Below are 57,671 nucleotides of genomic sequence, written 5' to 3'. Positions count from 1 at the left end.
CAAGCATTGTGGTCACGCCTAATCACAAACTGTGACCAACACTGAGACCAGAAAGTAAAAAGAGAATGTCTCAGTTCGATATATTTGAAATTTAAAGGCTTTTTATTCTATGTGTGAACTTTTGGGCATGTCTGCCAATGTACCCACGGATATTTGTTTTAGTTTTTCCGGGTTGCTGGAGCGTGGGGGGAATACCGGGCCGCATAAGGACGGCTGGGGGATCACTTTTTATGAGGGCAAGGGATGTCGGACGTTTAAGGATCCTGAGCCGAGCTGCCAGTCGGAAATTGCTAAGCTGGTAAAAGCTTATCCGATCAAAAGTGTGTCGGTGATCAGCCATATTCGCCAGGGCAACCGTGGCAGAACCTGTCTTGAGAATACTCATCCTTTTACCCGTGAGTTGTGGGGCAGGGAGATCACCTATGCCCACAACGGTCAATTGTCTAACTATAAAGATCTGACTACTGAGTTTTACAAGCCGGTGGGTAATACCGACAGCGAGCTGGCATTTTGCTGGATTTTGGACAAGATCCGTGAAAAATACCCGAAACGGCCAAAAAACATGGCGACCGTGTTTCGCTATGTTGCTAAGTTGGCGAAAACCCTGATGGACAAAGGGGTATTTAACATGCTGCTGACCGATGGGGTATTTGTACTGGCGTACTGCTCTAACAATTTGCACTGGATCACCCGCCGTGCGCCGTTTGGCAAGGCAACCTTAATTGATGCGGATATGGTGGTGGACTTTCAAAAAGAAACCACCCCGGATGATGTAGTGACTGTGATTGCCACCCGGCCGCTGACCAATGACGAGCAGTGGACCAAGATGGAGCCGGGCGAGTATGTGCTGTTTAAGCTTGGAGAAAAAATCTAGTGAAGCCGGTTCACCGAGTGACTAAATTAAAAAAGCCCTGAACATCAGGGCTTTTTTAATGCTTTTTATTGTTTTGGCTTTTCTGCATCAAAGCTTTTTAGCTGGATCATAAACTGCTCTACGCCGTCTTTGCCTTTAAACATCTGTACCACAGAGTAGTGGTAGGCGGGTGCCAGCCAGGCCGTTGCCTGGCGCTTATCGTTGTCGTACAGGCGCTTTACTTTGATGGTTTCGACATTGCCGACGGGTAAGGTGATGGTCTCCGGTCCCACCACTTCAAAGTCATAGCTGCGCACATTGCCATTTTTATCCACAATGGGGTAGCTCATTTTGGTTTTACCCGCTTTTACATCGTTGCGCAGGGCTATCTGGTACGACAATACATCGTGGCGTTTTTCGTTCCAGTCGGCATTGATGGGGTATTTTTCGTCGTCTTTAAAGAGTTGGTTATTTTCGCGGTCAAAGCGGATTTTATAGCTTTTGTCTGGCCCGGTGCCTTCACGCTTCAGGGTATAAAGCAGCGGTTTTGGTGACTTATCATGGTAAGTAAACAGTGAGTTTTCCATGCGCTCATCGGAAAAAATCATCCATTCAATGTTACTTTCGTAATTCAGTGAATAGGTATCGTTTGAAACCTTAGAGAGTTCCCGAATGGCATTGCCATGTACTTCGCCTTTACGGAGTACGTCGTATTCCGCACGGTAGGGAACAAGATCACTGGCAAATAAGGAAGAGGAGAAAACAGCGCTTAAACCTAATAGTAAAGCGCTGTATTTTTTATTCTTCTGGGTAGTTTGCGCCTTGAGCTGGAAGGGGTTGATTGTCAAAAACGGCATAGTCTGCTTCCATCGTTAGTCTGTGTTCGCTGAACCACTTGACCACCAAAGGATAGATTATATGTTCTTGTTCATGAACCCGCTGTGACAGCGTGTGCGCAGTATCATCAGCCAGAATAGGTACCCTGGCTTGTACGATGACCGGTCCACCATCTAGTTCTTCTGTCACAAAGTGAACACTGGCGCCATGAAACGTTTCTTTTGCATCAATCGCTCTTTGATGGGTATTCAGCCCTTGGTACTTAGGCAACAAAGAAGGATGAATGTTCAACATTTTTCCTTTAAATTTTTGCACTAAGTCAGCAGTTAGAATACGCATAAATCCAGCTAATACAACTAAATCTGGATTATATGAGTCAATTAATTGTGCTAAACGTTGGTCATAGGCTTCGCGGCTGTCGAAGTCTTTATGACTTAACACTTGCGTGTCGATGTCCGCTTGCTGGGCGCGTTGCAGCCCGTATGCGTTCGCTTTATTACTGATGACGGCACAGATCTCGCCATTGATTTCGTTGCGCTGACAACTGTCCATAATGGCCTGTAAATTAGAACCACTGCCTGAGATTAGCACAACAATACGAATTGGAGATCGCTCGGGTGCCATTACTCGGCACCACCCAGAATTTCTACCTGTTCTTCTCCTGCATTTGCAGCTTGAATTTCACCAATGTGCCAGGCGTTTTCGCCCTGCGCTTTGAGGATATCCAGGCTTTGTGTAAGCTTATCAGCAGGCACAACCAGGATCATACCAACACCACAGTTAAAGGTGCGGTACATTTCATGAGTGCTGATGTTGCCGTTTTCCTGTAGCCAGTTAAATACAGCAGGCCATTCCCAGCTGTCGCCTTTTACAACGGCTTTGGCTGATTCTGGCAATACGCGCGGGATGTTTTCCCAGAAACCACCACCTGTGATGTGCGACAGGGCATGTACGTCTACTTCTTTCAGTAGTTCCAGAATTGGTTTTACGTAAATGCGGGTTGGTTCAAGCAGGTGCTCGGCCAGCGGTTTACCTGCGAATTCTTCGCTGGTATCAGCGCCAGACACTTCCAGTACTTTGCGGATCAGCGAGTAGCCGTTTGAGTGTGGACCGCTTGAAGCTAGGGCGATAAGTTGGTCACCTTCGGCAACTTTAGTGCCATCAATGATTTTAGACTTTTCAACAACACCGGTACAGAAACCGGCCATGTCGTAGTCTTCGCCTTCGTACATGCCTGGCATTTCAGCGGTTTCACCGCCGATCAAGGCACAGCCTGCCAGCTCACAACCAGTACCAATACCAGTGACTACGTCGGCAGCGGTATCTACATCCAGTTTACCTGTTGCGTAATAGTCAAGGAAAAATAGGGGTTCAGCACCTTGAACTATTAAGTCGTTTACACACATGGCAACCAGGTCGATACCAACGGTATCATGTTTTTTCAAATCGATGGCCAGACGCAGCTTAGTGCCTACGCCATCTGTGCCAGCAACTAAGACAGGCTCTTTATATCCGGTTGGTAGCTCGCATAATGCGCCAAAGCCGCCAATACCGCCCATCACTTCAGGGCGACGCGTCTTTTTAACTACCCCTTTAATGCGCTCAACCAATGCATTGCCCGCATCGATATCAACGCCTGCGTCTTTATAGCTCAGAGACTGTTTTTGTTCGCTCACAGGTTTTCCTCAAAAATAACAGAATGGATTTGCTTAGAAACGCGCGTATTTTACATCAAATGCGCCAGTGCGGCTAGTCGATTTGGCTCGCATACATACAGATATCGAACTCAGAATAAGGGCACCAAAGCGGGTATCAGCGCTCAGCTGTACCTGCTATGTGCAACGCAAGATGGGCATTTCTTCACTATACTGAGCACATTCTGGTGCGTCTGAATGTGATCTCTGTGGAAAGCCTGAGTCTGAGCTTGATTGTGATTGGTTTATTGTTGCTGTTACTGGCATTAAGACCTGCATTGCAGATCTGCCGGATAGCACAAAACCGTGGCTGGCAGGTGTTAATGGCGCTGATAGTCTTCTTTATCTGTGGCTATCTGGCTTTTGCATACCAGGTTTACCGCACTGCAAATAGTTCGCCTTTGGTGCTGGGGCTTTCGGTAATACTTATGCTGGGGGCTGTATTTGTGATAGTGGTTGTTACGCTTAGCCGTTCCAGTTTGCAATTACTTAAAGATGTGGCGCAAAGCGAGCGTCATCAGGCGCGCCACGACTCTCTCACTCAGCTCGAGAATCGCCAGCAGTGCATTCATCATATTGAACAGCGCATTTCACAGGACAGGGCCTTTAGCGTCTTGCTCATGGATATCAATAACTTTAAACAGATCAATGATGCACTTGGCCATTTCTTTGGCGACAAGGTACTGATTGCCTTTGCAGAGCGTATGCGTTCGATTATTGCAAGCGACAGCCGGGTGTTTAGGATGGGCGGCGATGAGTTTGTGATTGTGACCGATACAGCCAGTGAAACCGCCTTGTTTGCGCTCAACAATGGATTGCTTAAAGCGTTTAATGGTGGATTGGTGATTGAAGATGTCCATGTTGACGTATATTACAGCGCGGGCGCACGTGTCTTTTGCTCCGAGCAAAAACCCTCAGTGACTGAATTACTTAAACATGCTGACATAGCCATGTATGCAGCTAAGCACAGCCGACAGAGCCTGGTGATATTTGATCAGGCCTTGCATGATGGCGTAGAAGCGGAATTTGAGCTGTTTTCTGCGCTAAAAAAGGCGCTCAATGCCAATCAGCTCAGTGTGTTTTATCAACCCCTGGTATGTGGTCATAACAACGAAGTACATGGTATGGAGGCTTTGTTGCGCTGGCGCGATGCATCAGGCACTTTTATCAGCCCGATGACCTTTATCCCAATTGCAGAAAAAAATAACTATATCAAACAGATCAGTGCCTTTGTAATTGAGCAGGTCTTTGCACAGCTGGACGATTTTTTGGCAATAGAGCCTGGTGTGACGGTACACATTAACTTGTCTAGCCAGGACTTTCAGGGCCGCTATTTGATTAATCAACTGGTTGAGCTACAAACAAAATATGATGTACAGCCTAGTCGGATTGTGTTTGAACTAACAGAGAGCATGGTGATGCTTGATGTTGAGCAGGCCAAATATATGATAGGCGTATTAATTGATATGGGGTTTGCGGTTAGCATTGATGACTTCGGTACCGGATTTTCGTCTTTTTCAATGCTCAGGGAGCTGCCCATTTCGCAGATTAAAATTGATCGCTCATTCATCAGCGCCTGCCTGGACAGCGACAAAGATCAGGCAATCGTCGAGACGACGATATACCTGGCTAACCGGCTGGGTTGCTCTGTGGTAGCAGAAGGAGTAGAGGACAGTAAAACGGCCGCTTACCTCAATGCGAAGGGATGTCATTATTTACAGGGCTATTACATCAGTGAAGCGCTGGAGCGAGACAGTGCCAAACATTGGTTACACTCTCACCGTATGGTCAAAAAAGTACTTAAACGTTAGTGCAGACGGCTTCGTTAATTACAAATCGCTCAAACGCCGTAGTACAAAGCTGACCTGTTGCTGAACCTGTATTATTTTCATACATTTTTTCACACATTTGCGTCGATTTTGGCGCTACATTAGGGGGTATACCCCTGCAACTCTGAGCGCAATATCAAAGCAGGACCTGGACGTCAATTAAGTAAATTATCAAGGAGCGAACGTGAACAAATTACTTGCCGGACTTTTTCTACTGCTGTTTTCATCACTGACTTTGGCCTCTAAGGCGCCACTGGCGCTTATCAATGAAGTGGGCGAAACACTGTTTTCGGACATAAAACAAATTAATCAGGACGGCAATGCCAGCCCTGTGGAGATGCGCAAGTTGGTCAGGGCGCATCTGATGTCGCACATTGATATTCGATTCGTGTCTTACAAGCTGCTGGGTAAACATATCAAGGGGCTGACAAAGCCACAGGCACTGGAATTTATCTCGGCGGTTGAGCATTATCTTGAAGTCAGTTATGCCAGTGCTTTGATGCAATACAAAGGGCAGCAAGTCATTTTTGAAGCTTTACCTGTGGGTAAAGAAAGCAAATACGCCACGGTAAAAGCCGTTGTCAGACAGCTTTCCGGTCCGGATATCGACATTCACTTTAAATTTCGCAGAAGCAAAGAAGGTGAGTGGCGGGTATATGACCTGGTCGCCGAAGGCATTTCGTTACTGAGTGCAAAACAAAAAGAAATAGCGGTGCGGATCTCACAAGTGGGTTTGGCGCAGGTGACTGCAGAACTAAACGCTAAAAGCTAGCTGGTGGCCTGCACAGGCCACCTTCATAGGAATCTGCTTTTAGAAATTCCTTGGGGAGAGAAATTCACCGTTGTTAATCTCTTCCCAGGTTTTTATCGCCAGGGTATCCAGCGAGTCCAGATCTTTGCCACTGGCAGAAAGCTTATGCTCAACCGGCAAGATATCAATATTCTCAAAGCCAGATAACTGTGCCACCCGGGCAAAGGTATATGCGTGCTTGTACTTTTGCTGCTTGTAAAAAATGCTGACGAGGCTGGCGAACACTTCGGGGTCCGGCGTTTCACCTGCTTTATTGAGCTCCAAAACGCGATACAGAATATCTATGGTTTTGTCGTCATCAATTTTTGCGTAAAAAGTCGCCAAGAATAGCTGTATCTCGCTGTCACTTTTAACGTTTTCCTGATCTTGCATGTTGAGTAACTTGTTTAGCGCCATGCGGTTATTGCGTCTCGACCAGTGGTAATAAAGTAAGCCTGGGTGGTCGGTATTAATCGTATCCTGGTAGATCCGGGTCATTTCTTTCAGGCTGGTAAGATGGCCTTCAACCCTTGATGTGGTTTTTTCTTTTAGTTTGATATGTTCAATTTTTGAAGCCAGCGACACACACTCGTTGTATTGTTCAAAATTTTTCAGCAAGGTGTATCGGTTATCATCTGTGGGCGATTTGTATTCATGGTAACGCGCAAAAATCACCTCAGCGCGTTGCTCTTTACAATGGCTATCTTTATTGAGATCTTCACAAAACCCGGGCGTCTCTGTGCAGATTTTATTCAGCGTAATTGTGTCGTCGCAGCCACTGAGCAACGCTGATGTAACACACAGGCCTGATATTAGCCACCACCTCATTGTTATACTTACTCCAAGTCTTTGTTGTTGCGCTCGTATAGTACCAATTTCGACAATTCTGGCCACCCTTTATTTACCTCAAGTGTAGCAAGGGATAGCGTGCCTGACAGCTTCATGGCGAATATCATAGAGGAGAGAACATAAATTGGACGGATCAGGCCTGAAATTAACTGTGCAGTTAATTTTACAGCAACAATTGTCAGTAAATGGTGGAGAATCAGCGCCATTTAAATTAAAATGTCGCTGCCTTGGGGCCTGTTGACTCTCAAATTATGCAATACATCAGGCTCAGTTAGGCTATCCGTTCAAAAATTGTTTATTAGGCAGAAAAAATGACCTCATCTCACGAGCAAGAATATCAAAACAGCTGGCAAGAACGTCAAGACTACGCAGAAAGCATGCAACCGATCATTGGTCGCTTGTATCGTAACCTGGGTGTAGAAATTGCGGTTTATGGCCGTCCTCTTGTAAACACCAGCACTATCGATGTTATTAAAGCCCACAAAACAGTCGCACGTTTTGAAGAGACTAAACTGCGTCTGCGCGAAAGCTTCCCATTTTTGGAAGTGATCAGCAAAATGGAACTGGCGCCTGGCCGTGTTGACTTAGGTAAACTGGCGTATGCCTACATTTATAAAAACGCAGGTGAAGGCCGTTCAATTGAGGAATACCTCAATGCTGAGCTTGCTGAGCTGTTAAACACAGGCAAACGTCCGGCCCCTCGCGACGTTGTTCTGTATGGTTTTGGCCGTATCGGTCGTCTGCTAGCGCGTTTGTTGATCGAACGTGGTGGCTCTCACGCTGACCTTCGCTTACGTGCAATTGTTGTACGTGGTGGTCGCGATGGTGACCTTGAAAAGCGCGCAAGCTTGCTGCGCCGCGATTCAATTCATGGTCCATTCAACGGTTCAATCACTGTTGACCATGAAAAAGGCGCTATCAAAGCAAACGGTAACTACATTCAGGTTATCTACGCGAACTCTCCGGAAGAAGTGGATTACACTCAGTACGGTATTGAAAATGCACTGGTTGTAGACAACACAGGTGTATGGAAAGACGAAGATGGCCTGGGCAAACACCTACAATCGAAAGGTGCGTCTAAAGTACTTCTGACTGCCCCTGCAAAAGGCGACATCAAGAATGTGGTTTACGGTGTTAACAACGCTGACATTCTGTCTGAAGACAAAATTGTGTCTGCAGCAAGCTGTACGACTAACGCCATCACGCCTGTACTAAAAGCGCTGAACGACAAGTTTGGCATCAAAAATGGTCACGTTGAAACGGTTCACTCATACACCAATGACCAAAACCTGATCGACAACTACCACAAAGCAGAGCGTCGTGGTCGCAGTGCGGCACTGAACATGGTTATTACCTCTACGGGTGCGGCAAAAGCAGTTGCAAAAGCACTGCCAGAGCTGGCTGGTAAATTAACGGGTAATGCTATCCGTGTTCCTACGCCAAACGTATCAATGGCTATTTTGAACCTGAACCTGAAAGCAGAAACAACCGCAGAAGAATTGAACGAATTCCTGCGTGAGACGTCACTGCATTCAGAGCTTCGCGATCAGATCGACTACACAGCGTCGACTGAAATTGTATCAACCGACCTGGTTGGTAGCCGCTACGCTGGCGTGGTTGATTCACAAGCAACCATCGTTGACGGTGACCGTGTTGTACTTTATGTATGGTACGATAACGAGTTTGGCTACAGCTGCCAGGTTGTACGTGTAATGCGTGACATGGCTGAGGTACAATTCCCAAGCCTGCCGCGTTAATTCTCGGTTTGTCTAAAAAAGCCAGCGATTGCTGGCTTTTTTTGTTTTTGTCTCGCACCAGGTGTGTTAGGCTTGCAGCTGATTTATTGCTACAAATCACTAACAAAAATCATCAAGGTTAAAACAAAGTTCCTTGACTGTGTACTGCGCTGTTAAGTGCTTTACACAAAACATCTGGCTCAGTGAGATGGTTTTTTTATTTAGGGTATATGATGAAGATCACCAGTAATTTTGACAGCGGAAATATCAACGTAATTTCTGCTGAGGCTCCACTAGACATTCAGCTGGAAATTAACCGCGATAACGAATCCGAATTTTTTCAATGGTTCCACTTTCGTCTTGAATCGACGCCATTTGTAGAGCACAAACTTCATATTAATAATCTGCAAAACTCCGCCTATCCAGAAGGCTGGGATGACTACCAAGCCGTTGCGTCTTATGACAGACAAACCTGGTTCCGCGTGCCGAGCAGCTATCAGGATGGCCAGTTGGTGATCGACTTTGAACCTGAGTGTCACCACACCTATTTTGCTTATTTCGCCCCTTACAGCTACGAGCGTCACCTGGATCTGGTTTACTGGGCACAAAGCCATGATGCGTGTCGGGTTGAAACCCTGGGTGAAACTTTGGATGGCCGTGATATCAGCCTGTTATGTGTCGGCGAGCCTGGCGACGAAAAGAAAAAAATCTGGATCACCGCACGCCAACACCCTGGCGAAACCATGGCAGAATGGTTTGTTGAAGGCCTGCTGCACAAACTGCTGGACGACGAAGATCCGCATGCTGCTGCACTATTGTCAAAAGCCGTGTTTTACATTGTGCCGAACATGAACCCGGATGGCAGTGTTCGTGGTCATTTGCGTACCAATGCCAAAGGTGTGAACCTCAACCGTGAGTGGCAAACGCCATCACTGGAAAACTCACCTGAGGTTTATCATGTGCTGAATAAAATGCATGAAACTGGTCTGGATCTGTACCTTGATATCCATGGTGATGAAGCATTGCCATACAACTTTGTGGCGGGCAGTGAAGGTATTCCAAGTTATGATGAACGCCTGGCTACACTGGAAGCGCAATTTAAACAGGCCTTGTTGACCATCACGCCAGAGTTTCAGGATGAGTTTGGTTACCCTAAAGATGAGCCTGGTCAGGCAAACCTGACGGTTGCATCTTGTGCTGTGGGTGAAGCGTTTAAAGCGCTGGCATATACTATAGAGATGCCATTTAAAGACAATGCTAATTTGCCTGATCCACACTATGGCTGGTCTGACCGCCGTTCATATCAGTTTGGTCAGGATACCTTAGCCGCCATCGTCAACGTGGTGGACAATCTAAGATAATCATCGTCACAGGCAACCTTATCGGTTGCCTGTTGCATATAATAACAACGAAAAAGAGGAAGAGTCGTGGACGCGTTAGGAAGTTTTCTGGATAGTCTGGATGCCTTGTTAGGGGGCTCCTGGTGGTTCCCTTATGTATTACTTGGGGTGGGTCTGTTTTTTACACTGTATTTAAAATTCCCACAGATCCGATATTTCAAGCATGCGTGCAAAATTGTCACCGGTAAATACGACAAAAAAAGCCACGAGGGTGATACCACGCATTTCCAGGCGCTGTCGACCGCTCTGTCGGGGACGGTTGGTACCGGTAATATTGGTGGTGTGGCACTGGCCATTTCAATTGGTGGTCCGGCTGCCTTGTTTTGGATGTGGATGACCGCCTTCTTTGGTATGACTACCAAGTTTGTTGAGGTGACCTTATCTCACAAATATCGTACTAAAGCAGAAGACGGCACCATGGCAGGTGGTCCCATGTACTATATGGACCGCCGTCTTAACATGAAGTGGCTGGCGGTATTGTTTGCCATTGCCACCGTGATCAGCTCCTTCGGTACAGGTAGTTTGCCGCAGATCAACAACATCGCACAAGGTATGGAAGCCACTTTCAACATTGAACCTATGGTCACCGGTGCGGTGCTGTCTATTTTACTTGCTCTGGTTATTCTTGGTGGTATCAAGCGTATTGCAGCTATTACCTCGCGGGTTGTGCCTCTGATGGCGGCTGTATACATTATTGGTGCCCTGGCCGTTATTCTGTATAACGCTGAAAACATTATTCCGTCTTTTGCTGCTGTGTTCACTAATGCATTTAGTGGTTCAGCTGCGGTTGGTGGCTTTTTGGGTGCCTCCTTTGCTTATGCCTTTAACCGCGGTGTAAACCGAGGTTTATTCTCAAACGAAGCGGGTCAGGGTTCTGCACCCATAGCGCACGCGTCAGCCAAAGCGGACGAGCCGGTATCCGAAGGCATGGTCTCTATCCTTGAGCCTTTCATAGATACCATAGTGATCTGTACACTGACTGGTTTGGTTATTTTGTCGTCGGGTGTCTGGACTGAAAAGTTCGAAACAACCTTTGAGCGCTCGTCAATGACCATAGTGCACGGCAACTATGTTGAATCGAACGACAGCGATCGTGAAGAATTGTACAAATACCTCAATGGTATCGATGGACATAGCGTCGAGGCATACAGTGGCAACATCCGCGTTGTTGAGGGCGTTGCGGTTAATAAAGATTTCTCAGTGATCCACGCGCGTTCAATCGGCGAAGATATCCGTTTTGGTATCACGGCAAAACACCGTTACACTGGCACTGTCGAAGTTGATAAGGGGATGCTGGTCGATACCAGTATCAGCATTAAAGGTAAATCTCTGGTGCACTCTGCCGAGCTGACAACCAAGGCATTTACCCGCGGGTTCTTTGGGGAAAATGGCCAATATATCGTATCGATTGGTTTGCTGCTGTTTGCATTCTCTACCGCGATTGCCTGGTCGTATTATGGCGACCGTGCAATGACCTATCTACTCGGCTCTCGCTCTGTTATGCCTTATCGGGTGTTCTATGTGGCAGGGTTCTTCTGGGCATCGTTTGCGGACACAACCCTGATCTGGAAACTGGCAGCGGTAGGTATCGTTGTGATGACATTACCCAACCTGTTCGGGATCATGCTACTGCGTAAGGAAATGAAAGACTCTGTTGACGAGTATTGGGACAAGTTCGACAAAGAGCAGAAGCAGTCGGAAGGAAATTCTGAGGTACAAAAAGACAATTCAATGCATTTCCAAAAAGACAAACCTTAATAAACCAAGTAGAATAGGGCGCCACATGGCGCCTTATTTTTTGGTCTTATTCTTTATGAAGCAGTCGTACCACAGGGGCTTATTTTTACTTGCATTGTCAGTTGGCGAATGCGTAATCAAAGTGATAATAAGTGCTCAGGTATCAACACTCTAAAGATGACCGGCGTGTAAATGCTAGTTTTTCGTTAGGAGTCACTCGAGTATGGCAATCGCCCAATGCCCTAGTTGTAACAAGCCCATTTCTTCTAAGCACAAAACCTGCCCACATTGTGATTTTGATGTCGCGAATATGGATGAGGAATCGCTGCATAGAGAAGCCGTTCGCAAACGAGTCAGGAAACAGCAAAAGATTATGAATTATTCATTCCTGGCGCTGATCTTGTTTCTTGGCGGGTTCTTATATATGTACTGGCAGCAGCCGGTTGAAGGGACGTGGGAAATGTTGGCAACGCAATGTGCAATTGGTGTCGGCCTGATTTGGTATCTGGTCAATCGAGTGATTTTAGTGGTACTGAAAAAGAAAAAGTGAACATGAATATAGACAGTTTAGTTAAGAATATAACGCCGGAAATTTATGAGCGATTGCAGTATGGCGCTGCTACCGGACGCTGGCCCGATGGCACTGAGTTGAGCGTTGCACAAAAAGAACAAACCGTGCAGCTGGTCATGTTATATCAGGCAAAAGTCGCCAAAAGTACAGAGCAGTTCACCATTAATGAGCAAGGCGAAATGGTGCAAAAATCAAAGCGCGAGTTGCAACAAGAATTTAAAGCAGAAAATGAAATAGCCAGGTTTAGCGAAAATGATCTTTAAAAACCTTTTTACCCCTAAATGGAAGCACCCGAAAACACAGGTGCGATTAGCCGCTGTGGACAAACTGGACACTAGCAAAGATGCAGAGGTGTTACACACTCTGGCGTTGGAAGATGATTCAAGCCAGATCAGAAAGAAGGTACTGGATAAAATTAACGATCTGAGCTTGTGGTGGAAGGTATATAAGCAGGATCAGGAGCTTAAAGAACTGGCCGAGCAGCACATTTCTCAGGCAGTTTTATCGGGCTCAGGGTCGTTAAGCCAGGAGATCCGCAACGAGTATATTGACCGTTACGCGCCTGCCAAAACACTTGAGAAAGTCGCTTTTAGTGATATTGGCGATGAGCAAAAGACCAAACTATTAAAGCGCCTCGCCAATGCTAAACTGATCGAAAAGGCGTTTAAAGAGGGTAACGAGTCATTACAAGTAGCGTTACTGCCCCTGGTAGCGCAGTATCAGCTTGAAAAGGCTGTACTTAAAGCCGCCTCTGGTGAAGCGCGTACAGCGCTTGAGCAAACGCTGGAGCAACAGCGTCTTAGCCAGGTTATGCCGGCACAGATTGCTCAGGAAGCCAAACTGATTTTGGCTAAACTTAATGCTCTGCGTGACAAACAGGATTATCAGGTGGTTGCCAGTCAGGCCGACGCATTGAGTGCACAATGGCAGGCGCTTGAAGTGCAGTGGTTGAGTGAAGAAGCACAGCAAATCAATCAAGAAAAATTTGCGACCATTACCCAGAAACTAAACAAGCATCGCGATACTTTGCAACAGGCGTTTGAGCAGGCACAACACCAGGCCGAGCAGGCTGCGGCTAAAGCAGCTGCGATCAGTGAGTTTGAAGCCGGATATGAAGCGCTGGAGCAGGCGCTGTCGCGTGCCGTTGAGGCCTTAAATCTGTCGGCTCAGCAGGCATTACACGCGCAGCTATCTGAGCTTAAAAGCCGTATCGAAGCCTCGCAGTATCAGGCAGAGCCTGCGCTGAAGGCCTTATCAGGCAAATTGCGTGACAGTGCCAGCGCGCTTGAGAGTCTGCCCGAACTGGTCAGTGCCAAAGAGCAGTTTGATTCGGCGCTAAAAGCACTTGCTGACGTTGCTCCGAGCGAAGAGCTGGCGCAGTTTGATACCGTTATGGCAGCGCAAAAGCAAGCCTATCAGCACGCTCACTCGCAACTGCGTCGACTGCCGGTTGCGCTGAAAAAGCAGGCTTCGGAGCAGCTGAAAGAAGCAAGCAACGAGTTTAATCAAACCATGAAGCCGCTGGTCGACGGGCAGGAAAAGCACCTTAAAGAAGCGCGTAAAAAAGCAAGAGATGTGCAGCGACTACTGGATCAGGGTCGTTTCAATGTGGCATTCGGTGTATTCAATGGCTTTATGGAAAGCTATGAGCTGCTGAGCGAAGGCTACAAACAGCATCTGGCAAAACAGCACAGCGCTTTGAGCGAAGCGCTCAAAGAACTAAAAGACTGGCAAAAATATGCCTCTCAGCCAAAACGTGCTGAATTATTGCAACAGCTGGATGAAATGCTCACAGAGCAAGAGGTTGACCCTAAAGCCCGTGCCGCGCAGGTAAAGTTATTACGCGTGCGCTGGAACGAACTGGGCCGTGTTGAAAGCGAAGAAGAAAAAGCACAGGCAACGCAGTTTGATGAGAAAATCGAGCTATTGTTTGCGCCCTGCCGTGCGTACTTCGCTGAGCAAGATGCACAACGTAAGAAAATCATTGAGCAGCGTGAGGATCTGGTTGAGCAAATGACTGAGCTGCTGGGCCAGGCACAATCCGCTGAGCCGGACTGGCGTCAGGTTGAAAGTACGTTCAATCGAGTTAACAAGCAATGGCGCGGCGCCGGAAGCCTGGATGCAGCGACTTATCAGGCACTGAACGCGCGTTATCGTGCCGCCTACACTCAGGTCAATGAGCAGCTGAAATCTCGTCACCAGGCCAATGCACAACTAAAGCAGCAACTGGTGAATGAAGCACAGGCTCAGTTTGAACTTGAAGACGTTGTACAGGCGTGTGACACGCTGAAAAGCTTGCAAAAGCGTTGGCAGGAAATTGGCTTTGCCGGTACTAAGCAGGAACACACGCTGTGGCAGGAGTTCAGAAAGCACAATGATGCGGTGTTTGGTAAGCGTCAGGCACAACAAAACGCCGAGCGTGAGCAGGCCCAGGCACAAGAGACGCAGCAACGTCAGTTGTTAGCCGAGCTGGACAGCCAAATGATTGATGCAAAAACACAGTCAGAGCTGTTATCGGTTAAGGACGCGGTGCTTGCGACAGACGTGCTAGGTTCTCTGAAAAAGACCAAGCAGCAATTGCTGGAGCAAGTGGAAACAAAGCTTAATGAGCTTTACTCAGCCCAGAGCCGTGAAAAGTTCAATGAGCTCGTAGAGGCGGTGCGCGCAGGTGATACACCACCGGGTTGCTGGCTAACAGGCAATGACTCAGGACTCTCTGCTGAGCAGTTGCTATTGCGTCTTGAAGTAATGACGAATAATGACTCTCCACAAGCCTTACAGCAAGACAGAATGGCACAGCAGGTAGCGCTACTTGAAGCGAAACTTCAGGGCGGTGCACAAACGCTGGAGTACTACCTGAATTGTTACCTATCGCAAGTGATTAATGACAGCGAGCACCTTGAGCAGGAGCGCCTGATTAAGGTGTTAACCGCTTAACTGTATAACTCAGAAAAAGCGCCGCAAGGCGCTTTTTTTATGCTTTCACTAATGAAATAGCTGCTGCAGCGCCTCGTCGAGATTGGGATAACGAAAACGATAGTTCGCTTTGAGTGCACGTCGGGGGAGTACGCGCTGACCATAGATAAGTAACTCTGACATCTCGCCGAACAGGGCTTTGAGGACAAACTCTGGCATGGTTAGCATGGCGGGACGCCTCAACGTTAGTGCCAGTCGCTCGGAAAATTCTTTGTTAGACACAGGGGCCGGTGCGGTGGCGTTAAACACGCCGGATAAGTCCTGGTGCTTGACCAGAAACAGCAGCAGCTGCACCATATCGTCGATGTGGATCCAGGACATCATTTGTTTACCACTGGCCATAGGGCCACCCATGCCGAACTGAAAGGCAGGCAGCATCTTTTTCAGTGCGCCTCCTTGTCTGGACAACACCACGCCAGTTCTGACAATACATACCCGGGTTTGTTCACTGTGGGCTAAATTGGCTTTCGCTTCCCAGTCTTTACACAGCTGATGGCTAAATTCTGGGTAGGGGTCGTTGAAGTCTTCATCGACTTTAACGGTGGCAGGCTGCCTGCCATAGTACCCAATAGCACTGCCTGAAATGAAGGTGTGAGGGGGGGAGTCACATGCACGGATCCGGTTACTTATCTCCTCTGTTAGTGTAATGCGGCTATCCATGATCCGGGCTTTTTGTTTCTCGCTCCAGCGTTTGTCTGCAATGGGCTCACCAGCCAGGTTTATGATCACATCCAGGTCGTTAAAGTTGACCAGGTCCAGATCATCAACGGCTTCAATTTTACTGTCCAGCACGCGGCCGGCTTTAGAGATATTGCGCGTTAATGCCACAATCTTGTGTTTGTTGACAAGAAACTTGCACAACTCTGAGCCAATGAGCCCGGTGGCACCTGTAATTAATACCTTCATGTATAATCCATTTTTAATAATTTAGTGTTTATACTCAGCGTATTGCATTGTCGATCAATTTGTTAGTTCTGCGTGCTTTGATAAAAATTTCCGTTACAATGAAACCGTCGGGCTAGCGTTTTATTGATGTGCTGATCGCCGTTGTCCGGTGCCATACCCGGTTTTGCAAAGTTAATGTAAGGAAAAGTCGTGTCTTCATTGTCTGGGATCACTAAAAGTTTAGTCGTTATCGCGTCATTGTTCATTGTTTTAGCCGGAATAAAACTAGCCAACGAAATAGTTGTCCCTTTTGTTTTAGCGGCCTTTATTGCCATTATTTGCAATCCACTGTTAAAGTTTTTTGCAAATTATCGCATCCCAAAGGGGCTGGCAATTGTGCTGATCATTATGCTGGTGATGCTAATGGGTATGAGCCTCACAGGTCTGGTTGGCCAGTCGCTGAACGACTTTTCCAGCCAGCTGCCGCAATACAGAGAAGCGCTGCGCAGCAAGTTTATCTGGTTTGTCGACATGGCGGCCCAGTACAATATTTTGATTGATAAACAACAGCTGATCGCTTTGTTCGACCCGGGCAAAATGATTGATGTTGCAACCAATATGCTGGCCGGATTTGGTGGCGTAATGGCGAACATCTTTTTGATATTGCTGACCGTGGTATTTATGCTTTTTGAAGCGCCTATGATCAGCACCAAAGTGCATCTTGCACTGGATGACCCGGATATGAAAATGAAGCAGATTGATCGTTTTTTGGATTCGATCAACAGTTATCTGGCGATAAAAACCCTTGTCTCGCTGGCAACCGGCCTGGTTGCTGCGCTCTTTTTGTGGATACTGGATGTTGATTACTTCGTGCTGTGGGGCGTGTTTGCCTTTTTACTCAATTATATTCCCAATATAGGATCTATTATCGCCGCTGTGCCCCCCGTGCTGCTGGCGTTGGTGACACATAGCCCTGTGGTCAGTGCTATTGTCGCCGCGGGCTATGTCTGCATTAACACCGTTATGGGTAATATCATTGAACCACGCTTTATGGGCAGAGGCTTAGGTCTGAGCACCTTAGTGGTGTTTCTGTCTTTGATTTTCTGGGGCTGGCTGTTGGGCACTGTGGGCATGTTGCTATCTGTGCCGCTGACTATGGTGGTTAAAATTGCTTTGGAGAATAGTGAGGACGGGCGCTGGTTGGCCACAATGCTCGGTGGAGAAGAGCAGCAACAAGCCAGATGATAGCTATTCTGGCTTGCTTTAAGTGGGCCGCTTTGTGGTCTTATTGAACCAGAAAGTCGGCCTGAAGCTCCAAAGTGTGCTGCTTGATAAAGTCAATTTTACAGCGCTTGTATACCTTAGCGGCCAGGGTGGCATTTGGCATTTGCTTTAGATAGCGCCAGCGACAGGCATCTTCCATGTATCTTTCCTGATTGATAAAACTGCGTTGGATAATAGGCAGTAGCTGGGAGTTGCCTGTTTCTTTTTGCAGGTTTTCGGTGTCCATTACCAACTTGGTTATCCAGGTCTTTCGTTCGCGCTCCAGCAGCTCAATATTGCCATCAAGACACATCAGGTAGCGCTTGGCTTTTTCGGGATGATCTGAGTTGAGGTGAGCACACTCTTGCAGCGCCAGCCTTGCAGCTTGTGCAGACATACTGAACGCTAAAAGTGATACTAAACACAGTACTCTATTGGTTTTGTTCATAACTAAATTCTATTGTGAACTGGGCGCCGCCCAGCTGGCTATAATCTATGTTTATGCTTCCGTGATAGGAAGAAACAAGGTCGGATACAATTGCCATACCAACACCATGACCGCTTTCATAGGTATCCAGGCGTGTTCCACGTTGCAAAAGGGTACTTCTGTTTTGCTCCGGGATCCCCGGGCCATCGTCGCTGATGATAAATCTGACACCCTTGTTCTGATTATACTTCACTTCAATATCGACTTGTGAACTACATGCTTTACAGGCATTGTCGATCAAATTACCCAAAATTTCCATTAGGTCGGTTTTATCCCCTAAAAAGGCGGCTTCTTCCGGGCATTTGGTACTAAAGCTGATGTGCTTGTCGTGATAGACCTTAGTCATGGCATTGAGAATGGAATTAACGACAGGTTGCACCTGAGTTTGCTTTTTCCAGGTATCAGAAGCGCCAGATGCCGCGCGTTTTAGTTGGTGCTCAATCATGGCGTTAATGCGGTCTAGTTGCTCCTGAGCATCGGCATTCTCTGCCAGAGGACTGGATTTCAATACCGCCAGCGGGGTTTTCAGTGCATGGGCAAGGTCGCTTAGTGAAGCGCGATAGCGCTCTTTTTGCCGTCTTTGTGAGTCCAGCAATAAGTTTAGGTCGGCTTTGATGGTATTGAGTTCAACCGGGTAGAGGCCACTTATCTTATCGCTTTCGCCTGCTTCGACCGCTTTGATTTCTTTATCCAGCCTTTGCAGTGGGCGGGCGCTCCAGATAAAACCAAACGCCATGAGTGCGGCTATCATCACACCCATTACCAGCATCCAGTTGACTAAGGTGTTGCGAAACTGCGCCATCTGCGCAACCAGCGCTGAGTTTTTCTTGAGCAAAATAAACTTGGCTTGTTGCGAGTGACTGGCATTACCCAGAATGACCGTCATGCTGAGCTGCCAGTATAGTTCCTGATTGTATTCAACCCGCTCGAACTCGGCAGCCCCCGCTTTGCTTTGCGAAATATCTGGTGTGACGGTCAGGTTCATTGCCGACTCTGAGTGCCACACCAAGGCATTTTGCTGATAGATCAGCGCATAGGTATCTGAATTAAGTCGATTTAATTCAGGTGCTAAAATGCTGTTGGGCATCTCCATGGTGACAAAATCAACTTCAGAGATCAGCGAGTAGAGGTGGGCTTCCAGTGTTTTTTCCGTGGCGTCTACCAAAGTAGCGTAATAGGCACGACCGATTGAGAAAAACAGGGCGGGTAGGGCAATAATTAAAACAAAGACAAGGATAAATCCTTGTCTTATTTTGAGCGAAATTTGAGCGCGATTTACCACTGGTTCTTAAACCTATAGCCTCTGCCTCTAAGCGTTTCAACAGGGTTTAGTGTGCCATCCGGGTCGAGTTTTTTCCTCAGTCGAAGGACAAATACTTCAATCACATTGGAGTCCAAATCAAAGTCCTGATCATAAATATGCTCGGTCAGTTCTGATTTAGAAATCACTTTGTGCGGGTTGACCATCAGGTATTCCAGTACTTTGTACTCGTAGGCGGTCAGTGTCAGTTCTCTGTCTTCTACCCATACCTGCTGAGAGCGCGTATGAATTTTAACCGGACCAATCGAGATCTCCGGGTTAGCTTGTCCGGCACTTCTGCGGATCAGCGCGTTACAACGTGCAATTAACTCTTCGGTGTGGAACGGTTTGGTCAGATAGTCATCGGCACCGGCATCCAATCCTTCTACTTTTTCCTGCCAGCGGTCTCGGGCGGTCAGGATCAAGATAGGCAATTTGATCCCTTTTGCTCGCGCCTGACGGATGAGCTCGATACCGTCGAGCTTTGGTAAACCTAAGTCAACGACGGCTAAATCTAATGGGTACTCGGTTAAGTGAAAAAGACCATTTTCTCCATCGTGGCACAGATCAACACTGTACTTCTCTTTTTCCAGCGCGGTGCGCAGGTTTTCAGCCAGCTGAATATCATCTTCTATTACAAGAATTCGCATTGTTTAGTCCTTCTTCACTTCGCCCGTAACCTGGTGAACTTTTAAATCTATGATCCGACCGTCATCGAGTAAGATCCTCACGATATAGTAATCTCCTTGTTTGGAGATCTTGAGGGTTTTGCCCGAATACTTGTCGGTTGCAAGTTTAACGGCTTGCTTTTTGCTTATGGTATCTTGCTTCTCGGTGGCCTGTGCGGGTTGGAACGCCAGCACACAGCAAATCAACGTAGCAGCAAGACATCTTGGCAACTGCATTTATAAGCTCCACGGTTAGGGTTGCTTAACATCTTGTGGCACAGGCTATTGGAAAACGACTTAACCCATGCTGAACTTGTTAAGGCAATACTTTCTTGTATGGCTTGACGACACTATTGGCATACACGCCAGCGGCGATATAAGGGTCTTGTGCCGCCCATTCTTCGGCTTGCGCCAGAGAATCAAACTCGGCGATCACCAGCGAGCCTGTAAAGCCAGCTTCACCTGGATCCGGGCTGTCGATAGCCGGCAATGGACCCGCTGCGAATAAGCGTTGCTGTTGTGCAAGTTCATCGAGTCTGGCCAGGTGCGCCGGGCGCGCTGCCAAGCGCTTCTGCAGAGAGTTCTCAACGTCCGTTGAATAGATCATATAAAGCATAGGGTGCAAAAAATTATTGTGTTATTTGCGTCTATCATAGACTGAACCGGCCCTGTGTGTAAATGCCGCCACCACTGATGGATGAAGACAAATTCCGCAGCGTGTATGTTTAACTTGTTATAAGTGCGTTGTGTAAGCGTGTAAAGGTGTGAGGTTTACGTCAATGGCCGAGCGGATTAGACGTTTATACTTGAAATGCCGTGCTGATGGCTGGTAGAGTCCATCGACTATTCTTACAAAATAATAATAAGGTTGTTCTTGTGAGCGCAAATCGTGAGCACTTCAGCTCGCGGCTGGGATTCATCCTCGCCGCAGCGGGTTCCGCAGTCGGGATTGGTAACCTGGTTGGGTTCCCCGTGTCTGCAACAAAAAATGGGGGCGGTGCTTTTCTGCTGACTTATGCCCTGTTTGTTATCTTTATCTGTTTGCCTGTCATGATGGCTGAGATGGCAATGGGCCGTAAGGCACAAAAAGATCCTTATGGCTCCTATAAATCGTTAACCCAGGGAGACAAAAAGTGGTCCCTGGCTGGCGCAATAGCGGTATTAACACCGTTTATGATAGCCGTTTTCTACATGGTTATCACGGTATGGATCTTTGGTTATCTGGTACAAACGGTGCTGGGGAATCTCGACATGCTGGCCAATCCTGGCCACTTTGATGCCTTTGTAAACCAGTACTCTATGTTTATCTACATGGTGTTCGTGGGCCTTATCGTCAATCTGATTTTGGTCGGTGGTGTCAAAGAGGGCATTGAGAAGGCCGCTAAATTCATGATGCCGGCGCTGTTTGTGCTGCTGCTTGGCCTGGTTGCCTACGTACTGACGCTGGACAATGCGATGGCCGGGGTGCGCTACTACCTGGTGCCGGATTTTTCTAAGATGAATGCCAGCGTGCTCAATGGTGCACTGTCACAGTCGTTCTTCTCGTTGTCACTGGGTATGGGTATTCTGATCACCTATGCGTCTTACATTTCGAAGAAAGATGACATCGTAGGCAGTTCAAAAATGGTCGCGATCACAGACTCTCTGGTTGCCTTCATTGCTGGTCTGATGGTGTTACCTGCTATCTTTAGCTTTAACCCGGACACAGATCCTGCCAAGCTGAGTGATTCGTCCGTGTCTATGATATTTGTGTATCTGCCAAAGCTGTTACTGGCACTGCAATCTGACATTGGCTATTTTGGCGCTTCTGCGGTTGCTGCGCTGTTTTTCTTGCTAGTGTTTTTTGCTGCAATTACCTCTTTGGTGTCGATTATTGAAGTACCTACCGCTGCGCTGATGGAAGAAAAATGCATTAGCCGTAAAAAGGCGCTGGGTCTGCTGGCACTGACAACAGGCGGGTTGACGGTACTGTGTACCATGTCGTTTGGTATGGTTGGATGGCTGACGGACTTTATTGACTACGGCGGTGCCAGTCAGAGTATGTTTGCGCTGATCTCGGATGTATTCTACGAGACCATATTGCCATTCAATGGCTTGCTGGTGTGCTTGTTTGTGATGTATCGCTGGAAGAAGCACAACTTGTCTGAGGAACTGGCTCAGGGGTCGCCAAATTATAAAGGCAGCTTCATGGAAAAGTATGTGAACTTTTCACTGTCGACCTTTATCCCCGTGATCCTTGCTGTGATCTTCATCAATACAGTGACCACTAAGTTCTTCTCTTTCAGTCTGTTTGGTTTTTAACAGCCTCTGAAACCCCTGACTCGGGCGTCACCTGCTGTGACGCCCGGGTGCTAAAAAGTCACCCCCGAATCCAGATATTGCCCCAAACCCAGGGTAAACACCCAAAGCCCCCACAGACTGTGCTCAAGCACACAGACCGCCAAAGAGCGGCTGTGAGCATAGGTATAGGCAAACAGCAATCCGCCGACAAAGGACAGTGCAATCGCCACCCAGTTGTCGTATACGCAGTGCGCCAGCGCGAACACGGCGGCGCTCAGTACAACCCGGCTGGTTTTTTTCGGCAAGATCCGTTTGTAACGGTGGAAAAAGTAACTGCGAAACACCAGCTCTTGCGGCAGTACCGATAAAATTGGATAGGCTATCAAAAGGATCAACCAGTCACGGGTGGAGTTGAGCGGCATATCAAACCAGCTTTCCTGATTGACTAGGCCATAAAACATCGCAGAGAACAGCGCACCAATAAAAAAGGTTGAAAACAGCCGCCGCTTCACAGTTGAGAAGGTCCCCAGGCTGGTGAGGCGAAAACGTTTGAAGTGTGGATCGGTCAGTAACAAATATGTACACACAGCTGTGAGTATAATCAGGGCCGGGAATAACCAATTGGCGAGTTGATGGCGAAAAGCATAGGCAATAATGGGTAACAGAAAAAACACCAGGAATAGTTCGCACCAGCGATATTGGTTTGCGTTCAATGTAGCCTCTGGTATGTCTGACAACGTTAGCCTAACTATAGTCAAGGCTGTTCAACTCGGGTATGGCAGGACACGGAAAACTTTGTTTGATTGACTTTTGCGACAGAACTCCTTAGCCTGCCGGGCTTTGTTGTATAAAGACGGATGCATGATGAATAAAAGTGAACTGGTTTCGGCCATGGCGGCCCACAGCGAATTGACTAAAAAAGACACGCAGGCTGCGCTGGGTAGTCTTTTAAAACTTATCACCAAACGTCTCTCTGAAGGAGATCAGGTCCAGCTCAATGGCATGGGCACCTTTACGCTGAGTTATCATCCGGCCAAGCCGGGCAGAAACCCCAGAACCGGGGAAGAGATCATGATTGAAGGGCAAAATAAGGTGTTGTTTAAGCCAGCCAAAGCCTTTAAGGATGCTCTGGCTGACTAAGTAAGGCTAAGACGACTTAGCGTGCCGTTGCCGCTTTCATATCGCGGACAAAGGCGCTCAGGGCCTGATACATAGCCGGTTTGTCATCCAGGTGCTGCTCAATGATTTTAACTACGGCAGAGCCTGAGATGGCACCCGCAGCGCCAGAGTCCAGCGCTGCTTTGACCTGCTCTGGCGTTGAGATACCAAAACCCAGTAAGGCAGGGGCCGCATGGTACTCGGTAAGCTTAGTGATGATTTCATCGGTTGGCATTTGCACCTGGCTTTCTGTGCCGGTTACCCCAGCGCGAGAAAGCAAGTAGGTATAGCCTCTGCCATAGCTGGCACATTCGCGCAAAGTATCATCGCTGGCGTTCGGTGTTGCGATAAAAATCGGCTCAATACCCGCATCTACCGCGGCTCTGCGGAACATTTTTGACTCATGCAAAGGCACGTCGGCAACTAAGACTGAATCGACGCCGGCTGCTTTGGCTTGCTGATAAAAAGCTTCCAGACCACGTGCAAAGATCAGGTTTGAGTAAAGCAGCAGTCCGATCGGCAAGTCAGGGTATTGCGCTCTGATGGTACTGATCACCTCAAAGCAATCTTCTGTGTCTATGTTTTGCTCCAGTGCACGAATGTTCGCCGCCTGGATCACAGGGCCGTCTGCAATCGGATCAGAGAAAGGGATCCCCAGCTCCAGTGCATCCGCACCGCCTTCAATCAGGCTTTTGATGATGGCCAGACTGGTTTCTTTGTCCGGATCGCCAATCGTAACAAATGGCACAAACGCACCTTGCTGCTTGTCCTTTAGCTGCTTAAACATCTCATTGTAACGGCTCATAGCTCACCTCGCGCTTCTAATACCTGATGGACATGGGCTAAGTCTTTGTCGCCACGGCCACTTAAATTGATCACTATTACTGTGTCCTGCTCCTGTGCTTCTGCATATTTCAGGGCATAGGCCAGTGCGTGGCTTGATTCCAGCGCGGGTATGATCCCTTCGTGCTTTGCCAGCGCCTGAAATGCGGCCAGCGCTTCATCGTCGGTCACTGCTACATATTGTGCACGGCCCGTTTCATGCAGATAGGCGTGTTGTGGCCCAACAGCGGGGTAATCGAGGCCGGCTGACACTGAGTAAGATTCTTCAATCTGGCCGTCCTGGTTCTGCATGATATAGGTATAGGCACCGTGCAAAATGCCTTTAGTGCCTTTACACAATGCCGCACCGTGTTCTTCTGTATCTAAACCTTTGCCCGCAGGCTCGACACCAATGAGTTTCACGTCTTTTTCGTCAATAAAATCTGCGAACATACCAATCGCATTAGAACCACCACCGACACAAGCCATGACCACATCCGGCAGTTTACCTTCAGCGTCAAGCACTTGTTGCTTGGCTTCTTCGCCGATCATTTTCTGGAACTCACGTACCAGCGTCGGGAAGGGGTGAGGGCCTGCGGCTGTACCGAGCAAATAGTGGGCGGTTTTGTAATTGGCTGACCAATCACGCATCGCCTCGTTAACGGCGTCTTTTAATGTGCCTGAGCCCGCGGTGACCGGGATCACCTCGGCACCCATCAGGCGCATACGGAAAACATTTGGTTGCTGACGCTCAACGTCTTTGGCACCCATGTAAACACGACATTTTAGGCCGAGCAGGGCACAGGCCAGTGCCGTTGCAACACCGTGTTGTCCGGCGCCGGTCTCCGCGATGACTTCTGATTTCCCCATACGTTTAGTGAGCAGCGCCTGACCCAATACCTGGTTGGTTTTGTGCGCGCCACCGTGAAGCAGATCTTCACGTTTAAGATACAGCTTCACTTTGGGGTTTTTAACCAGGTTTCTGGTTAGCGTGAGCGGCGTTGGACGTCCTGCAAACTCATTCAATAACTGATAGAACTCCTGCTGGAAAGCCGGATCTTTTTGCGCTTTGTTAAACTCCTGCTCAAGCTGCTTAAGTGCAGGAACTAGTAATTCAGGGACAAACATGCCACCAAAATCACCGTAATAGCCTGTATTCATTGTTTCCACCTCAGTATTTACGAATTGTATTAAAAGCTGTATTGAGTTTGTCGGCGCACTTTTTACCCGGGCTGGTCTCAACGCCTGAGTTCAGGTCGAACCCGGCTGCGCCCAGGTACGAGGCCTGTGTCAGATTGTCTGCGTTAAGGCCACCTGCCAGCATAAAGCTGCCTGGCGTCTGGTTCAGTAACTGCCAGTCAAATGCCTGACCTGTGCCGCCAAGTTGACCTTTGACTTTGGTGTCGTACAAATGTTTGTCGACGCCCTGTAAAGGTTCAGGTAAATGGTCGCTGATCCCCTGTGCTTTCCAGATCTGGCAGTTGACAGGTAACTGCTGGCGCAGCGCATCGACATAATCTTGTGATTCATTGCCATGCAACTGGACTGCACTGAGTTTCAGAACCCGGACATTTTCAATCACCTGCTCAAGCGGTGCATCGACAAACACACCCACATAATTGAGCGGCGCGCTGTCTACGACCGCTTTGGCGCAGTCAATATCGACATAACGGGGTGACTTGGGATAAAAAATCAGACCGCCGTACACTGCGCCTGCCTCATAAGCAGCAATGGCGTCCTGGCTGCGCGTTAGGCCACAGACCTTGTTTTCGCCCAGGATCAGCTTGCGACATGCGGTTTCAAGGTCTTGTTCTGCCATTAATGAGCTGCCAACCAGAAAGCCATTGCAAATGGGCGCTAAGCGTTTTACGTCTGCATGGCTATAAATGCCAGACTCAGAGACCACGGTTTTATCTTCCGGGATCAATTTGCGCAAACGTTCGCTGGTTGCCAAGTCTGTACTTAAATCTCTAAGATTACGGTTGTTGATCCCAATAAGTTTGGCATCCAGCTTAAGGGCGCGATGAACCTCTTCCTCATTACTGACTTCCGTCAGTACCGCCATATTCAGGCTGTGGGCCAAATCAGCCAAAACCTGGTAAAGTGCGTCATCAAGTACTGATAGCATCAGCAAAATGGCATCGCCACCGCTTACACGGGCCAGATACACCTGGTATTCATCAATAAAAAAGTCTTTACAGATAAGAGGCTGTGACACCTTAGTTCTGACATAGCTAAGGTAATCAAAATTACCCTGAAAATACTTTTCGTCAGTCAGCACACTGATGCAGCTGGCATAACGGCCATAAACCGCGGTAATTTCGTCCAGGTCGAAGTGTTGACGGATCAGCCCTTTCGACGGCGAAGCTTTTTTACACTCCAGAATAAACTGAGTACCCGGACGGCTCAATGCTGCGTAAAAATCGCGGTCGCTGGGGGTTATCTGCTCTATAAAACTGTCCAGCGGGCGCGCTTGCTTGCGTTGTGCCACTTCAACTTCTTTATCAGCAACGATTCTCTCTAATACATTAGCCATTGCTCACCTCCACAATTTCGGCAAGTTTATCGGCGCAGCGGCCTGATGCCAGCATTTCGGCAACCTGAGCACTGGCTGATTTCAGGTCCGTTGCTTTGTCTGTCATGACCAGCAGCGCGGCGACGTTGGCGATGATGGCCCCATTGTGTGCTTCTTTGCCTGTGCCACTGAGAATATCCCGGGTTGCCTGGGCATTAAACTCTGGCGTATCGCCAAAAATGGCCTCAAGCGGGTAGCGCGCCAGTCCAAAGTCTTCAGGCGTCAGTGTGTAGTCTCTCAATTCACCCTGATTAAGCTCTGTTACCAGGGTTTCGCCATGCAGTGCAATTTCATCACAGCCTGAGCCATGAACGACCATGGCGCGTTGGGTGCCGAGCTTTTGTAACGTCTCTGCCATTGGGCGACAAAGCTTAGGATCGTAAACGCCCAGCAATTGCACCTGAGGCTGAGCCGGGTTGGCAAGCGGGCCGAGAATATTAAACAGGGTGCGGGTTTTAAGCTTAGTGCGCACTGGCATCGCATGTTTGACACCGGCGTGATAGTGCGGGGCAAACAAAAAGGTAAAGTTGGTTTGTTGCAAGCAGCGTGCACCCTGTATTGGGTCCATATCCAGGTTGATCCCCAGTGTTTTTAACAAGTCGGCAGAGCCGGATTTGCTGGATACGCTGCGGTTGCCATGTTTAACCATAGGAATACCGCAGGCGGCTGCAACAATAGCGGCTGTGGTACTGACATTGATGGTGTTGGTGCCATCACCGCCCGTGCCACAACTGTCTGCACACAGCAAGCCCTGGGTGTCGAATGCCGTAGCATGGTCACGCATAGCTTTTGCGGCGCCTGCGATTTCTTCGGCGGTTTCGCCCTTGATTTTCAGGGCGACCAGCGCGGCGGTGAGTTGTACCTCATCCAGCTGGCCTTGCATAACGGCGCTAAAAAGATCGGTCGCTGTGGCAAAATCCAGCGATTTTTGTTCAAGTAATAAATTCAAACTGTCCATGTCTACTCCTCACCAGTGAGATAGGCGATGCTTTGCTTAAGAAGCTGGGCACCGCATGGGGTTAAAATAGATTCCGGGTGAAACTGATACCCGATCACCTTATCGCTCGGGTGGTAAATCGCCATTGGAATATCTTCATAGTTTGCAATGACTTCAAGGCTCTCTGGCACCTGAGTTGCCATTAAAGAATGATAACGCGCAACCGGGAATGACTTGCCCAGCCCGGCAAAAACCGGATGGGGCTTTACGCTAATGTGAGACGATTTACCGTGCACGGTTTCGCCGGCATGGCCTATGGTGCCGCCGTAGCTTTGTGTCAGTGCCTGCTGCCCCAGGCAGATCCCCAGCATGGGGTACTTGCCTTTACACAGGTCAATCAGTTCCAGCAGGCAGCCCGCATCTTTTGGGGCGCCGGGGCCGGGTGATAAAACCAGGATCACCGGGCCGCTTTCTTGCTGCATTTTGGCAAAAATCGTTCTGGCATCAAGGTGGTTTCGGTAAACGACCAGCTCGGCACCGAGCAGCGACAGTTCATCAACCAGGTTATAGGAGAAGGAGTCAAAGTTATCGAGAAAGTATATCTTGGGGATCATGACTGCGCTCCTGCATAAGTCGATTGAATGGCTTTGATAACCGCGCTGGCCTTGGCACGAGTTTCATCGGCTTCGGCTTGCGGGTCAGAGTCATAAACAACACCTGCACCGGCTTGTACCAGCGCCTGGCCATTTTTAACGAAGGCTGAGCGGATCACGATGCAAGAATCCATCGCACCATCTCCGGTCAGATAACCAACGGCGCCACCGTAGCTGCCACGTCGTTGTTTTTCCGTGAGTCTGACCAATTCTGCCGCTCTGACTTTCGGTGCGCCGACAAGTGTACCCATGTTCATACTGGCCTGATAGGCATGCAGGGCATCGAGGTCTGGTTTCAGCTGACCGACAACGCGTGAAACCAGGTGCATGACCTGAGAATAACGGTCTACTTTGAGTAGCTCTTTGGCATGACGGGTGCCGGGTATGCTGATCCTGGCCACATCATTACGGGCCAGATCGACTAACATTAAATGCTCGGCACGTTCTTTTTGATCGTCTCTGAGTTCCAGTTCGATGCGACTGTCCAGATCCGGGTTAATACTGCCATCGGCAAACTTACCGCGAGGCCGGGTGCCTGCAATAGGATACACTTCAACCTGATTACTCTGCTCACAATATTTCAATGCCGATTCGGGAGAAGCACCAAACAAGACAAAGTCTTCGTCGCGCATATAAAACATGTACGGACTTGGATTTTGTTGCTTAAGCGCTTTGTAGGCTGACATTGGGTCGGCGCATGGCAAAGAGAAAGTACGCGAGGGCACCACCTGAAAGATGTCGCCATCGACAATGTGCTGCTTCAGTTTTACCACTTGCTCTATATAAGTCTCATCACTGATATCGACACTGACCTCACAGTGACCTGCAAGCGGACTTGGCGAGAATGACTCTAAAGCATCACACTGATGATTGAGCACTTCAAGCTGGCGGCCGACCTCAAAACAGTTTGCATGAACGTCGGGGCCGTTGAACACGTTGCCGATTAACTCAGTGGTTTGCGCCTGATGATCTATGATAAGCAGGGTCTCGGCCAGATAGAATACGTAGTCAGGGCAGCTGTTGGCGCCGTCTGGCACCTCAGGCAGTTGTTCAAAATTGGCCACCATATCGTACGCAAACACCCCTCCCAGAAACAACGAAAACGGTGTGTCTGAGTTGCATTTGATGCGGTTGATACAGGTTCTGAGTGCGCTAAACGCATTATCGGCTTTGAGCTTTGCATACTCGTCGAGATCGGCCGATGTGTCGCGATAAGTAATGGTTAGCACTGAGTTATCTTGGGTTACGTCGCAGTTTTCCACTTCCTGCGCCAGGTAGGGCAGCAGTTGCTCACCGTTGTTGGACAGTGCTCTGACGATGACTTGCTTGCCCTGACACTCAAATCGCAGTGCGGTATCAACCAGAATAATGCTTTTCACATTGTCTTTGGAGTCGATTTCTGCTGATTCCAGCAACAATGAGTTGGGCTTGTCCAACGCTGCGAACAAAGACAAGGGGCTGGCGATATACTCTCGCCGTAACCGAATACTGGTCACTTCCCCGGGCTGTGTCGTTATATGACTAAAAATCACACCTCATTCCTCGTAATTTTCATAATTTAAGCTAAAAAAAACCCCCGTAAGCGAGTTGCTTGCGGGGGTCTGTGTATTAGGTACAAAGATGCCGTCCCGCTAATTCAGGCACCACCACCAAGACATATCTAGTAAAAGAGTTGTTATATTATTGATCACTATACAATATCTTTGAGAAAATTAAGTTACAAAAAAACCCGCGTGTTTAGCGCGGGTTTCGAAAATCTTGCATGCACAACGATTCACCCGCTAATTACGAGTGCCACCACCAAATGTTGAAAGTTGTTTGTATATTCATTTGTTAAGTCATCGTTATGTAAATTGATTGGCAACAGTAAACCGCACTATGGGACAAAGTGTCAAGGTCAAATCGGAAAAAAACCAGTTAGTTCCCAAAAATGGTTATTTTGACCTAGCCACTCGCACAATTATCACTGTTTAGTGTGTCAGATAAGCGCCCGTAAAAGTAAACATCATGGTATACTAAAATCCGCATTTTTTTATAAGGTTATGAGAGTTTGATTAAATACGACTTACACAGTCACAGTACTTTTTCGGATGGTCGTTTGGCGGTCAGTGCCTTGCTGGAACGAGCAACCGAAAGAGGCGTGGATGTCCTTGCGATTACGGATCACGATACTACTGCGGGACTGGCATCTGCGCGTGACTACATCACTGATAAGCAATTGCCCTTGTCGCTGATCTCCGGGGTTGAAATCTCAACCAAATGGGAGAGCTTTGAAATACACATAGTGGGCCTGAATATCGATGAATCAAACCACTCACTCACAACCTTGCTCGCCAGTCAGCAGCAAAAGCGCCGTGAGCGCGCTAAAGAGATTGGTGTGCGATTGGCCAAACGCGGGTTTGAAGGTATCTATGAGGAAGCACAATTACTTGCTGAAAACGCTGAAATTACCCGCGCCCATTTTGCTAAAGCACTGGTAGACAGAGGCGTTGCCAAAAACATTCAGGGCGTGTTTAAAAAGTATCTCGGGCGCAACAAAATCGGCTATGTGCCGAGTAGCTGGTGCACTATGGGAGAGGCCATTGAGGCCATACACAGTGCGGGTGGCGTGAGCGTGCTGGCCCATCCCGGACGTTATCAGATGTCGAACAAGTGGCTCAGAAAGTTACTCGGTGAGTTCAGTGCCGCCGGGGGCAAGGCAATGGAAGTTGCACAACCACAGCAGGCGCCATCGGAACGCCAGTTTCTGGGGCAGCTGAGCCGTGAATATAATCTGCTGGCCAGTCAGGGATCTGATTTTCATTATCCAACAAACTGGTTGGATCTTGGAAAAAATCTATACTTACCAAAAGATTGCCAAGGTGTTTGGCAGTTCTGGGGCGCGACAGAGGAGTGACAGCGTGAGCCAATTTTTTCATATTCATCCCGATAACCCACAGGGCCGTCTGATCCGTCAGGCCGTTGATATTATTCAACAGGGCGGGGTGATTGTATACCCAACCGATTCCGGTTATGCGATTGGGTGCAGCCTGGGTAATAAACAGGCGAAGGAGCGTATTGAACGTATTCGCGGTATTGAAAAACATCATAATTTTACCCTGATGTGCCGTGATTTGTCCGAGTTATCGACCTATGCTCGTGTCGATAACCAAATGTTTCGCATGATCAAAAATAATACGCCGGGTCCTTACACCTTTATTCTGAAAGGAACAAAAGAAGTACCCAGACGTTTGCTCAATGAGAAGAAAAAAACCATCGGGATCCGGGTCACTGAACATCCGATCACGGCCGCGTTATTGACGGAGCTGGGCGAGCCTTTGATGTCTTGCTCATTGATATTACCGGATGAGCAATTTACCGAGTCGGATCCGGATGATATTCGACTGCGCCTGGAGAAGCATGTTGATCTCATCATTCACGGCGGATTTTTGATAGAGCAGGCAACGACTGTGATTGACATGTCCGACGATGAAGTGGTGATCCTGCGCCGTGGTTGTGGCGATACGGCTCCGTTTGAATAACCATGGCTGATCAAGGCGCTCAGCAAAAGCTGCCTCTGGCGTTTTTACACGGTGAGGCGGTGCTCGAGAAACCGGAGGATCTCTATATTCCTCCGGATGCGCTGGAAGTCATACTCGAGACGTTTGAAGGTCCGCTCGACCTGCTGCTGTATCTCATCAAGCGCCATAAGCTGGATATCCTGGAGTTGCCGATACTGAGTATCACGCAGCAATACGTGCAATATGTTGAGATGATGCAGGATATGCAGCTTGAGCTGGCTGGTGAATACCTGGTGATGGCCGCCTTACTGGCACAGATAAAGTCTCGTTTACTCTTGCCGGTGCATGAAGAGCTGGAGGACGAAGAAGATCCCCGTGCAGAATTGGTCAGACGGCTTCAGGAATATGAGCAATTCAAAAAAGCGGCAGAAAACTTGGATCAGTTGCCTCGTGTCGATCGGGAGATTTTTGTCGCCCGTGCGTTGATGGAAGAAACAGACGCGCCACAGGCGCAACTTCCGGATATAGATATGGCTGAGCTGCTGCTGGCGCTGAGTGATGTGATGGCACGGGCAAAAACGTTTGAGCACCACCAGATCAGCGCCGAAGCCTTATCGACGCGCGAGCGTATGGCGGCCATTTTACAGTTTTTGTCGGCGCATCCCGAGCCGGTTGAGTTTTCCCGCTTGTTTACCTTGTCAGAGGGCCGCAGCGGGGTGGTCGTTACGTTTATCGCAATGCTTGAATTATTAAAAGAGCAGTTGATCGACTGTGTGCAGGTTGCTCCTGCTGCCGCACCGGCCAGCACAATTTATTTGTCATTAAAGCTACAAGAGTGACGCCGGCTCTGTCATAATACGCGGCTTTAGACTAGCCTTATCCTACTTGCATGAAACGCCGTATCAGTGATGAACAATTGGTTGAACTGGTTGAAGCAGCCATATTCGTTGCCGATAAGCCTTTATCCCGAAAGCAGCTGAAAGAAACCGTTTTACAGGACATTACTGTATCGGATGCCCGCCTCAGGCAGGCACTGACAACGTTGAGTGAGCACTATCAGACTCGGGGCGTCAAACTGGTTGAAGTTGGCACGGGCTATCGTTTTCAGGCTTGTGCCAGTTTAAGCCCCTGGCTTAGCAACCTGTGGCAGGAAAAAGCACCAAAATACTCTCGGGCTACGCTCGAAACCCTGGCACTGATCGCTTATCGTCAGCCTATAACAAGAGGCGAGATTGAGCAGGTACGGGGCGTGACGGTGAGCTCCAACATCATCAAAAGCTTGCTGGAGCGGCAATGGATAAAAGTGGTGGGCTATAAAGAAGTGCCAGGCAAACCGGCACTGTATGCAACAACCAAACAATTTTTAGACTACTTTTCGCTCAACGGGTTGGACATGCTCCCTGAGCTGCCATCTCAGCAGGGCGAAAAGCTAGATCAGATGTTAGATGATCCTTCTGTGAGAGAACCATCAGAATGAGTGAGAAGTTACAAAAAGTTTTAGCACGCGCCGGCGTTGGCTCGCGTCGTGAAATGGAAAAATACATCGAAAGCAACCGTGTCAGTGTTGACGGTAAGGTTGCTAAACTGGGTGATCGCGTAGAAGAAAACGCCGTCATTCGCGTCGATGGCCATATCGTTAAAGTGGAGCAACAGGAAGAGCGGATCTGCCGTGTCCTAATGTACCATAAACCTGAAGGTGAGCTGTGTACGCGTAAAGATCCGGAAGGCCGCCGTACCGTGTTCGACCGTCTCCCGCGTATTGAAGGCGACCGCTGGATCGCCATTGGTCGGTTGGATGTAAATACATCAGGTCTGTTACTGTTCACCAATGATGGTGAGCTGGCCAATCGCCTGATGCACCCTAAATATGAGGTAGAGCGTGAATATTCGGTGCGGGTATTTGGTGATGTAACTAACGAACACCTGCGCAACCTGAAAAAAGGGGTTGAACTGGAAGACGGTCCGGCGAAATTCCTGAAGCTGGCCCCACGCGGTGGTGAAGGCCTGAACAAGTGGTTTAACGTCACCTTAACCGAGGGCCGTAACCGCGAAGTGCGTCGCTTGTGGCAGTCGCAGGAGCTAGAAGTATCGCGCCTTATCCGGATCCGCTATGGTAAGCTGGAATTGGGTAAACGCCTGCCTCAGGGCGGCTGGGAAGAGCTCAAACTGGAAGATGTGAATTATCTGCGCAAGTCGGTAGGTATGCGTCCTGAAACGCAGACTAAGCTGTCTGTGATGCCTGAAAAGCGTAAGGACAAGCGTGCGAAGATAAACCGTATTCGCAAGGCGGTGAATAAGCATAACCAGCGCCTCAAACAGAGCAAACGCCGTTAAAACAGAGACAAAAAAGCCGCTTTTCGCGGCTTTTTTTATGGCTTACTTAGGTTGGGCATCCAGCGACTGACCATTTACCTCGGCCGAGTCATCGGACATCAGGTAGAGGTAAGTCGGCATCAGTTCTTCGGGGGTTTTTAGTTTGTCTTTATCTTCGCCCGGATAAGCTGTAGCGCGCATGCCAGTGCGAGTCGCACCTGGGTTAATACAGTTAATGCGAATGTTGGTTTTACCCACTTCTGCTGCCCAGGTTTGCATCATACCTTCGGTGGCAAATTTCGAAATGGCATAAGCGCCCCAAAATTCGCGGCCCTGACGACCTACGCCAGATGACGTAAAGACAATAGAAGCGCTGGGTGATTTACGCATCACAGGGAACAGGTATTTGGTGATCATTGCCTGTGCGGTAACGTTCACTTTCATGATGTTCTCAAACGTGGACACGCAAAAATGTTCCAGCGGACCCAGGGCACCTAAAATGGAGGCGTTATTTAGCAGCCCGTCAAGCTTGCCAAATTGTTGTTCGATAGTTGCGGCAAGGTCGCGATAGTGTTGTTTTGTCGCGCCTTTCAGGTCTAACGGCACAATGGCCGGTTTCGGACATCCTGCCGCAACGATTTCGTCATAAACACATTCCAGCTTTTGGGTGGTTTTACCCAGCAGAATCACCGTTGCACCATGTTTGGCGTAGGTCAGTGCGGCAACCCGGCCAATGCCATCGCCTGCACCTGTGATCAAAATCACTTTGTTTTCTAAAGCATTCTCAGCTGCTTGATAAGTATGCATTTTGAACCTCTGAGCTAAATTTTCGGCATATTTTAACACATACCACAGCCAAGTTATCGAATTTATTGTAAATATGGCTGGCGAAACGCTACACTTTGCGTTAACTTAAACTGGTCTAATGTCTTATTAAAAGCAGATTTACCTTTAAGTACCTTTTTGCAAAGGTTTTAACTAAATGTTCTCTGATTGGTCAATTTATCAGCTAAATTAAGCAGTTAGGTTGAGTTCAGGGCTAAGAATAATAATAAGATTATGTCGGAGCCAAATAAATGAAAAAAATGCTACTCTCACTCGCGGTTTCTGCAGCCTTAGCAGGTTGTGGCGGCGGTGAAACCCTTGAAGATGTAAAACAAGAAAGCGCTGCTGTAAAACCCAGCGCCTCGATTAAGTTCGACCCATCAAATGGGGTGATTTCTGTGCCTAATGATCTGCTGTTTAACGGCACGAAGGATGGCACGCTTAATATCCCTGGTGAGTTGAATGATGACGGCTCGGTCAAAATTCAGCGTGCACATTATGCCGACCCTTCATTGGCAATAGGCGCACTGGATGGTTGGTCAACCCAAATGCCGTTTGCTATCGATTTGACAGTACCTGCGGGTGTTGAAATTGACGCCGCCAGTGTATCAACGCCCGGCGCGGTGAGAATTTTTGAAGTGGTTATGGGTGCCAGCCTGACAGATCAGGACTGTGCAACAGTGCCGGCTGGGATCGCCTGTAAAGGGGTTGCCGAGTTGACCAACGGCTTGCAGGGTGACTTTATCGCTAAGTTGGGCGCGGACGGGAAAAGCATCAATGTGATCCCTATGAAACCGCTTAAGTCGTCGACTACCTACATCACAGTACTAACAACGGGCCTGAAAGACAGCTCGGGTAGTGTTGCACCGTCTTCAACCTATACTTTGCTCAAGCAAGACGCACCTTTGGTGACGCCTGCGCAAAAGGGCCTGCAAGCGGTTGTGAAAAGCTATGAGAATGCTGTTACCTCGCTTGGTACTGTGACCAGTGAAGAAATCATTTTCTCTGCGGCGATGACAACGCACTCAACCTTTGAGGTGATGGGCGCAGTTAAACAGCTACTGGCAGCCTCTTTGACAACTGAGCAAAGACCGGTATTGAGTGTTGGCCAACAGCCAGCTGATGGTTTGACGGTTGCTGACTTGCCGGGTATCCCTTTATCTGACGAAATTCGTCCTTTGTTCCGCTCAGTAAGATACTTGCAAGGCAATATCGTTTTGCCTCGTTATCTCGGGGAGCCGCAAGCGAAAGAAGACGCGGCACTGGCAGATACTTACTGGCAGGCACAGTGTGATAACGCAGCAGCGGTTGCCGGTTATATTCAGGCAACTGGTGGCACACCTGAGCTCAAAGAAGGTAACGATACTCTGTGTAATGCACTCTCTGGCGGCCGTTTAAGAGACTTAGGCCTGGATCAGCACAAGTTTGTTAGCAAATATAACCCAATTCCAAAAGCGCTGGGTGCGAATAACATTCCGGTGCAGATCACAATGCCAGCAGATGAGACAAACCGCCCTGACACGGGTTGGCCAGTCGTAATTATGCAACACGGTATTACCAGTAAAAAAGAAGACATGTTAGGCCTGACACTGGCACTAACTCAGGCAGGTTTTGCTACCGTTGCAATTGACCATCCGCTGCATGGTGAACGCGGTATTGATGTAGATGGCGACGGTGAAGATGACTTCAATGCGTCGACTAAGAGTGTGCTGCACTATATGAACCTGCAATCACTGTTAGTTGCCCGTGATAACCTGCGTCAGTCAAAGGCCGACTTACTTGGCCTGCGTTTGGGTCTGAACTTTATTAACCAGGCAACTGCGGTTCCATTACTGTTCAATACTCAGGATGTCAGCTTTATTGGCCACTCACTGGGCTCAGTTGTTGGACCGGGCTTTATCGCTTTAGCCAACTCGCCGCTGGATGAGCAGGTTGATGCCTTGTTTAACGTGAAAGCGGGTGCGCTATCAAGTGGTGGTTCAGGCATAGCTAACTTCCTGGTGGAGTCGGCTTCGTTTGGTCCTGTGGTGAAAAGTGCTGTACTGTCTGCTGCAACAGATTTGGCGGTATCAAAACAGTTTAATGCTTACCTTGGAGAAGGGGCTATTACAGACTGTGGTCAGTACGCAGCGGATGCCGGCGCGTTTGCAAACTGTGCTTATTCAACCTTTACAGCTCAGTTAGCTGCCAACGGTGACACAGTTGCACTGGGCGCAATTGATGCAACAGTCACGCAGTTCGCTTATGCCGCGCAAAGCGTACTTGGCAGCGCGGATCCGATTAACTACGCAGGCACTGTTAACGCGCTGGGTACACCTATGTATATGGGCGTGGTTGTAGGCGGTGAGAACGGCAACAAAGAAGATCAGGTTATTCCACCTTCAACTCTAAGCAATCCGCTATCAGGCAGCTTGCCAATGGCTGCTATGATGGGACTGACGGCGGTTTCAGAGTCTCCAGAGGTCGACGGTACAGCAGGCAGCTATGTGGTTAAGTTCAGTCAGGGCCACCATAGCTCACTGTTGACGCCTGGCTTTGACGAACGCTCTGGTGGTACAGCTGAAGGTCATGCAGCAGCAACAATGGAAATCCAGAAACAACTGGCTACTTTCCTGGCATCAAAAGGCCTGATGCTGCCAATTACCAATGATGCTGTTATTGCAAAATAATCGCATTTGAGAGATTATGAAAAAGCCGCTGTTTTAGCGGCTTTTTTTTACTTAAATTTCAGGAGTAGAAAGTTGGCATTTTTATACGAGTACGGATTATTTTTGGCCAAAGCGGTGACTCTGGTCGCTGCACTTGGTGCAGTCATAGCCATGATTGTTGCAGCAAGCCACAAGCCGAGTTCTCAGTCCGGTGAAATCGAGCTGACCGATATATCTAAACGTCTGGACGAGGCAAAAGAGCAGTTTCTGGCGCAAACGCTGGACAAAAAAGCGCTCAAAGCGCATCAAAAGCAGCAGAAAAAGGCGCAATCAGACCAGGCTGATGAAGATAAAAAGCGCGTGTTTGTCGTTGAGTTTAGCGGCAGCATGGATGCCCATGAAGTGGAAAACCTCAGAGAAGAAGTAACTGCTATCTTAACAATCGCTGATGCCAAGCAAGATCAGGTTGTGGTTAACCTGGAAAGTGGTGGCGGGGTTGTGCATGGTTACGGCCTGGCTGCCTCACAATTGCAACGTATCAAAGACGCCGGGCTGCCACTGACGGTGTGCGTAGATAAAGTCGCAGCCAGCGGGGGTTATATGATGGCCTGTGTGGCAGACAAAATCATCGCGGCGCCGTTTGCGATAGTTGGCTCTATTGGCGTTATTGCTCAGTTGCCTAACTTCAACAAGTTGCTTAAAAAGAATGACATTGATTATGAGCAAATTACGGCCGGCGAGTACAAGCGCACTCTAACTCTGTTTGGAGAAAATACCGATAAAGGACGCGAAAAGTTTCGTGAAGAAATCGAACATACCCATGGTTTGTTCAAGCGTTTTGTCAGCGACAACCGACCCAATATGGATATAGACAAAGTGGCAACCGGAGAGCACTGGCTGGCAACCCACGCTCATGAGTTTGCACTGGTGGATGAAATTCGCACCAGCGATGACCTGTTGTTAGATTTAAATCAGGCCTATCAGCTTTATCAGGTGCGCTATAAACTGAAAAAATCCATGGCAGAAAAGCTTGGGATTGGCGTGAGCCTGAGCCTTGAAAAAGGAGCGATGCGCCTGTTCTCCAAGTGGCAAAAATCAAGCTACTAAACCATCCGGGCAGTGCGGTTTATATCAATTTGCTTAATTAAGTGTTCTATTTTGAGGCGAGAAAATATGTTCGATAACCAGGCAAAAATTTGCGAACTCATACCTTAGGTAAAGGCTCTAAATGAGAAATTTTTAACACAGTTAGCGTCATATTTGCTCCGTCAAATTGAACAAGTATTAAGTGAAATTGGTATTATGTAGTGCCCAGCTCCGGCCTGAGGATAAAGCGCTCTAATGTGACGTTTTCTGCCGCTACTTTGTGCCAGTGCGCACTTTGCAGGCTCAGCTCCACGTAACCAGCAGTGACCAGGTTATCCAACTGATGACGGATCAGATGATTGACCAGTATTGTCATTGCCGGATTATGGCCCACTACAGTAACATCAGAGCACTCATCTGGTAGCAGGTGCAAACAATCCATCAGATCCGTTGCATCAAAGGTATAAAGTGCCGGGATCACTTCAACAGCCTTGCTCACCTGACACTCTGCATGGAGAATATGTGCGGTATCGTGCGCCCGACGTGCCGGGCTGGTAAATATATGTGTTTGTGGAAGCAACCCTAGTTGCGCGGCCAGTGCCTGTGTGCGGCGCACACCTTTAGGTTTAAGTGGCCGGTCGATATCGTGCAGCTGAGTGTCTTGCCAGCTTGATTTCGCATGGCGAATAAGTCTGAGAGTTTTATTCATTGTCTACCCGGCTGCGTGTAAGTCTCTACTATTGTAGCTTAAGGCGTAGCGAACAGCTGGTTTTCGAGCGTGTTGCCGTTAATGAGCTGCTTGTATCGCCAGCCATGATGATGACATAACTCCAGCAAGGCAATATCCAGTGCCTTGTGGCTGACATCATACTCAATGACAAATTCATCGGACTGAGATTGTCTGACGTTTTTAACTCCGCTGAGGTGTGCAATCTGCTCTTTCATGTGCTCAGTTAATTGTTGAACCTGAAGAGTCAGGAAGGCCGTGTCAGACTCGTTTTGCGCATATCTTTGATGACTGGTGAGCTTGCCTTGCTCCAGATAAAGCACAGTGTCACATAAGCGCTCCAGTTCACTCAAGTCATGGGAGCTGAGCATAAAGGTGATGTCTTTACTCAAATCGGCAATCAATGAACGGATAGCTTTTGCATTAAGGGGATCCAGTCCGGCCGTTGCTTCGTCCAGCAACACGATTTTGGGTTGTCCAATCAGCGCTTGTGCGATGCAGATGCGTTTTCTCATCCCATGCGATAACTCTGACGCTTTGGCATTCAGTTGCTCACTGAGGTCGACTAACTCAAGAACGCGTGCCGTTTCATGCTGCGCCTCGCGGCGATTTAATCCTTGCAGCTGGCCGTAAAAGGTCAGTTGTTTACCGACCGAAAAGCGCGGATCCAGCTGCGCATCCTGTGGCAAAGCACTGAGCACTCCGAACAGGGCGCTGTCGCCCGGCGTGTGGCCAAAGACTCGAACATTACCCGAATCTGCTTGTAAAAAACCACACAAGATACTGAATAACGTGGTCTTGCCTGCGCCATTTGGGCCTACCAGAGCAATGGTACTGCCAGCGTTTATAGAGAAACTGACGTCATCCAGGGCACGCTTCTGGGCAAATCGCTTTGTCAGACCGCTGACCTCAATCGCGATGGAAGTAGCAGAGTTCATAGATCTTTCCTCTTGATTAGCCAGTAGGCGACGCTCAAAAGCGCCACTGATTGCAGCACTGGGGTGGCGATGGACAGCAAGTTAATGTCGTACCAGGGCGCTATGCGACTGATGTGCACACCCGGCAGGGCATAATACAACCATTGTGCAGCTTCAATATGGCTTGCCAGATAACCTATCAGCAGATTGCCTACAGTGAACAACAAGGTGGCATAAATAATACTCAGCCGGGCTGAGTTGGCGAGCAGGTTAAGCAGCGCCATCAGGGCAATAAAGGGCAAGGTGGTCAGAGCCAGTAGCGTAATGATCACGACCAATTTGAGCAACCCGCTAAACAGCAAAGCGGTATCCCGAGTCAGCATTAACAGCCAGGCAGCCAAAACGGAGACCGTTATGAGAGCCAATAGCACGAGTACCTGACCGGTAAAGCGCCCTAATAAGAGTTCTGCGCGGCTGGCACGTAAGGTCAGAAACCGGAGCGTACCTCGCTTTGCGTCCTCGACGGTCTGATCAGCACTGACGAACAAGGTGAACAATGGAAACGTGAATAGGGCGATGATCCAGTAGACCGATAACTCGGCCTCAGGCCAGCGCACCAGCTGATAGAGACCAATAGAACCCGCGACTTGAATGGCAATATCAGAGAATTCAGGGCTTCTGAGCACGGAAACTGCGTGATAGATGGGGTAGCGTAATATGATGAGCCACACCATAGTAAAGGCCGCGAGAGCAAGCCAGCCACGTTTTGTGGCAAACAAACGTGTCAGTTCAAACTGACTGAGTAATATGATTCTTTTTAGTGACATAGTGCACTCCTTTTGCGCCTACCTTAACGCAAAAGCCAGAGGATGGAAAAGCGGAGAATTGTTTCAGAGTGTGGCGAATAAGAAAGGAGCCCGCAGGCTCCTTTTGTTTGGTGTTGATTACCAACCGCACTGGCGGTTTTTGTTTTGCTCGTCCAGATAGCTCTGAAGTGGTGCAAAGTAATCCAAAATCGCAGTAGCATCCATTTGCTGGCTGCCAGTAACGCTTTCTAATGCTTCTTGCCATGGGCGGCTGCTGCCCATCTCTAGCATGGCATTTAAGCGCTCACCGGCTTCTTTTGAGTTGTACACAGAGCAGCGGTGAATGGCTTCTTTGTTACCTGAAATTTCACACAGGGCTTTGTGGAATTCAAACTGTAGAATGTGTGCCAGGAAGTAGCGCGTATAAGGTACATTGCCTGGTACGTGGTATTTTGCACCTGGGTCAAAGTCGTTTTCAGTACGTGCAACAGGTGCCTGAAGGCCCTGATACTTCTCGCGTAATTCCCACCAGGCTTGGTTGTACTCAGCCGGGCTGATTTCGCCGGAGTATACTTTCCAGCGCCATTGGTCAACTAACAGGCCAAAAGGAATGAAGGCAATTTTATCCAGTGCCATTTTCATCAGCAGGCCAATGTCTTTTGACTCGTCAGGCACCTGATCCAGCAGGCCAATCTCTTTAAGGTAACCCGGTGTTACCGACAACGCTATGGTATCACCGATTGCTTCGTGGAAACCATCGTTGGCACTTTCCTGGTAATACAGCGGCAGCTTGTTGTAGGCGCGCTGATAGAAGTTGTGACCTAACTCGTGGTGAATAACCGAGAATTCTTCGCCAGTGCGCTGGATACACATCTTGATACGCAGATCGTCTTTGTTATCCAGGTTCCATGCAGATGCATGACACTGTACGTCACGGTCCTGTGGCTTAGTGAAGAGTGAGCGAGTCCAGAATGTTTCTGGCAGCGGTTCAAAGCCCATTGAAGTGAAGAACTTCTCGGCGCCTTTCACCATTTTGATTTCGTCGTAGTTATGCTTTTCAAGCAACTCAGTCACGTTATAGCCCGGATCGGCATTTTCAGGTGCAACCAGGTCGTAGATATTGCCCCATTGCTGGGCCCACATGTTACCTAACAGGTGTGCCGGAATTGGCTGGTCCTGAGGTACTTTGTCTTCGCCATACTTTTCGCCAAGCTTGGCACGAACGTGACAGTGCAGTGAGTCATATAAAGGCTTTACCTGGCCCCAGATGCGGTCAAGTTCTTTAGCAAAGTCATCGGCCGGCATGTCGTATTTGCTGCGCCACATCGCGCCTGTATCACGATATCCCAGCTCCTGTGCGCCTTCATTCGCCAGAGAAACCAGATCTTGATACAAAGGACGCATCTGTGGAGAAACCTGACGCCAGCCCTGCCACACATCCAGTAATTCTGCATAGTCACGGCTGTTGGCCATTTTGGCTGTCATCTCGCCAAGGCTCATACAGTTGCCGTCTTTACAGTATTTGCCTTTACCGTACATGCCATCCAGCTCAGCAGACAGCTTCGCCAGCTCTGCTGTTTTTTCAGCATCTTTTGGTGCCGGTAAGGTCAGGTTGAGTTTAAGCTTGTCTAGCTTACGACGGTTGTCGTAACTGAGCTCCAGCGCGTCAAACTTGGCCGCTTCATTGGCAAGGGCAACCAGTTTTTCGGTGTATTCCTGATTAACGTCTGCGGCTAGAGAGGCGGTGTCTTCTGTGATGAAGTTGGCATAGATCCAGGCTGAGCGCGCACTGCGATAGCTGAGGTCTTGCAGTTCTTTTTCTGCTTTGGTTAGAAATGCTTCCGCGTCTTTTTCAGTCAGGGTTGACGTGCTTGTTGAGTTACATCCACTCAGTGAGAGTGCCCCGGCAACCACGAGGGCGCCCAGGCTGAGTTTGAATTGTAGTGCCATCATTGTTCCAATTATCGTTATTAGAAACTCGATGATACCAGCGTCGACTGGCTGCGACAATTCACGTCGCATGAGCAGGGCGAAAATATTGAGATAAGTGACATTTGTTCCATACTTAAAACGCCATCAACCGGGAGGTGCCGATATTATGTGGTTACTGATACTGCTCATCATTGCTGTGTGTTTTATTTTTTATGTCAAAGAAGTCAGGCTTAAGTTGGTTTCAAGTCCCGCTCTGGCTTATTTTAAACGGGCATTACCCCAGTTATCGCAGACTGAGCGTGAAGCGATGGAAGCCGGAGATACCTGGTGGGATGCAAGCTTATTTAGCGGTAAACCCGACTGGTCGCAGTGGTTGCAAACGGGCAAACCGGCACTGAGCGAACGGGAGCTTGATTTTATTGAACATGAACTGGCTGAGCTGATGGCGATGCTGGATGAAAGTCAGATCTGTACAAACGGCGACTTGCCACCTGAGGTGTGGCAATACCTGAAAGAAAAGGGGTTTTTCGCCTTTATTATTCCTGAAAAATTTGGCGGCAGGGCCTTCAGCGCTCAGGCAAACTCCGCCATCGTGGCGCAAATAGCCACTCGCAGCTTGTCGACCGCAGTAACCGTGATGGTGCCAAACAGCCTTGGCCCGGCCGAGCTGTTACTACACTTTGGCACGCCACAACAGCAACAAGCCTGGCTGCCTAAGTTGGCCGATGGATCTGCGCTGCCTTGTTTCGCGTTAACCTCGTTAGATGCAGGCTCGGATGCCGGTGGTATTACCGACTTTGCTGTGGTGTGTAAGCAAGAGTTTGAGGGGGAAATGACATTAGGGCTGAAAGTAACCTGGCAAAAGCGCTATATCACTTTGGCACCGGTGGCTTCGGTGCTGGGGCTTGCCTTCAAAGTATATGATCCCGACCAGTTGTTATCCGAAACAACGGAATTGGGGATCACCTGTGCGTTGATCCCCACCGACCATAATGGGGTTGAAGTAGGCCCGAGGCATGACCCAATGGGGCTGGCCTTTATGAATGGCACAACCCGGGGAGAGGGCGTTTTTATTCCAATGCACTGGGTCATCGGCGATGTTGACGGTATTGGTAAAGGCTGGCGTATGCTGGTGTCTTGCCTGAGTGCAGGGCGCGGGATCTCGCTTCCGGCCTTAAGTGCCGGGACCGCGCAGTTAAGCGCCAGATCAAGCACGGCGTATTGCAGTGTCAGGCGACAGTTTAAACAGCCTTTGTGGCGATTCGAAGGTGTGCAGGCCGCGCTGGGGCGAGTGGCGGGACTAAGTTACAGCATAGAGGCGACGCGGCAAAACACCGCTATGGCCATCGATCTCAATAAGAGTCCGGCGGTAATAACTGCGATTGCTAAATACCACCTGACTGAAATGGCACGGATCGCAATAAATGATGCCATGGACTTACACGGTGGCAAAGCCATCCAGCGTGGTCCGTTGAACTATCTTGCGCTCCACTATCAGGGCATGCCTATCAGCATCACGGTCGAGGGAGCCAATATCCTGACACGCAACCTGATGATCTTTGGCCAGGGCGCAACGCGTTGCCATCCTTATGTGCTAAAAGAAATGGCGGCAGCGCAGGAGCAAGATGCAGACATCGCTTTACAGCAGTTTGACAAAGTATTTGTGCAGCATCTGGCCCACAGTAGTAAAACTTTTCTTAAAGCCACCTTTAACGGACTTACGTGCGGGGTGTTTTCTTCCGCGCCCGTTGCCGGCGAGGTGGCGTATTATTACAAAACGCTCACCTGGTACAGCCAGATATTGGCAGTCTTAAGCGACCTGGCAATGCTGGTACTTGGGGGCAAACTTAAGCTTCAGGAAATGCGCTCAGCTCGCCTTGGTGACATGCTGAGTCAGCTCTATCTGGGATCATGTGTGTTGAAGAAGTTTGAGGATGATGGCCGCCAGCGCAGTGATTTGCCTTTGCTACATTACGCGATGCACTTTCACCTGAATGCATTTGAGCAGGCCTACAGCGGGTTTATTGATAATTTTGCCCCCAATGGCTTAAAAACCTTAGTAAAGCGTTGGTTTATGCCTTTTGGCCCTGGCATTGGCGGGCCTTCGGATCAACTAATCACTGAGCTTTGCCACAGCCTTTATCACAATAAACTGACCCTGGCACGGGTCAGCAACTTATGTGATACCTCCGGCCACACCGGACTAGAGGCACTGGAGCAAGCTTTTAAATTGTTTCCCAAGTGCGAACAAGGGTTGCAGAAGTTTGAACGCTGGCAAAAAGCATATCAGGCAAAACTACTGGCACTCAGTACCGAAGAGCAATTAGCGCTGGCGGTAGAAGAATGCATTCTGGATGAAGAAGAGCGGGAGTTACTGGTCAGCTGGTTTGAATCTAGCCGTCAGGCGCTGAGTGTGGATGAACAGGGTTAAAACTGAGGGGTTTTTGTCGGTGAATGGCATGGCCAAAGCCAAGTAGGGTGAGCCAGACTTCTCTGGCTCACAAATATATAGTTACTAGTTGTTCTTTAGTGCATTGGCGTTAAGCGCAAACTTAGCGAGCAAACGGATCGGCGTTAATTTTATCTACGTACCATTCGCCTTTGCGTTTGACCAGCTGAACGCTGCGCATATCGTCTACTTGCTCGCCGTGCAGCATGCCGGTAAAAATAAGATTGATCCGCGCCTCGTTGCCATATTGCTCGCGCAAACTCTGGTTGGTCATATCCACTTCAATGGTGACTTGATCATACTGCATGTTTACCAGATTTCTGGCGAACTGAGAGGGGGTGCCGTACGAGCGCATGATCCTGCCCATTCTAGGTGTTGAGCGACTAAGCGCCAGCTCCATGTCTTTCTTATTATAAAGCGCATCGAAAAAAACGGTTGCCGCGTATCCTGGGGTATTTCTGTCTCCACTGGTCGCATCGTCGCCACCACAGCCAGATAGCATCAATAGGATTACAGTTGAAAAAGTAAGTAGGAATTTCATATTAGTCGTAAATCAGCTGGTTATAACTTTAGTTTGTCTTCTAAACGGGCTTTTGTAAAGTATAGGCTGGGAAAATATGGGATGTACAAAGAGGGAGTACTATAGGTGGGAAGGCCGCTAGCAAACAGTTGCGGCATCTGCCGCAACTGTTTGAAAGTTAATTTATTCTATATCACATTTTTGAATACCGCGACTAGTTCGGTAGCAAATTTCTCTGATATAGATAAATAGGTCTTGTGGAAATACGTCTTCGATTAATTTAGTTTGCGTGTCACCGTCATAACATTTAATGTCTTTGTTAGTGACCAGACAGGTGAGCGTCCCGTTTGCCTGCACTTTATGTACGGTTGCATTTGCCGCCAGCAAGTCAGTTAGCTCAACGCCTCGACTACCCCAGCACTGCCAGCTGGCATCGCTCATCTGAGCACATACATTGTTTGCATCGACGGCGTTAAGCTTAGTCGCAAGCAATTGTGCTGGCACGTTTTTCACAGGGTTGTCACCCTTAGCGTTACAAACAACAGAACCATAATTGCCCAGTAAGCAGGCATAATCCCCTTTAGTTATCACTTGCTTGAGTTCTGCTGGTGCCGTCAAAGAAAGTGGCTGACCATAGCCGCCTTCACGACAAGATTCAAATTGACCATCCGTCACCTTACAAACATAGTCATCACCCCGGAAGGTGTGGCTGCTCTCATATCTCAGTTTGATATCGCTGTGATCGGTCTGGTCGTGCTCATCTGTGGCGTGAAATTCAAGTGTCACGTAGCGCTCAAAGTCACCATTATACTTGATAGATGCACTGGTATCCGATACCTGTTTAATGGTTACGTCGTCGCTGGTGCTTTCGGCCTGCCAGTGACTCGGCAAATTTTTCTTGTCATTCAGATGGAAAACTTGGCCAAAGACTTGCGCTTCACTGCCCATTATATAGGTCTCGGTTACGCCAGCGTAGGGGACGACCAGGGCTTGATGAGCTGTTCCCATAATCAAACTTTCGCTCACAACATCACCGGCTTTAGCAGTGATCTTGATTGCAGTAAGACCTTTGCGAGAAATTGTTTTCTTGTGTAGGTTCAGCGTTAAATGATGGCCTTCGAGGGTCCACTCAAGACTATCATAAGGCTCATAATCAGTGCTTGAAACTGTCACTTCTTCGATATCAAGGTCACCACGAAATTCCAGCCCTAAAGTGGTGGGGTAATCCGGATAAACTGAAAATTCCCCTGGATCTTTTACCTCCAACAGATCTTTGGCTATTGACTTGCTTACATAGTTGAAATTAACAAAAGCCGATTTCTCAGCACCATTTTTGAGCTTTACTTTGTACTCCACCAATGGAGAAGTCTGGTATGTGTCTTCATCAGGGATAGTGATCACCAGTTTCTCGTTCGACTTCTGCAGTAAATCTTCATTAAAGTCGTGAACCAGCCATGAAGCGCTTTCGACATCTTCGAAATTTGTCAGATTAGACGTCACGGTGACCGTCTGTCCAGGCACCGCATACAGTCTGTCTAAAGAGAGCTCAATGGCATTGAGATCGGTGACATGCTGTACCACCACGGATGTCTCGGCTGTTGCTTGGATATTGCCTTTCATCGTCACGGTGAGCAGAAGTTTAAAGGTTTGGGTCTGACTGAGCTCAGGGGCTTTAAAGGTATAAAAAGATTTTCCCTGAGTCTGCTGAGCAGGAACTGGCGTACCTTGCCACTGCCAATCATAACTGATGATGTCATCGGTACGGGTAATGGCAGCTAAAATGGTTTGAGTACTTTTTTCATTAATAACAAATTGCTCAGGCAGGATAACACTGAGTGAAGGTTCTGATTCTGGTGCTAAGGTCGCTTTGATGGTTTTAGTGACGATGCCTTCACGGGTGGTAATTTCAAAAATGATATCAAAGACGTGGGTTTGCGTAACCGCAGGTAAATCTATATTCAGGGTACTCTGGCCTGCGCGTGAGTCACGACTCGACTCGGTTTGAGTATGGGTCAGCTCAAAGCCCTCGGTTCGCCAATTGATTTCTTCAATATCTGACGTCATCGCAAAGGTCGCGGTAATGGCCGCATAACCGCCGCCAGACAGTGTCACTGTGTCTGCGAGCTCAATATGTCCGGATGAAGATTTGGGCATGACCGTCACTTGCCAGGCTTTGCTTGCCTGGTTGTTTTGGCTGTCTGTTACTGTGTATGTCAGCGTGACCTGAGTCTGCTCTTCGACGTCAGGAAAGGAAACGTGATGTGTATCGCCTTCAGCCTCGATGAACTTTACACCGCTCAGGGAGCTGCTCCATTTACCTGTTACAGCATCGTTTTCTGGATCTGTGACCTTAGTTGTCAGAGATAATAGATCTCCTGAGGTTACGAGAGTTTTGCCTTGCAGGCTGACGGTAGGGGCCTTATTGACGGTTTGTTGCGTATCATTGTTTACGGGTGATGCCTTTTCATCACCAGATGAGGAACCGCCGCAGGCAGCGAGGATCCCAAAAGTAGAAAGTAGTAAATAATTTCGCATTTTTCATTCCTTTTATTGCGTTTTCATTTCGACACTCAGATTACCCCATAAAGGCGCAATTTTGGAAACGTTTATTTGTGAGTTTGTGTTGATACTCTAATCAACAAAATTAAACGATTTAAGATCAGAAAGAGGCCAAAATAAAAGCCCGATTTGGTATCGGGCTTGGTGGGTTGGGTAGTACTATGATTAAAAATTGTTAGCTTTGCTGCAATGTTTCTGAGCTTGTATCAGGCTTTTTAATGCGTTTGATGATGCGCTTGAGATCTTCCAATGCCACATATTGACAAGGGATTAAAATCAGGGTGATCACGGTCGCAAACAACACACCAAAAGCCAGTGAAACGGCCATTGGAATGACAATTTGTGCCTGCAGGCTGGTTTCCAGCAGGATAGGTACCAGGCCGATAAAGGTCGTTAGTGAAGTCAACAAGATTGCTCTGAAACGCTTACAGCCAGCTTCAACAACGGCTTCTTTAATACTCATACCTTGCTCTCGTGCTTTGTTAACAAAGTCCACCATCACCAGCGAATCGTTAACAACCACGCCTGCGACTGCGATGATGCCAAAGAACGACAGGCTACTCATGGTCATACCCAGTACCATGTGGCCAAAAACAGCACCAACCACGCCAAAGGGGATCACGGACATGATCAGAATCGGTTGAGAGTATGAGCGCAATGGGATAGCCAGCAGCGCAAAAATAATCATCATAGATAAAGCAAAGTCGCGAATTTGCTCAGCCACACTGTCCATTTCTTCCTGAATACGACCTGCCACACTGCTGCTTACGCCAGGGTAGCTTTGCAGTAAAGAAGGTAAGTATTCATCGCGGATCTCTTCAGCAATCTTAAACGGCTCGGCCTGATCTGTGTCTACAGACGCCCACACATTAATAGTTCGCTTGGCATTTTCGCGACGGATGCGGTTGACCCCTTCGACCAGGTTGATATCGGCGATTTCTCCGAGCGGCACTTCAGCACCACTGGGCGTGATGACCCGAACTGCCTGAATATCACTGATGGTGTTGCGTTGCTCTTGTGGATAGCGGATCATCACTTTGATCTCTTCGCCACGGCGCAGGATCCGCTGTGCTTCCAGGCCGTAGTAACTAAAGTTGACCTGCGAGGCGACATCGGCCAGAGTCAGGCCCATGCTGTAAGCCAGTGGCTTAAGCTCTAGCTGCACTTCTTCGGTGCTCGACTGCATAGAATCATTAACATCGCCCACACCGGCAATGGTACGCAGCTTTTCTTTAAGTTTACCAGCCACCTCTTGCAGTGCTTTTTTATCTTTGCCCTCAAGGCGGAAGCTAATATCACCATCATCCCGGCCACCGTTCATGATGCTGTCCTGAATATTCAGGGACTTTACGCCGGGCAGGGGCGGCATGTTTTCCCGCCACAGTGCACTCAGTGCAAAGGTGTCTATTGGGCGCTTGTGAGGCTCAACCAGAATGGCCATGATCGATGCGGTGGTTCTGCCACGTAAATTAACAGACAAGTCTTTGATCATCTTTGTGCCATATTGTGCTTCAATTTGCTTTTCAACATCGAGAATAACCTGCTCAACTTTTTTAGCTGTAGCCAGTGTTGCAGACTCGGAAGATGACAAATTCATATCTATGGTGATGCGCGGGAAGTCGTGGGGGATTTTCGGGTTTGCCACAAACTTCACCAGGCCACCGGCAAACATACCGCCACTGATGATGATAATAGACAGGAAGCCAACGATTACCGTGTAACGGTAGTGAATACAGCGCTCAATAAAGGGGCGATACAGATTCTCAATAAAGTTCTTCAGCGCACCATCAATTAACGCTCTGGCACGGTGTAGCGGATTTTTAGGGTTATCCGGGCGGTCTTTCATTGCTGCCAGGTGGGCAGGCAGGATCAGTTTAGATTCGACCAAAGAGAATAGCAGGCACAGGATAATGACCCCACCAATGGCTTTGGAGAATGCGGCAGCAGGACCGGTTGCAAATGTTTGAGGTAAAAATGCGGCCACTGTGGTGAGCACGCCAAAGGTAGCCGGAATAGCAACACGCTTCACCCCGCGTACCACGTTGTCCAGGCTGTGGCCATATTTTTCAATTTCAGCATGGGCTGACTCACCAACCACGATGGCATCGTCGACCACAATGCCGAGCACCAGAATAAACGCAAACAGCGAGGCCAGGTTAATCGTGACATCCAGCATGCCCATCGGCATAAATAAGAACGCACCAAGGAATGAGACTGGCAGGCCCATCATGACCCAAAACGCCAAACGCACTCGCAAAAACAACGCCAGCATCAGCATCACCAGTACGCCGCCCCAGGCCATGTTTTCTATCATCATGTTCAGGCGACCTTCCAGGTAATAAGTTAAGTCAATAAAGGGCTCCAGCTCTACTCCCTGAGGCAGCTGAGTGGCTTTGTCAGCTAAGTAAGTTTTCATCACCTGAGCAACTTTAGTGATGTCCTGATCTTTGGACGCGCGCACCTCAAATACCAGTGAGTTACGGCCGTTGTAGCGAGAATACAACAGGCCTTCTTCAAAGCCATCGGTCACAGTCGCAACATCGCCCAGTTTGATCTGTGCGCCGTCGGCCAGGGTCAACAGAGGCAGCTGTTCGAACTCATGACCTCGGTAGGCTTGATTCTCGACCCGCATGGAAATGTAACCATTGTCCGAGCGGATCTGCCCGGCCGACATATTAGCAGAGAAATTTTTAACCGCTTCTGAAATATCTCTGAATGTCAGGCCATATTCGCGCAGCCTGTCAGGGCTTATTTCTATACTGATCTCGTAATTCAGGCCGCCGTTAAAGTCCACCAGGTTGACGCCGGGCAGGGCGAGCATCTCGTCGTGTATTTCATTTCCCAGTTGTTTCAGCTGGTGGAAGTTCATCTCGCCGTTGAGTGACAAAATCATCACCTCTTGTTCAAACTTATCGCGACGGACTATTGGGCGCTCCATGCCAGCCGGAAAGGTTGAAATGGAGTCGACCTGCATTTTGACTTCGTCGAGCACTTCCTGTGGGTCATATTTTTCTTCTACTTCAATCCAGGTTTGTGAGAAGCCGCGGTTGGAGTAGGTGATCAGACGTTTGATCCCTTCCAGCCCTTCCATCGACTCTTCCACTTTTATGGTGATCCCTTCTTCGACCTCCTGGGGCGCGGCGCCAGGATATACCGCCTGAACACTCAGCCAGTTATTCTCGAACTGCGGAAACATTTGTTTGCGAATGGTAAAGGCGCTAAGCAAACCGCCCACCAGAATAAAAATCATCAGCAGATTGGCCGCAACCGGGTTGCGGGCAAACCAGGCGATTAAGCCTTTTTCACGTGTGCCATCCATAGATTACTCCTCCTTCAAAGCCAGTTGGGTGTCTGAAGCCAGTGCTGGCGCAGTATCCAGGCGTAACTGCATGCCTTGTGTTGGATATTCAAGGGCAGAAGTAATAAGCTGCTCTCCGTCAATTAACCCCTCCGTGGCCAGAGCATATCCGTCTACTTCGCGGATCACGGTGACAGGCTTAAAGGTGAGTTTTTGATTTTGGTCAAGCAGTGCAACCTGACCGTCGCGGATCAGGTGGCGGGGGATACGCATTGCATTACTCACGGATATCCCCTCGATTTTTGCCGTCAGATAGGTACCAAAGCGCAACGGCTGAGCGTGATCCGCATAGGGCGTGTCGACCTGAGCAACCAGGTAGGTCATCCGACTTTTGTTGTCGACAACCCCTTCGCTGCGCACAATCTTGCCTTGCCAGGTAACCGCTTGTCCCGCAACCTTGGCCGACAAAGAGACATTGGCTTGCAGGCCGTTGTTACGTAAATATCTTAGCTCGTGGTCCGCAACGGGCAGCCGGATCTCGGCAACCGAAGTCGCATTGAGTACACCCAAAGTACTGCCCGGGTTTACAACGCTGCCCAGACTCAATGAGCGGCTGGTAATGATGGCATCATAAGGCGCCTTAATATAGGTGCGCTCCAGGTTGCGTTTTGCCCGTTTGACGCTGGCCTGTGCGGCTTTAAAACGCGCCAGTTTCTCGGCCAGCTGAGGCTTGCGTAGATACAGCTCTGAAGGAATGGTTGACTGGGCATTGTCTTTGATGCGCTGCCATTCTGTTTTGGCTACATGCGCCTGTGCTTGTTCAATTTCCAGCGCTGAATGCGCCTGAGCCAGACTGGCTTCGGCTTCAATTAACGCCGCTTCATAATCATTGGGGTCAATGCGAGCCAGCGTTTCCCCCTGGCTGACAAATCCGCCTTTCACAAACTTGTCTGACAGCGCAATGAGCTGGCCGCTGACCTGAGCGACTAACTCAGTGCTGTACTTAGGGGTGACGAGCCCGTAAGAGTCCACCATAAGTTGCATCGGCGCCATATCTACTGGCTGTACTTCAACCAAGGGATGAATGACTTTTTCAGGTTTTTCTTCGGGCGGTTGCTTCATTGCCGAAAATGCAAAAGCGGTGGCCAGGCCACCGAGTAGCACCGCAACGGGTAATAGAATTTGTTTTTTACTAGCCACGAGTTATTCCTTCCATCAATAACGGTTGAATCGATTTCTCTAACCTGGTTAAGGATACGCGAACAGATGTGTCTAGGTGTTTTAATCGTTTCAAATAATGTAACAAGGCATTGCAATGATGTCTGAATACATACTTCATAGTGTTTTGGCATTAGTGTTTTCAGGCGTGTATTGGCGTATAATTGCCTGCTTTATTCACTAAAACCAAATTATGAAGGGTCAGATGGAGTGTCGATTAGGCTGCGGCGCATGCTGCATAGCGCCAAGTATCAGTTCGCCAATTCCGGGCATGCCGCAGGGCAAGCCTGCGGGTGAGCGCTGTATACAACTGGATGATGACAATCTGTGTAAGTTGTTTGGCGACCCTAGTCGGCCGAAAGTGTGTGGTGACTTTGTGCCCTGTGAAGATGTGTGTGGTTCAGACAATGAACAAGCCATGTGGCTGATCACTGAGCTTGAACATTGCACTTAGCCTGCAGTCCACAAGCGGTGAATCCAGCTGCTTTTTCTTCTTCTCGTAAAGTTAAGACTTCAAATCCGCTTGGTGTGACCAAAATCGTATGTTCTGCTTGAGCTGATAATGCGCGATCCCGGGTAACCACGGTCCAGCCATCGTTGAGTGTTTTAACTCTGTGACTGCCCCGATTGAGCATTGGCTCAATCGTAAAGGTCATGCCGGGTAAAAGTGTCAGCCCGATACCCGCACGACCAAAATGTAAAACCTCGGGCGGTTCGTGCATTTGGGTGCCAATGCCATGGCCACAATATTCCCGCACAACACTCAACCCCTTTAGCCGGGCATAGTCCCCAATTGCCTGGCCAATATCTCCCAGCGTCGCGCCAGGCTTGACTTGAGCTATGCCGCGCCATAATGCGGTATTAGTGTCATCAACCAGTGCGCGAGCAGTCTCGCAGGCCTTAGGCATTACGTACATTTTACTGGAATCGGCAATATAGCCCTGATGTTTCAGGGTGATGTCAATATTCAGAATGTCTTGGTCCGCAATGACACATCTGGCGCTGGGCATACCATGGCAGACCACTTCATTAACGGAGGTATTGATAGCATAGGGGTATCCATATTGCCCTTTACTGGCGGGCGTTGCACCCAGTACATCGACAATATAGTGCTCCACAAACTGGTCGAGCTGTAGGGTTGTGACGCCAGGCTTAACCTGCTCATCCAGCGCCTTAAACACCTGAGCCAGCAGCGCACCAGAGTCCCGCATGCATGCAATCGCGGCATTATTTTTTATCGTGACCTGAGTCAATGGTGTCACTCCTTGTGTGATTAAGTTGTTGTCTGATCAATTGCGCAAAGGTCATATCTGGATTCAGCTCGGCCAGGCGGCCCATTTTAATCCAAAATTCCGCTTGCGCATTGATTGAGCGCGACATGACCTGACTTGCCTGTCGAAGCTCCTCGTGTAATTCCTCTGAAATTTTAACTATGCCCATCAATATATGGTTTATATACAATTAATATATAAATCATATAGTGGTATGTTGTTATGATCAAGGTCTGGCTTGCGCAAAGCATTGTTTGTGATAACAGGCGTACACTGGTGCTCGCTTTGCAAAAAAGATCAGAAAAGTGAGGGTGCCCTGGCAAGCCGACAAAAGTGGATCAGATCATCTGATGTGGATAAAAAACGCCCGACTCTGAGTGAGTCGGGCTTAGGGAAAGGCTCAATTTTGGAGCCATGCGCTAACTTAAAAACACCTTCTAATTACAAGGGAGAAGTAGAAAGTCATTTAAGTGTAGCTAAGGCTTCATAAAATTTACAAACATTTGAAATATTAATTATCCTATTAAAAACAATAGATTGCCTTCATATAAATGAATCGTCTTAAAACTATCAAAACCTTTTGTTCAGGTTATACCCAAGTTATTAACTGGCCATTTAGCACTAAATCGCGGGGCAGCTTGTTCTTGATTTTGCCCTTCTGCCACTTGCCAAGCCCAACTGGTGCGTCACATAGCGTAAGTATTACCTCACCTTGTGCAGGACCAGTAGCATCGAGCCGAATGTCCTGTCCCTGAAAGTACGCTTTTGCCTGAGTGGGATCCAATGCAAAAACATTGTTTGTGGCCAGATGGCCCAGGCAGGTTGCAAATTCATGCTCAAGTTTGACACCATTTTTGTGCGTTGTAGCGACTTTGATGCCAATGCGAGAGTATTTAATTTTTTCCGCCAGCGCGTCCATATTTTGCGGAAAAAGCCATAACTCTTTATCTCTGCTCATCAGTTGTCCGGGCAGCGATGCTATCCCAAACTGTTGACGGATACTGGTCTCAAACGTTTGTAATTCTTTCCTGGAGCACGGAGAAAAGGGGAATTGTCCTTTCTTGGTTTTTTGCTGTGGGTTTTCAACACTGCCGGTTTTTTTGAACTTGGCGATGAAAAAGCCTTCGCTGTCGTAGATTTGTGGCCAGACATGCAGGTAGCCTTGCTCCGTTGCGGCTCTATCTGCCTCTGGGAACAGATCATGGAGTGAAATGACCTCGACATCTCCCGGGAAGGCGTTGAGCAGATGATCGCAGATCTGTTGATTCTCCAGTGGGGTCAGGGTACAAGTCGAGTACACCAGAGTACCGCCGGGTTTAAGGGCCATAAAAGCACTGTGTATCAGCGTTTTTTGTACTTCTGCAATGTCCTGATTGGATGCCAGCGACCAGTTTTTGAGCGCGTCTGGGTCTTTACGGACCGTCCCTTCGCCAGAGCAGGGGGCATCCAGTAAGATATGGTCAAAGCTTTCATACATATAGTCGCCGAACACCTGACCATCAAAATGAGACAGGGCACAATTGGCAACGCCCATGCGTTTGAGGTTAGCGGCCAGTGTTTTTAATCGGGAGGAGGATAACTCGTTGGCAACCAGAACTCCCTGATTCTCCATTAAAGCGGCCAGCTGCGACGTTTTTGAGCCTGGCGCTGCGGCCATGTCCAGCACCCGATCTCCCGGAGTCAGCGAAGTAGCCAGCGCCATGGGAGGCAGCATGGAGCTGGCTTCCTGCACATAGATACAACCGCTAAGGTGCTGCGCCGTGTTTCCAATAGGCAGGCTGGCTTCTTCGTCAGCCGGGCGGGTTAGCCAGTAGCCTTGCGCGCACCAGGGGATAGGTTCAATTTGCCAGTTCAGTTTTGCGGCCTCGTGTTCAAATGCCTGTTGCGACATCTTCAGAGTATTGACGCGGACTGCGCGTCTCAGGCCGCTGCGACAGCTGGCGATAAAGTCGTCTATCGTCAGGTGCGCCGGAATGTAGCTGGCGACATCAGCAATAAATTCATCGGGAATATAGGTTTTGTTGTTCAAAGTCATTATCTCTTGCACTTTATCTGACTAGTTTACCACTAATTGACATCACACGGGGATAGACTCACCCCAACAGGCTATATTCCATGTAGCAACCGAAGACTGGCCTATTTATCTTGAATATATGAAAAAACATATATAACATATTTCGTATGTTTTATTCTGTGGTGCCAGCAATACTCTGAGCGCTGTCCGAGCAGATCCAGTGTAATTAACAAAAAGGCTATTTATATGACTATCAAAGTAGGTATTAATGGGTTCGGGCGTATGGGCAGATTAACCATGCGCGCACTTTGGCAAACGGCAGATATCGAAATCGTACACATCAATGATCCGGGTGGTGATGCCCATACACTGGCGCACCTGATGAACTTTGACTCAGTGCACGGCAAGTGGGAATGGGAAGCTGAAGCCAGTGATGAAAACACTATGGTGATTGCGGACAAACGTATTGCTGTGACACAGCAAACACGCACAGAAGCAATAGACTGGTCTGGCTGCGATTTAATCGTGGAAGCCAGTGGCAAGCTGAAAAGTAAAGAAAAGCTGGCAGGTTACTTTGAGCAAGGTGTCAAACAGGTTGTGGTCACTGCACCTGTGAAAGAAGAAGGCGTGCTGAATGTGGTTATGGGCGTAAACCAGCAGCTGTTCGAGACACAGGCACACTCAATTGTGACAGCGGCATCGTGTACGACGAACTGTCTGGCGCCGGTTGTTAAAGTATTGCAGGACAACATTGGCATCAAGCATGGGTCGATGACCACCATTCATGATATCACCAACACGCAGACCATCATTGATGCGCCCCATAAGGATCTGCGCAGAGCGCGCTCCTGTGGCACCAGTTTAATCCCGACGACGACCGGCTCAGCAACCGCCATTACACATATTTTCCCGGAACTCAAAGGCAAGCTCAATGGCCATGCCGTGCGCGTGCCACTGACCAATGCGTCGATCACAGATTGTGTGTTTGAGGTCAATCGCGAAACCACAGTGGAAGAAATCAACAGCTGGATGGAGCAGGCGGCTCAGGGAGAGCTTGCCGGTATTCTGGGCTATGAAACCCGTCCTCTGGTGTCTGTTGACTATAAAACCGACCCTCGCAGCGCCATTGTGGATGCGTTATCGACTATGGTGGTGAATGGTACTCAGGTTAAGTTGTACGTCTGGTATGACAACGAGTGGGGCTACGCGAATCGTACCGCTGACCTGGTGCGCTATGTGATTGCACAGCGCTGGGGGTAAGGCGTGTTGCAGCAGTTATCCGCGCCCA

The 57,671-nt window shown here is 48.7% G+C and carries 52 protein-coding genes (1 of these 52 only partly in view); 23 read left to right on the top strand and 29 right to left on the bottom strand.

The genetic code is table 11. The features are described from left to right. The first annotated feature begins 109 nt into the window (after positions 1-109). The gene (locus TW77_RS02100) at positions 110-874 is read left to right on the top strand and encodes a class II glutamine amidotransferase (RefSeq protein ID WP_046003298.1); all 765 of its coding nucleotides are present in this window, start codon (positions 110-112) and stop codon (positions 872-874) included. Positions 875-939: 65 nt separating this feature from the next. Here TW77_RS02100 and TW77_RS02095 read toward each other — a convergent pair whose 3' ends face one another. From TW77_RS02095 to purM, 3 genes are read right to left on the bottom strand one after another with little or no spacing between them, the layout of a single operon-like run. Beyond that, a complete protein-coding gene (locus TW77_RS02095; protein WP_082078787.1) occupies positions 940-1,701 on the bottom strand; it encodes a DUF3108 domain-containing protein in 762 nt (253 codons plus the stop codon). Further along, positions 1,652-2,314 (bottom strand): phosphoribosylglycinamide formyltransferase, encoded by a 663-nt coding sequence (purN, locus tag TW77_RS02090; RefSeq protein WP_046003297.1) that lies wholly within the window; start codon positions 2,312-2,314, stop codon positions 1,652-1,654. Before purN ends, TW77_RS02095 begins: the two co-directional genes overlap by 50 nt. Next, positions 2,314-3,366 (bottom strand): phosphoribosylformylglycinamidine cyclo-ligase, encoded by a 1,053-nt coding sequence (gene purM, locus TW77_RS02085; protein WP_046003296.1) that lies wholly within the window; start codon positions 3,364-3,366, stop codon positions 2,314-2,316. Before purM ends, purN begins: the two co-directional genes overlap by 1 nt. Before the next feature lie 158 nt (positions 3,367-3,524). Here purM and TW77_RS02080 point away from each other — a divergent pair, with 158 nt between their 5' ends. Together TW77_RS02080 and TW77_RS02075 are read left to right on the top strand one after the other, a co-directional pair. Next, positions 3,525-5,195 carry a putative bifunctional diguanylate cyclase/phosphodiesterase gene (locus tag TW77_RS02080; protein ID WP_240479445.1) on the top strand — a complete coding sequence of 557 codons (1,671 nt, stop codon included), beginning with the start codon at positions 3,525-3,527 and terminating at the stop codon, positions 5,193-5,195. Between the two features lie 202 nt (positions 5,196-5,397). After that, the gene (locus TW77_RS02075; RefSeq protein WP_046003295.1) at positions 5,398-5,985 is read left to right on the top strand and encodes an MlaC/ttg2D family ABC transporter substrate-binding protein; all 588 of its coding nucleotides are present in this window, start codon (positions 5,398-5,400) and stop codon (positions 5,983-5,985) included. Between the two features lie 39 nt (positions 5,986-6,024). Here TW77_RS02075 and TW77_RS02070 read toward each other — a convergent pair whose 3' ends face one another. Beyond that, complete coding sequence (locus TW77_RS02070) at positions 6,025-6,831, bottom strand: DUF2989 domain-containing protein (RefSeq protein ID WP_046003294.1); 807 nt, start codon at positions 6,829-6,831, stop codon at positions 6,025-6,027. Between the two features lie 332 nt (positions 6,832-7,163). Between TW77_RS02070 and TW77_RS02060 the strand changes: the two genes are divergently transcribed. From TW77_RS02060 to TW77_RS02035, 6 genes are all read left to right on the top strand, one after another. Then, complete coding sequence (locus TW77_RS02060) at positions 7,164-8,609, top strand: glyceraldehyde-3-phosphate dehydrogenase (protein WP_046003292.1); 1,446 nt, start codon at positions 7,164-7,166, stop codon at positions 8,607-8,609. Positions 8,610-8,821: 212 nt separating this feature from the next. Beyond that, positions 8,822-9,949, top strand: a complete 1,128-nt coding sequence (locus TW77_RS02055) for a M14 family metallopeptidase (RefSeq protein WP_046003291.1) — start codon at positions 8,822-8,824, stop codon at positions 9,947-9,949. 66 nt (positions 9,950-10,015) lie between these two features. Next, positions 10,016-11,746, top strand: a complete 1,731-nt coding sequence (locus TW77_RS02050) for an alanine/glycine:cation symporter family protein (RefSeq protein WP_046003290.1) — start codon at positions 10,016-10,018, stop codon at positions 11,744-11,746. Positions 11,747-11,948: 202 nt separating this feature from the next. Next, positions 11,949-12,275 (top strand): hypothetical protein, encoded by a 327-nt coding sequence (locus tag TW77_RS02045; protein WP_046003289.1) that lies wholly within the window; start codon positions 11,949-11,951, stop codon positions 12,273-12,275. A gap of 2 nt (positions 12,276-12,277) precedes the next feature. Then, positions 12,278-12,559, top strand: coding sequence for a YeaC family protein (locus tag TW77_RS02040; RefSeq protein ID WP_046003288.1), 282 nt, complete (start codon positions 12,278-12,280; stop codon positions 12,557-12,559). Continuing rightward, positions 12,549-15,233 (top strand): DUF349 domain-containing protein, encoded by a 2,685-nt coding sequence (locus tag TW77_RS02035; protein WP_046003287.1) that lies wholly within the window; start codon positions 12,549-12,551, stop codon positions 15,231-15,233. Before TW77_RS02040 ends, TW77_RS02035 begins: the two co-directional genes overlap by 11 nt. Before the next feature lie 48 nt (positions 15,234-15,281). Here the strand turns inward: TW77_RS02035 and TW77_RS02030 are convergent, their stop codons facing one another. Next, entirely contained in the window at positions 15,282-16,178 is an 897-nt protein-coding gene (locus tag TW77_RS02030) for a TIGR01777 family oxidoreductase (protein ID WP_046003286.1), read from the bottom strand. A 189-nt stretch (positions 16,179-16,367) separates the two neighbouring features. Here TW77_RS02030 and TW77_RS02025 point away from each other — a divergent pair, with 189 nt between their 5' ends. Beyond that, positions 16,368-17,402, top strand: a complete 1,035-nt coding sequence (locus tag TW77_RS02025; RefSeq protein WP_046003285.1) for an AI-2E family transporter — start codon at positions 16,368-16,370, stop codon at positions 17,400-17,402. Between the two features lie 40 nt (positions 17,403-17,442). On the opposite strand, the gene TW77_RS02020 is transcribed toward TW77_RS02025, so the two are convergent. The 5 genes from TW77_RS02020 to TW77_RS02000 form a co-directional block, all read right to left on the bottom strand. Then, positions 17,443-17,817: a hypothetical protein gene (locus TW77_RS02020; RefSeq protein WP_240479444.1), complete on the bottom strand. Its 375-nt coding sequence runs from the start codon at positions 17,815-17,817 to the stop codon at positions 17,443-17,445. 34 nt (positions 17,818-17,851) lie between these two features. Continuing rightward, on the bottom strand, positions 17,852-19,189 hold the full coding sequence (locus tag TW77_RS02015; protein WP_046003283.1) for an ATP-binding protein: 1,338 nt from the start codon (positions 19,187-19,189) through the stop codon (positions 17,852-17,854). Further along, positions 19,183-19,857: a response regulator transcription factor gene (locus TW77_RS02010; RefSeq protein WP_046003282.1), complete on the bottom strand. Its 675-nt coding sequence runs from the start codon at positions 19,855-19,857 to the stop codon at positions 19,183-19,185. Before TW77_RS02010 ends, TW77_RS02015 begins: the two co-directional genes overlap by 7 nt. A 3-nt stretch (positions 19,858-19,860) precedes the next feature. Next, positions 19,861-20,112 carry a PepSY domain-containing protein gene (locus TW77_RS02005; RefSeq protein WP_046003281.1) on the bottom strand — a complete coding sequence of 84 codons (252 nt, stop codon included), beginning with the start codon at positions 20,110-20,112 and terminating at the stop codon, positions 19,861-19,863. A 79-nt stretch (positions 20,113-20,191) separates the two neighbouring features. Next, on the bottom strand, positions 20,192-20,491 hold the full coding sequence (locus tag TW77_RS02000; protein ID WP_046003280.1) for a YciI family protein: 300 nt from the start codon (positions 20,489-20,491) through the stop codon (positions 20,192-20,194). A gap of 260 nt (positions 20,492-20,751) precedes the next feature. Between TW77_RS02000 and TW77_RS01995 the strand changes: the two genes are divergently transcribed. After that, positions 20,752-22,176, top strand: coding sequence for a sodium-dependent transporter (locus TW77_RS01995; RefSeq protein ID WP_046003279.1), 1,425 nt, complete (start codon positions 20,752-20,754; stop codon positions 22,174-22,176). Positions 22,177-22,226: 50 nt separating this feature from the next. Here TW77_RS01995 and TW77_RS01990 read toward each other — a convergent pair whose 3' ends face one another. Further along, positions 22,227-22,868 (bottom strand): CPBP family intramembrane glutamic endopeptidase, encoded by a 642-nt coding sequence (locus TW77_RS01990; protein WP_046003278.1) that lies wholly within the window; start codon positions 22,866-22,868, stop codon positions 22,227-22,229. Between the two features lie 151 nt (positions 22,869-23,019). Between TW77_RS01990 and TW77_RS01985 the strand changes: the two genes are divergently transcribed. Continuing rightward, positions 23,020-23,295, top strand: coding sequence for an HU family DNA-binding protein (locus TW77_RS01985; protein WP_046003342.1), 276 nt, complete (start codon positions 23,020-23,022; stop codon positions 23,293-23,295). A 16-nt stretch (positions 23,296-23,311) separates the two neighbouring features. Here the strand turns inward: TW77_RS01985 and trpA are convergent, their stop codons facing one another. The 6 genes from trpA to TW77_RS01955 are packed head-to-tail and all read right to left on the bottom strand — an operon-like array spanning position 23,312 to position 29,832. Further along, entirely contained in the window at positions 23,312-24,118 is an 807-nt protein-coding gene (trpA, locus tag TW77_RS01980; RefSeq protein WP_046003277.1) for a tryptophan synthase subunit alpha, read from the bottom strand. Next, complete coding sequence (gene trpB, locus TW77_RS01975; protein ID WP_046003276.1) at positions 24,115-25,296, bottom strand: tryptophan synthase subunit beta; 1,182 nt, start codon at positions 25,294-25,296, stop codon at positions 24,115-24,117. Before trpB ends, trpA begins: the two co-directional genes overlap by 4 nt. 10 nt (positions 25,297-25,306) lie before the next feature. Beyond that, the gene (gene trpCF, locus TW77_RS01970; protein ID WP_046003275.1) at positions 25,307-26,671 is read right to left on the bottom strand and encodes a bifunctional indole-3-glycerol-phosphate synthase TrpC/phosphoribosylanthranilate isomerase TrpF; all 1,365 of its coding nucleotides are present in this window, start codon (positions 26,669-26,671) and stop codon (positions 25,307-25,309) included. Beyond that, on the bottom strand, positions 26,664-27,668 hold the full coding sequence (gene trpD, locus TW77_RS01965; protein WP_046003274.1) for an anthranilate phosphoribosyltransferase: 1,005 nt from the start codon (positions 27,666-27,668) through the stop codon (positions 26,664-26,666). The genes trpCF and trpD overlap by 8 nt, the downstream gene beginning before the upstream one ends. Positions 27,669-27,670: 2 nt before the next feature. Beyond that, positions 27,671-28,261, bottom strand: coding sequence for an aminodeoxychorismate/anthranilate synthase component II (locus TW77_RS01960; protein ID WP_046003273.1), 591 nt, complete (start codon positions 28,259-28,261; stop codon positions 27,671-27,673). After that, positions 28,258-29,832 (bottom strand): anthranilate synthase component 1, encoded by a 1,575-nt coding sequence (locus TW77_RS01955; RefSeq protein ID WP_046003272.1) that lies wholly within the window; start codon positions 29,830-29,832, stop codon positions 28,258-28,260. Before TW77_RS01955 ends, TW77_RS01960 begins: the two co-directional genes overlap by 4 nt. A gap of 518 nt (positions 29,833-30,350) precedes the next feature. Here TW77_RS01955 and rnm point away from each other — a divergent pair. From rnm to rluB, 5 genes are read left to right on the top strand one after another with little or no spacing between them, the layout of a single operon-like run. Then, on the top strand, positions 30,351-31,196 hold the full coding sequence (gene rnm, locus TW77_RS01950) for an RNase RNM (RefSeq protein WP_046003271.1): 846 nt from the start codon (positions 30,351-30,353) through the stop codon (positions 31,194-31,196). Positions 31,197-31,200: 4 nt separating this feature from the next. After that, complete coding sequence (locus TW77_RS01945; protein WP_046003270.1) at positions 31,201-31,821, top strand: L-threonylcarbamoyladenylate synthase; 621 nt, start codon at positions 31,201-31,203, stop codon at positions 31,819-31,821. Positions 31,822-31,823: 2 nt separating this feature from the next. After that, on the top strand, positions 31,824-32,639 hold the full coding sequence (locus tag TW77_RS01940; RefSeq protein WP_046003269.1) for a segregation and condensation protein A: 816 nt from the start codon (positions 31,824-31,826) through the stop codon (positions 32,637-32,639). 50 nt (positions 32,640-32,689) lie between these two features. After that, positions 32,690-33,277, top strand: a complete 588-nt coding sequence (scpB, locus tag TW77_RS01935; RefSeq protein ID WP_046003268.1) for an SMC-Scp complex subunit ScpB — start codon at positions 32,690-32,692, stop codon at positions 33,275-33,277. Then, positions 33,274-34,134, top strand: coding sequence for a 23S rRNA pseudouridine(2605) synthase RluB (gene rluB / locus TW77_RS01930; protein WP_046003267.1), 861 nt, complete (start codon positions 33,274-33,276; stop codon positions 34,132-34,134). Before scpB ends, rluB begins: the two co-directional genes overlap by 4 nt. A gap of 42 nt (positions 34,135-34,176) precedes the next feature. On the opposite strand, the gene TW77_RS01925 is transcribed toward rluB, so the two are convergent. Then, positions 34,177-34,920: a YciK family oxidoreductase gene (locus tag TW77_RS01925; RefSeq protein ID WP_046003266.1), complete on the bottom strand. Its 744-nt coding sequence runs from the start codon at positions 34,918-34,920 to the stop codon at positions 34,177-34,179. A 269-nt stretch (positions 34,921-35,189) separates the two neighbouring features. Here TW77_RS01925 and TW77_RS01920 point away from each other — a divergent pair, with 269 nt between their 5' ends. After that, the gene (locus tag TW77_RS01920; protein WP_046003265.1) at positions 35,190-37,607 is read left to right on the top strand and encodes a VolA/Pla-1 family phospholipase; all 2,418 of its coding nucleotides are present in this window, start codon (positions 35,190-35,192) and stop codon (positions 37,605-37,607) included. A gap of 72 nt (positions 37,608-37,679) precedes the next feature. Beyond that, positions 37,680-38,693, top strand: coding sequence for a protease SohB (sohB, locus tag TW77_RS01915; RefSeq protein ID WP_046003264.1), 1,014 nt, complete (start codon positions 37,680-37,682; stop codon positions 38,691-38,693). Positions 38,694-38,886: 193 nt separating this feature from the next. On the opposite strand, the gene TW77_RS01910 is transcribed toward sohB, so the two are convergent. The 4 genes from TW77_RS01910 to TW77_RS01895 form a co-directional block, all read right to left on the bottom strand. Next, positions 38,887-39,381: a SixA phosphatase family protein gene (locus TW77_RS01910; RefSeq protein ID WP_046003263.1), complete on the bottom strand. Its 495-nt coding sequence runs from the start codon at positions 39,379-39,381 to the stop codon at positions 38,887-38,889. A gap of 38 nt (positions 39,382-39,419) precedes the next feature. After that, positions 39,420-40,337 carry an ABC transporter ATP-binding protein gene (locus TW77_RS01905; RefSeq protein ID WP_046003262.1) on the bottom strand — a complete coding sequence of 306 codons (918 nt, stop codon included), beginning with the start codon at positions 40,335-40,337 and terminating at the stop codon, positions 39,420-39,422. Beyond that, positions 40,334-41,143, bottom strand: coding sequence for an ABC transporter permease subunit (locus TW77_RS01900; protein ID WP_046003261.1), 810 nt, complete (start codon positions 41,141-41,143; stop codon positions 40,334-40,336). Before TW77_RS01900 ends, TW77_RS01905 begins: the two co-directional genes overlap by 4 nt. A gap of 117 nt (positions 41,144-41,260) precedes the next feature. Further along, positions 41,261-43,072: a M2 family metallopeptidase gene (locus tag TW77_RS01895; RefSeq protein WP_046003260.1), complete on the bottom strand. Its 1,812-nt coding sequence runs from the start codon at positions 43,070-43,072 to the stop codon at positions 41,261-41,263. A 148-nt stretch (positions 43,073-43,220) separates the two neighbouring features. On the opposite strand from TW77_RS01895, the gene TW77_RS01890 reads away from it, so the two are divergent. Beyond that, positions 43,221-45,485 (top strand): acyl-CoA dehydrogenase, encoded by a 2,265-nt coding sequence (locus TW77_RS01890; RefSeq protein ID WP_046003259.1) that lies wholly within the window; start codon positions 43,221-43,223, stop codon positions 45,483-45,485. Positions 45,486-45,606: 121 nt separating this feature from the next. Here TW77_RS01890 and TW77_RS01885 read toward each other — a convergent pair whose 3' ends face one another. The 4 genes from TW77_RS01885 to TW77_RS01870 form a co-directional block, all read right to left on the bottom strand. Continuing rightward, on the bottom strand, positions 45,607-46,044 hold the full coding sequence (locus tag TW77_RS01885) for a hypothetical protein (RefSeq protein WP_046003258.1): 438 nt from the start codon (positions 46,042-46,044) through the stop codon (positions 45,607-45,609). Positions 46,045-46,206: 162 nt separating this feature from the next. Continuing rightward, positions 46,207-48,558, bottom strand: a complete 2,352-nt coding sequence (locus TW77_RS01880) for a hypothetical protein (RefSeq protein WP_046003257.1) — start codon at positions 48,556-48,558, stop codon at positions 46,207-46,209. A 199-nt stretch (positions 48,559-48,757) separates the two neighbouring features. Then, a complete protein-coding gene (locus TW77_RS01875) occupies positions 48,758-51,901 on the bottom strand; it encodes an efflux RND transporter permease subunit (protein WP_046003256.1) in 3,144 nt (1,047 codons plus the stop codon). A 3-nt stretch (positions 51,902-51,904) separates the two neighbouring features. Beyond that, positions 51,905-53,080 (bottom strand): efflux RND transporter periplasmic adaptor subunit, encoded by a 1,176-nt coding sequence (locus TW77_RS01870; RefSeq protein WP_046003255.1) that lies wholly within the window; start codon positions 53,078-53,080, stop codon positions 51,905-51,907. Between the two features lie 223 nt (positions 53,081-53,303). On the opposite strand from TW77_RS01870, the gene TW77_RS01865 reads away from it, so the two are divergent. Next, complete coding sequence (locus tag TW77_RS01865; RefSeq protein ID WP_046003254.1) at positions 53,304-53,552, top strand: YkgJ family cysteine cluster protein; 249 nt, start codon at positions 53,304-53,306, stop codon at positions 53,550-53,552. Here TW77_RS01865 and map read toward each other — a convergent pair. The 3 genes from map to rsmF form a co-directional block, all read right to left on the bottom strand. Then, positions 53,527-54,351, bottom strand: a complete 825-nt coding sequence (map, locus tag TW77_RS01860) for a type I methionyl aminopeptidase (protein ID WP_046003253.1) — start codon at positions 54,349-54,351, stop codon at positions 53,527-53,529. The genes TW77_RS01865 and map overlap by 26 nt on opposite strands. Then, positions 54,326-54,538, bottom strand: a complete 213-nt coding sequence (locus TW77_RS01855) for a ParD-like family protein (protein WP_046003252.1) — start codon at positions 54,536-54,538, stop codon at positions 54,326-54,328. The genes map and TW77_RS01855 overlap by 26 nt, the downstream gene beginning before the upstream one ends. Positions 54,539-54,958: 420 nt before the next feature. Continuing rightward, positions 54,959-56,398 (bottom strand): 16S rRNA (cytosine(1407)-C(5))-methyltransferase RsmF, encoded by a 1,440-nt coding sequence (gene rsmF / locus TW77_RS01850; protein ID WP_046003341.1) that lies wholly within the window; start codon positions 56,396-56,398, stop codon positions 54,959-54,961. 231 nt (positions 56,399-56,629) lie between these two features. Between rsmF and TW77_RS01845 the strand changes: the two genes are divergently transcribed. Further along, positions 56,630-57,643, top strand: coding sequence for an ArsJ-associated glyceraldehyde-3-phosphate dehydrogenase (locus TW77_RS01845; protein ID WP_046003251.1), 1,014 nt, complete (start codon positions 56,630-56,632; stop codon positions 57,641-57,643). A gap of 3 nt (positions 57,644-57,646) precedes the next feature. After that, a protein-coding gene (arsJ, locus tag TW77_RS01840) for an organoarsenical effux MFS transporter ArsJ (RefSeq protein WP_046003250.1) crosses the window boundary here: on the top strand, positions 57,647-57,671 show its 5' portion. 1,175 nt of this gene lie beyond the right edge of the window; only the first 25 of its 1,200 coding nucleotides appear in the window; its start codon is at positions 57,647-57,649; its stop codon lies beyond the right edge, outside the window.

Origin of the sequence: Pseudoalteromonas rubra, assembly GCF_000967655.1 — a bacterium.
Classification (GTDB): domain Bacteria; phylum Pseudomonadota; class Gammaproteobacteria; order Enterobacterales; family Alteromonadaceae; genus Pseudoalteromonas; species Pseudoalteromonas rubra_A.
Note: the sequence above shows the minus strand (reverse complement) of the source record. Positions and strands in the feature narration are given on the sequence as shown.

Coding starts and splice junctions, on each gene's coding strand:
- TW77_RS01890 (WP_046003259.1), top strand. CDS start 43,221: ATGTGGTTACTGATACTGCTCATCATTGCTGTGTGTTTTATTTTTTAT.
- TW77_RS02080 (WP_240479445.1), top strand. CDS start 3,525: ATGTGCAACGCAAGATGGGCATTTCTTCACTATACTGAGCACATTCTG.
- TW77_RS01875 (WP_046003256.1), bottom strand. CDS start 51,901: ATGGATGGCACACGTGAAAAAGGCTTAATCGCCTGGTTTGCCCGCAAC.
- TW77_RS01885 (WP_046003258.1), bottom strand. CDS start 46,044: ATGAAATTCCTACTTACTTTTTCAACTGTAATCCTATTGATGCTATCT.
- TW77_RS01900 (WP_046003261.1), bottom strand. CDS start 41,143: ATGTCACTAAAAAGAATCATATTACTCAGTCAGTTTGAACTGACACGT.
- TW77_RS01960 (WP_046003273.1), bottom strand. CDS start 28,261: ATGATCCCCAAGATATACTTTCTCGATAACTTTGACTCCTTCTCCTAT.
- TW77_RS01895 (WP_046003260.1), bottom strand. CDS start 43,072: ATGGCACTACAATTCAAACTCAGCCTGGGCGCCCTCGTGGTTGCCGGG.
- TW77_RS01925 (WP_046003266.1), bottom strand. CDS start 34,920: ATGCATACTTATCAAGCAGCTGAGAATGCTTTAGAAAACAAAGTGATT.
- TW77_RS02030 (WP_046003286.1), bottom strand. CDS start 16,178: ATGAAGGTATTAATTACAGGTGCCACCGGGCTCATTGGCTCAGAGTTG.
- TW77_RS01920 (WP_046003265.1), top strand. CDS start 35,190: ATGAAAAAAATGCTACTCTCACTCGCGGTTTCTGCAGCCTTAGCAGGT.
- scpB (WP_046003268.1), top strand. CDS start 32,690: ATGAAACGCCGTATCAGTGATGAACAATTGGTTGAACTGGTTGAAGCA.
- TW77_RS02010 (WP_046003282.1), bottom strand. CDS start 19,857: ATGCGAATTCTTGTAATAGAAGATGATATTCAGCTGGCTGAAAACCTG.
- TW77_RS02060 (WP_046003292.1), top strand. CDS start 7,164: ATGACCTCATCTCACGAGCAAGAATATCAAAACAGCTGGCAAGAACGT.
- trpB (WP_046003276.1), bottom strand. CDS start 25,296: ATGAATACAGGCTATTACGGTGATTTTGGTGGCATGTTTGTCCCTGAA.
- TW77_RS01985 (WP_046003342.1), top strand. CDS start 23,020: ATGAATAAAAGTGAACTGGTTTCGGCCATGGCGGCCCACAGCGAATTG.
- TW77_RS01910 (WP_046003263.1), bottom strand. CDS start 39,381: ATGAATAAAACTCTCAGACTTATTCGCCATGCGAAATCAAGCTGGCAA.
- TW77_RS01855 (WP_046003252.1), bottom strand. CDS start 54,538: ATGGGCATAGTTAAAATTTCAGAGGAATTACACGAGGAGCTTCGACAG.
- TW77_RS02040 (WP_046003288.1), top strand. CDS start 12,278: ATGAATATAGACAGTTTAGTTAAGAATATAACGCCGGAAATTTATGAG.
- TW77_RS02100 (WP_046003298.1), top strand. CDS start 110: ATGTGTGAACTTTTGGGCATGTCTGCCAATGTACCCACGGATATTTGT.
- TW77_RS01880 (WP_046003257.1), bottom strand. CDS start 48,558: ATGCGAAATTATTTACTACTTTCTACTTTTGGGATCCTCGCTGCCTGC.
- TW77_RS02070 (WP_046003294.1), bottom strand. CDS start 6,831: ATGAGGTGGTGGCTAATATCAGGCCTGTGTGTTACATCAGCGTTGCTC.
- TW77_RS01865 (WP_046003254.1), top strand. CDS start 53,304: ATGGAGTGTCGATTAGGCTGCGGCGCATGCTGCATAGCGCCAAGTATC.
- trpD (WP_046003274.1), bottom strand. CDS start 27,668: ATGGACAGTTTGAATTTATTACTTGAACAAAAATCGCTGGATTTTGCC.
- TW77_RS02000 (WP_046003280.1), bottom strand. CDS start 20,491: ATGCTTTATATGATCTATTCAACGGACGTTGAGAACTCTCTGCAGAAG.
- purN (WP_046003297.1), bottom strand. CDS start 2,314: ATGGCACCCGAGCGATCTCCAATTCGTATTGTTGTGCTAATCTCAGGC.
- TW77_RS01905 (WP_046003262.1), bottom strand. CDS start 40,337: ATGAACTCTGCTACTTCCATCGCGATTGAGGTCAGCGGTCTGACAAAG.
- trpA (WP_046003277.1), bottom strand. CDS start 24,118: ATGAGCCGTTACAATGAGATGTTTAAGCAGCTAAAGGACAAGCAGCAA.
- TW77_RS02005 (WP_046003281.1), bottom strand. CDS start 20,112: ATGCAGTTGCCAAGATGTCTTGCTGCTACGTTGATTTGCTGTGTGCTG.
- trpCF (WP_046003275.1), bottom strand. CDS start 26,671: ATGGCTAATGTATTAGAGAGAATCGTTGCTGATAAAGAAGTTGAAGTG.
- TW77_RS01940 (WP_046003269.1), top strand. CDS start 31,824: ATGGCTGATCAAGGCGCTCAGCAAAAGCTGCCTCTGGCGTTTTTACAC.
- TW77_RS02045 (WP_046003289.1), top strand. CDS start 11,949: ATGGCAATCGCCCAATGCCCTAGTTGTAACAAGCCCATTTCTTCTAAG.
- TW77_RS02035 (WP_046003287.1), top strand. CDS start 12,549: ATGATCTTTAAAAACCTTTTTACCCCTAAATGGAAGCACCCGAAAACA.
- TW77_RS01845 (WP_046003251.1), top strand. CDS start 56,630: ATGACTATCAAAGTAGGTATTAATGGGTTCGGGCGTATGGGCAGATTA.
- TW77_RS02055 (WP_046003291.1), top strand. CDS start 8,822: ATGAAGATCACCAGTAATTTTGACAGCGGAAATATCAACGTAATTTCT.
- TW77_RS02020 (WP_240479444.1), bottom strand. CDS start 17,817: ATGTCTGCACAAGCTGCAAGGCTGGCGCTGCAAGAGTGTGCTCACCTC.
- rluB (WP_046003267.1), top strand. CDS start 33,274: ATGAGTGAGAAGTTACAAAAAGTTTTAGCACGCGCCGGCGTTGGCTCG.